Source organism: Actinomyces johnsonii (assembly GCF_006546835.1).
GTDB classification, from domain to species: Bacteria; Actinomycetota; Actinomycetes; order Actinomycetales; family Actinomycetaceae; genus Actinomyces; species Actinomyces johnsonii.
On sequence record NZ_VICB01000010.1, the window covers coordinates 173,015 to 215,395 of the forward strand.

Consider the following 42,381-nt stretch of genomic DNA (forward strand, 5'->3'; position numbering starts at 1 on the left):
GGCGGCAGGTCGATGGGCGCAGCGCCATTGCCGCGCAGGTTGAGGACGGCAAGGTCGTCAGCCTGAGCCAGGGACCGGCTCTTACCCTGCTTCCCATGACGCCGGTTCAACAGGCGCTTGCTCCCGTGTTCGGTGTCTGCCTGGTTCTGCTGCTGGTGGTGACGGTGGCCTGGCCGATCGGGGCGCTGCGACGGCGTCGGGCCCTCAAACGGGGCCAGGAGGTCGGAGCCCCGGTGCCGTGGTTGACCCGCGTGGCTCGGGGCGGCGGGGCCACGGCGCTGGCCGCCCAACTCACCTGGATCCTGGTACTCGCCGTATTCGCGACCATTCAGTCTTCTATCGTGGGCTATGGCGCCCTTGCCTGGGTCGCCCCGGTAATACGAGGAGCCCAGGTGCTGCAGGCCTTGGGAGTGGTGGCCGTCATTCCGGCGGCGGCCGACTTGGTCATCACCCTGAGGCGCCGGGCGGGCTGGCGGCGAGTCACCATGTCGGCTGTCCTCCTGGCGGCGCTAGTGGCACTGGCCTGGTGGGCCTGGGCCGGCAACGCCCTGGTACCCAGGCTCGGACTGTGACCGAAGGACTTTGAGGTCTGTGTCCCTCGATGACAATGCAGCCATGAACCTGTCCGGTCCCACCAGCGCGCTCCCGATCCGGCGCAACGACGTGCTGCTGGCTCTCACCTTCGCAGTGGTTCAGCCGGCGGTGGCGTTCCTTGCGAGCGCCTCGGTGCCGGTCGGCCCTCGGCCGTGGTTCGCCGCGACGGCTGCACCGCTTGCGGCTGAGGGGCTGGCCCTCGTGCTGTGGCGCAGTCGCCCGCTGCTCTGCCAGGCGCTGGTGTGGTCGGCGGAGGTGGCGACATCATTGCTGCTTCCTGCAGGTTACGTCGCCAGCGGCTACGGCCAGCTCGTGGTGTCCTTCAGCATGGGGATGCGGTTTCCTCTGCGCCGAACGGCGGCTGCCCTGACCGCGCTGTCGCTGGCCTATTCGGCGGTCGACAACTGGCGAGACCCGCCCGAGCAGTGGCAGCTGGCCATGACGAGAGTACTGGTGACCCTGGCGGCCTGCCTGCTGCCGATGCTGGGCGGGGCGGCGCTGGCCAGCAGCCGCAGGTACGAGCACTCCCGCCAGGAGCTTCTCAGGCGCGAGCACGGCCGGCAGCTGGAGGTGGCCCTCATCCAGGAGCGCCGCCGCCTGGCCGGTGAGCTTCACGACGTCGCCGCCCACCACCTGGCCGGGATCGTCGTGCAGGCGGCCGCGCTTGAGCGGCTGATCGACCGCGACCCGCTAACGGCCAGGGACGCGGCTCAACAGCTGCGCCGGCAGGCCAAGGAGACCCTCTCCGGGCTCCGCTCCGTGGTGGGCCTGCTGCGCAGTGACGCCGAGGCCGGGGAGTCTTCGCCCGGGCTGCACGACTTGCCCGAGCTGATTAACTCCACCTGGGCGCTCGGCGTCGATATCGAGTTGCTTGACGGTGGAATCCTCAGCGGTGGGGACGATGAAGCGGATGTCGGCGATGCGCTGATCCTTTCGCCGCTCGCCGACTCCGCCGTCTTCCGGGTGGCGCAGCAGGCGATCAGCAACGCCCTGCAACACGCTCCGGGAGCCCCGATCACGGTGGAGGTGAAGCGTCTGGAGACCGCTCTCGAGCTGACCGTTCTCAATGGCCCGGCACACCGGCCCTCGACCGACCCCGGTGGTGGCGGCACCGGCCTGACGGTCATGCGGGAGCGGACCGACGCCGTCGGCGGCTCGCTCCAGGCCGGCCCGGTGGAGGGCGGCGGCTGGCGGGTACGGTTGGTCCTGCCGTTGGCCCGGGAGGAGGACGCGTGATCAGGGTGGTACTGGTGGATGACCAGGCGGTGATCCGTGTTGGCTTCCGCATCCTGCTGGAGGAGCAGGAGGACATCACAGTGGTGGGTGAGGCCTCCGGCGGCAGGGAGGCGGTGCGCGTGGTGCGGGCGACCCGGCCCGACGTCGTGTGCATGGACCTGCGGATGTCCGAGGGGGATGGACTGACGGCCACGCGCCAGATCGTCTCCGAGCGGGAGGGCGGCACCCCGTCGGTCCTGGTCGTCACCACCTTCGACATGGACGCCGACGTCTTCGGCGCGCTGGAGGCCGGGGCCGACGGGTTCATCCTCAAGGACTGCGAACCCGAGGAGCTGGTCGACGCCGTGCGCCGCCTGGCCTCGGGCTACGGCCTGGTGGACCAGAGCGTCACCCGCCGGGTGATCGCCGAGTTCGCCCGCCGCCAGGGCAGGGTCGAGAACCGGGAGGCGCTCGGCGTGCTCACCGAGCGGGAGCGCGAGGTCGTCCAGCTCCTGGCCAGCGGCATGTCGAACGCGGAGATCGCCGCAGAGCTCATTGTGGAGACCAGTACGGTCAAGTCGCACCTGACGCGGATCCTGCCCAAGATCGGCGCCCGCGACCGGGTCCAGGCCGTCGTGTGGGCTTACCGTAACGGGCTGGCCTGAGCCGCCTGCCGGGCAGGGCTTAGCGCAGCACGTAGGCGGACATCCAGCGGCGCAGGGCGGAGAAGACCTGCTCGCGCACGGGCGGCTCGGACAGGGTGAGGTCGTGGACGCCGCCGGGGAATCGCGCGATGGTCACCAGCTTGCCGAGCATGACGGCGCGGCGGGCGGTGGCGTTGGCGTCGATGATCGTGTCGGCGCTCCTGGACTCCGGCATCCACGTCACTCCGAGCCGGGTGGTGGCTGCGCCCATGGACAGCACCGGGCAGCGGATGTCCAGGCCCTGGGCGACGCGGTTGTGGCCCTCCATGACGGCCTGGAGCCAGCCGACGCGCACGGGCGCGGAGGGCTTGATCGACCAGGCGGGGTTGATGTCCCAGCCGGTGACGTAGGGGTCGTCGGCCCAGGCGGGATCGGGCAGCTCGCCGTCGCGCTCGGGATCCCAGCCATCGGTGATGGAGAAGGCGCGCGCCGGGTCGACCCAGCCGTCGAGGATCGACATGCGCGGATCGCGCAGCGCCAGGGTGCGCAGGACCGGGTCGCCGACGGTGCGCACGATCTCGGAGCCCTGGAGTGAGAGCCAGGCGGAGTTCAGAACCAGGGCGCGCAGGGCTCCGGGGTGGCGATCGGCCCACAGGGAGGCGACAAGACCGCCGGTGGAGTGACCGGACAGGACGACCTCGGTCTCCCAGCCCTGGTCGGCGCGGATGGCGGACAGGGCCAGACCCAGGTCCTCGTCGTACTCGGCCAGGGAGGTGCACCAGCCCAGCATCTGGCCCTCGCGCCAGGAGCGGCCGTAGCGGCGCAGGTCCAGAGCGTAGAAAGCGCCGCCCAGACGGGAGATCTCGCGGGCCAGGTGGGTCTGGAAGAAGTAGTCGTTCCAGCCGTGCAGGTAGAGGTAGATGAAAGCGGGGGTGGTGGGGGTGCCCGGCAGCGCACCGGGGTCGAGGGCCGGCAGGTGGCGCACCAGGGTTGCGACGGCGCCGTCGTCCTCGTCGTCGGGCAGCAGCTCCAGGGTGCGGGCCTCGAAGCCCGGGCCCAGGAAGTCCGGTCCCCAGGCGTCCACCGGTGCGTGCTCGGTCGTTGCGTTCACGTCCCCATGATCGCACCGCGAGCCGGAAGGAGGGACCAAGACGGTTTTCTCACCCACCGACCAAAACTTCAGAAACGACCCGGAGCCGTGTCGCGTGTGAAGAAAATGTTGATGTTCAGGCGCCGGCCAGGAAATCGCGCAGGATGGCGTCCATCTGCTCGGCCTCGATGAGGAAGCCGTCGTGCCCGTGCAGGGAGGTGATCGTCTCGCGCCTCGCTCCCGGGATGCCGCCGGCCAGCTCCTCGGCCTGGGCGGGCAGGAAGAGCCGGTCGGAGTCCACGTCCACCACGAGCGTGCGCGCCCGAACCGTCGCCAGTGCCGCCTCGATACCTCCGCGCCCGGTGCCGACGTCGTGCACCATCATCGAGTGGGTGACGATGAGGTAGGTGTTGGCGTCGAATCGCGCCAGCAGTTTGCCGGCGTGGTAGTCCAGGTAGGACTCCACCTGGTAGCGCCCGCCCACGGCCGGGTCCTCCTCGCCCTGGTGGCGCCGCCCGAAGCGCTCATCGAGCTCGGCGGCGCTGCGGTAGGTCGTGTGCGCCAGCGCCCGCGCCAGGCCGAGCCCCCGCACCGGCCCCACCGAGTGGGAGTAGTAGTCGCCGTCGAAGAAGAAGGGGTCAGCCACGATCGCCAGCTCCTGGAGGTGGCACCAGGCCAGCTGATCGGCGGTCGTCGAGGCACCCGTAGCCACCAGCGCCAGATTGCGCACCCGCTGCGGGTGGGTGACCCCCCACTCGATCGCCCGGTGTCCGCCCAGTGACGCCCCGATGACCAGGTGGAAGACCTCGATCCCCAGGGCGTCGGCCAGGCGGGCCTCGGCCTCCACGGCGTCGCGCGTGGTCAGCCATGGGAAGCGCGACCCCCAGGGGCGCCCGTCAGGTGCCGTCGACGACGGGCCCGTCGAGCCCTGGCAGCCGCCCAGGATGTTGGCCGCCACCACGAAGTAGTGCTCGGTGTCGACTGCTCGCCCCGGCCCCACTAGGTCCGACCACCAGCCCGGCGTCGGATGCCCGGGCCCGGCTTCGCCGGTGACGTGGGAGTCGCCGGTCAGCGCGTGCAGCACGAGGACCGCGTTGTCGCGCTGCGGGCTCAGCTCCCCCCAGGTCTCGAAGGCCAGAACCGTGTCCGGCAGGACCTCCCCGGACTCTAGGGGAAGGTCCCCGATCTCCAGGAACCGACGGCGTCCCGGCTCGTCCCCGGGGCGCCAGGCGCCTGTGGGGGAGCCGGCCATGCGGTCCACCAGCTTGGAGGCGGCCGTCCCGACGCCGTACGCGGCGGGCTCGGTCTCGGTGCTGCTGCGGGAGACGGGGTAGGAGGAAGACGTGGTCGTACTCATGACAAGCCGCCTCAGGCCCCGATGGCCCGGGCCGCCTCAAGGCCCCGCTCGAGGTCGGCCAGGATGTCGTCGATGTGCTCGATCCCCACGCTCAGGCGCACGGTCCCGGCGCTGATGCCGGCCGCGGCCAGGCCTGCGTCGTCGAGCTGGGAGTGTGTGGTGGTGGCCGGGTGGACCGCCAGGGAGCGCACGTCGCCGATGTTGGCCAGGTTGGAGAACAGGCCCAGGGCGTCGATGAAGGCGGCCCCCGCCTCGCGCCCGCCGGGCAGGTCGAAGGTGAGGATCGAGCCGGCCCCACGTGGACAGTACTTGCGGTGCAGCTCGTAGTAGGGGCTGGAGGCCAGGCCCGAGTAGCGCACCGCGGCGACGTCGTCGCGCCCCTCCAGCCAGGTGGCCACCGCCAGGGCGTTGTCCACGTGCCGCTCCATGCGCAGCGAGAGCGTCTCGACGCCCTGGGCGATGAGGAAGGCCGAGTGCGGTGCCAGCGAGAAGCCGAGGTCTCGCTGGCCCTCGGCGCGCGCCTTGAGGATGAAGGCCAGGTTGGCGCCCAGCGGACTGCCCACGCCCAGGTCCCGGGCGTAGACCAGGCCGTGGTAGGACTCGTCGGGCGTGTTGAAGGCGGGGAATCGCTCGGGCTGGGCGGCGAAGTCGAAGCTGCCGGAGTCCACGATCACGCCCGCCACGGAGGAGCCGTGCCCGCCCAGGAACTTGGTCGCCGAGGCCACCACGACATCCGCGCCCCACTCGATTGGGCGGGTCAGGAACGGCGAGGCCACCGTGTTGTCTACGACCAGCGGGATGCCTAGCTCGTGCGCGGCCGCCGCGATCGCCTCGATGTCGAGGATGTCGCCGCGAGGGTTGGGAATGGTCTCCCCGAAGAAGGCGATGGTGCGATCGTCGGCCAGCGCCGCCCAGGCTGCCGGGTCGCCGGGATCGGCCACGAACCGGGTCTGGATGCCTAGCCGGGGCAGGGTGTGGGTGAGCAGGTTTGTCGTGCCCCCGTACAGCGAGGGCGAGGCCACGATGTTGTCGCCTGCCCCGCCCAGCGTCAGAAAGGTGAGGGTCGTGGCGGCCTGCCCCGACGACGTCAGCAGTGCCCCGACGCCGCCCTCCAGGGCAGCGATCCGCTGCTCGACGATGTCATTGGTGGGGTTGGTCAGTCGCGTGTAGATGGGGCCCAGGTCGCTCAGGGCGAAGCGGGCGGCGGCCTGCTCGGCGGACTCGAAGACGTAGGAGGTGGTCTGGTAGATCGGGATGGCCCGTGCGTGGGCGGGCTCGGCCAGCGGGTCGTGCCCGGCCTGGACCTGCTTGGTCTCGAAGCGCCACCCCGCCGGGTTCGTGGGGGAGGGGGCGGCGGCCTGCTCGGGGGTGCTGGGGTGCTGGTCGGTCATGAGGACTCCTTGGTGATTCCCGGTGACCGGCGGCGATGTCAGTGCCACGTGCGGTGCCTGCGCTGCGCGGCGGTCGCTGCGCGCTTGCGGGTGGTTCCGCCCGGCGACCCGCTGCGCCCGGCGGCGGGGCCGGGACTCGCAGTCGGGGCGAGGTGTCGTGGCGCTTACTCGTCCGCCGTCACCGTTACTGCAATTCCTGCGATGGTGTGAGTGAGGGCGGGGACGCGCACGTGGGCCGACGGCGGCGTGCGCGTCAGCTGCGCATTCGCCCCGTGGCGGGGGCGTCCGGCCGGAGGGCCTCAGGACGACGGAACATGCTCCGACTTTAGCGGTTTCCCCCGCGGGCGGTCCAAACGGGAGTCCGAGGAGCGAGCGCCGGAGCCGGTCCGCCCCGGGTTCGCGGGCCTGCGCCGACGTGCGCAGAGCGGTTCTCTGCAGGCGCTGAGCCGACCTTTTGAAACCGCCGTTGACCTGCACGAATGGTTGGTTGTGCTGGATGTCATACGGGTCACGGGGGAGTGACGGCCTGGAGAAACCTTGTCAGCACAAGCGGGAACCGTGAACTACAGGAAGGTAAGTTACGATTGTGAATATTGTGAATCATGTTTCTAAATGAGGCTGAAGCGACTAGTGTGGTGGCGTCACATCCGGGTCGACATCGCCCGCCGTCCTCGTCCCCTCATCCGCTCCGCGCCCCCGTGATCCCGCGGAACGGATCCTGGCGCGGGCCGACGCCGCTCCCCGGGTGAGACGACAACCTCACGTTCAGCCCCATCACGACGGAGAACCCCTGTGAGCCCGATCCCCCAGAGACGACACGGACACGGCGTCGTCGCCACCGCAGTCGTGGCACTGGTATGCACCCTGGCGCCATCGGCGATCGCCGACCCTGTGGACCAGAGCGACATCGACCGTTCCAAGGCCTCGGAGCGATCGACCTCCACGTCCATCGCCTCTTTGGAGGCCCAGCTCGCCCAGCAGAGCACCACCCTGGAGCAGGCCCAGATCAAGGCGCAGGTCGCCAACGAGGACTACCTGACCGCCGTCGACGACCTCAACACGGCCACCACCGACGCCCAGACCGCGCAGACCAATGCCGACACCGCCGCCTCCAACACCGCGGCCGCCCGCTCGGACCTGGGCTCGATCGTCGTGCAGACCTACCAGGAGAGCGGCAACCCGCTCGACCCGCTCGCCCCGTACCTGACCAGCGAGTCGCTGGCGGACCTGGCCGACGCCGACGTCGCCCTGGCCCGCGCCGGCGAGAACAACAACGCCAAGGTCCAGAACGTCGAGGCCCTCCAGTCAGTGGCCGCGAGCATGCAGGCCATCGCCAACCAGAAGGTCAAGGACAAGGAATCCGCCAAGACCTCCGCGGACACCGCCAAGACCGAGGCGGAGACGGCCGCCCAGGACGCCCAGAGCGCCGTCACCACCACCCAGACCAACCGCGAGAACCTCATCATCCAGCTGGCCGCCCAGCGCAACACCACCGTCGAGCTGGAGACGCAGTACCAGAACCAGCTCGAGACCGAGCGCAAGGCTCGCGAGGAGGCCGCCGCCCAGGCCGCGGCCAAGACGGCCTCGGAGAAGGCCGCTGCCGACCTCGCCCAGAAGCAGGCGGAGCAGGCCGGGCAGACCGCCCATCCCCAGGAGTCGGCCCCCGCCCCTCAGGAATCGGCCCCCGCCCCCCAGGAGCAGGCGCCCCGGCCGGAGCCCACCTACCAGGCCCCGGCCCAGGATCCCGCCACTACCTCCCAGCCCGAGCCCGAGGCCTCCGACGACGAGAGTGAGGCCGCCCCCGCGCCCGCTCCGGCGCCCGCCCCCGAGCCGGAACCCGAGCCCGAGCCCGCGCCGTCGTACTCCGGCAACGCTGCCTCCATCGCCATCAGCACCGCCATGAGCTACATCGGCACCCCCTACGTGTGGGCAGGCGAGTCGGCCGCGGGCCTGGACTGCTCCGGGCTGACGATGGTTTCCTATGAGGCCGCCGGGGTCTACCTCACCCACTCCTCACGCGTGCAGTACGGGCAGGGCACCCAGGTCCCGCTCGACGCCGCACAGCCCGGCGACCTGGTCTTCTGGTCCTCCGACGGCAGCCAGTCCGGCATCTACCACGTGGCCATCTACTTGGGCGACGACATGATGATCGAGGCGCCGACCTTCGGCATGACCGTGCGCGTCACCTCCATGCGCTACTCCGGCGTCATGCCCTACGCGGTGCGCTTCTGACGCCCGGGCGGGGCGGGCGCATCGCCCGGCCCGCCCGCGTGCGTCGTCGGCGTCAGTGGCCCCCGCGGGCGATGCGGTCGGCCTCGCGCTGGAAGGACTGGCGGATCTCCTCCTCGGCCTCCTCGCGGCCCACCCAGTGGGCGCCCTCGACCGACTTGCCGGGCTCGAGGTCCTTGTAGACCTCGAAGAAATGCTGGATCTCCAGGCGGTGGAACTCCGAGACGTCCTCGATGTCGGTGCGCCAGGAGGCGCGCTGGTCGGCGCTGGGCACGCACAGGACCTTGTCGTCGCCGCCCTTCTCGTCGCGCATGCGGAACATTCCCAGCGCGCGGCAGCGGATGACGCAGCCGGGGAAGGTCGGCTCCTCCAGCAGGACCAGGGCGTCCAGGGGGTCGCCGTCCTCGCCGAGCGTCTCATCGATGAAACCGTAGTCATCGGGATAGCGCGTGGAGGTGAAGAGCATGCGGTCCAAGCGGATCCGGCCGGTCTCGTGGTCGATCTCGTACTTGTTGCGGTTGCCCTTGGGGATCTCAATCGTGACGTCGAACTCCACGGGGAGCCTCCTTCGCTCGTGTCTTCAGCTCGTTGGGCGCTGGAACGGTGCCTGACGGTCGGCGTCGATCCGGCGGGGCGGGTGTTGATGGCACTAGTGTGGCGCACGACAGCGCTTGAGGTCAGCAAACGCGTACTCTGCACGTCGGTGCATCGGCGGGAGCGACCTCCCGGGCGCCCCATCCACCTGATATACAGGCCATCCCAGCCTGTCAACAACCCAGTCCGGAGGACGTATGCGCAAGGTCCAGACCGCGGCCCTGACGGCGGCGAGCCTGCTGGTATTCGGCGGCTACTACAGCCTGGGCGATGCCCTCGACCTGGTACCCGGGCCGGTGACGGTCGCCTACGCCGACGTCGCCCCCCAGCCCTTCCCGACGCCGGCCGGTCCCAGCGCCAAGACCACGGCCCCGACGGGCCTGGAGGCGGAGGCGCCCAAGCCGTCCAAAGCGAATTTGAGCGCCTACGTCAAGGCCGTGGCCTCCGACGCCGCCCTGGCCGGCGGAAGCGTGACCGCCTCCGTCGTCGACGTCGCCACCGGCGAGGAGCTGCTGGACCAGTCGGCCGCCACCGGGGTGACACCCGCCTCCACCAACAAGGTGCTCACCGCCTGGGCGGCCCTGTCCTCCATGGGGCCGGGCCACACGCTCCAGACCAAGGCCGTCCTGGACGGCCAGACCGTCACCCTCGTGGGCGGCGGCGACGTTCTGCTGGCCGAGGACGCCGGGGACCCGACCGCCACGGCCGGTCATGCGGGCCTGGGCGACCTCGCCCGCGCCACCGCGGAGCAGCTCAAGTCCCAGGGGATGACGTCGGTCTCGCTGCGCCTGGACGACACCCTATTCACCGGCGCCCAGTGGAACGACGGCTGGGAGGCCGGCAACGAGCAATACGTGGCCAAGATCCAGCCGATCATGGTGGACATCTCCTCCACGCAAAACCAGGGTTACTCGGCCGACCCGGCCATGGAGGCCGCCCAGGCCTTCGCCAGGCACCTGAGCGACGCCGGCATCACGGTCGACGGCGATGCGTCCCGCGCCGCCGCCTCCAGCGGCGCCAGGGAGCTGGCCTCGGTCTCCTCCGCCCCGCTGTCCGACATCCTGGCCCTGTCCCTCAAGACCTCCGACAACACGATGACCGAGGTCGAGGGGCGGCTCGTGGCCGTCCAGGCCAAGGAGACCGCCGATTTCGCCGGGGCCTCCAAGGCCGTGGCCGCCCAGCTGCGCAAGGACGGCTTCGACACCTCCGGACTGACCCTCCTGGACTCCTCCGGACTGGCCAAGGGCAACAAGGTGCCCGCTAGGCTCCTGACCCAGATCCTGGCCCGGTCCGCCGGCGACAAGGGCGGTTCGGCCGGCCGCACCCTCATCGCAGACCTGCCCGTCGGGGCCCTGGACGGAACCCTGGGCAACCGCCTGCACGATACGGCCGCGGCCGGCACTGTGCGCGCCAAGACCGGCTCGCTGGAGCAGACCTCCTCCCTGGCCGGCGTCGTCACGACCGCCGACGGACGTCTTCTGGCCTTCTCGATCCTGACCAACGACTTCCCCGCCAACGGCAGCACGGCGGCCGCCGCCGCGATCGACAACCACTTCGTGGCGCCCCTGGCGGCCTGCGGCTGCTCGTGACACAACCGCGATGAGGCCCGTGAGATCCGTTCGATTCCCGTGAATCCCGTGAATCCTGTGAGAAAGGCATGGCGGTGACGACCAACGGTACAGCGGCGGGGCTGGTCGACTGGCGGACGGTGGAGCGCATGACCGCGCTGATCCCGGCCGGCCCCAGTGCCTCGCACTCGGCGCGCGCCAGTTCGGTGGCGGTCCTGCGCCGCTCCGCCCGGGAGGCGCCGACCTGGGTCGCCAGGATCACCGGCCTGCACCGCGCGGCCCAGCAGGTCGCCGAGACCACGCGCGTGAGCGTCGTCGATCGGGCCGGGCTGGTGCGCGCCTCCACCCGGGCACTGCGCGGTCTCATGGAGCAGGTGCCCGCGCCGCGGGCCTCGGAGGCGGTTCGCCTCGTCGGGGCCGCCGAGATGGCCGGGGCGATGAGCCTGATCGCCACGCGGATGCTGGGGCAGGTGGTGCCCGACGCCTCGATCGGGGCGGGGGCCGGCCGCTCCGGTGGCGAGGAGCCCGGCGGCGTGCTGGCGGAAGGAGGGTGGAGGCCCTCATCGTCCCCGCACCTGCTGCTCGTGGCCCCCAACGTGCTGGCGATGCGCCGCCAGCTGGACCTGGACATGCTCGACCTGCCTGCCTGGGTCTGCCTGCACGAGACCACCCATGCCGTCCAACTCACGGCCGCTCCCTGGCTCGGCTCCTACCTGGCCGACTCCATGCGCACGGTCATCGGCGCCGTCGTCGAGGCCGTCTACGGGGGCGCGGGATCGGGGGAGCACGGGCCCGGACCGCGGCGGGGGAGCGTGGTACGCATTGCGGCGCGCGCCGGGCGGGGGCGAGTGCTCGAGGGGCTGACGAACCTCAGAGAGCGCTCGGAGGTCGCCTCGCTGGCGGCCGCGCTCACCTTCCTGGAGGGGCATGCCGAGGTGGTTCTGGACGACGTGCGGCCCAACCGGATGCCCTCAGTGCACCGTCTGCGTGCGGTCCTGTCCCGCAGTCGGGCGGTCGACGGCGGTATCGGCCCCGGGCCCGGCCTGGGCGCGCTCCTGCTGCACCGGCTCATGGGCCTGGAGGCCAAGGAGGCCCAGTACGCCGACGGTGCCGCCTTCGTGCGCAGCGTCGTGGCGCGCATCGGGCACGAGGGGCTCAACGTCGTGTGGACCAACCCCGCGCTGCTGCCCACCCCGGCCGAGATCGCCCGCCCCGACGTGTGGGTGCGCCGCGTGAGCTGACCGCACCGCCCCTCCTCCGTCTCCTCGTGGATGAAGGGAGTGGCGTGAAGTGCCTGGCTGGGTCCGGTGTGGCAGGCTTGTGGGGTCGACGCGGACCGGTGGCCTTCCCCAGGCCCCGGCGACTCCGCGAAGCCATGACGACGCATCAGGAGGACGGGGCGGATGGACGCCACGGATATGGGATCGGACCTTCAGCAGGTACTCATCACCGAGGAGCAGATAGGGCAGCGCCTCGATGAGATGGCCGCCCAGATCGACGCCGACTACGCGGGCCGCGACCCCCTGCTCGTGGGTGTGCTCAAGGGAGCCGTCTTCGTCATGGCGGATCTGTCTCGCCGGCTGCACATGAGCGTGCCGATGGACTGGATGGCCGTGTCCTCCTACGGCTCGGGAACCAAGTCCTCCGGGGTGGTGCGCATCCTCAAGGACCTGGACACCGACGTCACCGGCCGTGACATTCTCATCGTCGAGGACATCATCGACTCCGGCCTGACCCTGTCCTGGCTGCTGGGCAACCTGTCCTCCCGGGGCGCGGCCTCGGTGGAGATCGCCACACTCCTGCGCAAGCCCGACGCCGCCAAGGTCGAGGTGGACGTCAAGTACGTCGGCTTCGATATTCCTACGGAGTTCGTCGTCGGCTACGGACTGGACTATGCCGAGCGGTACCGCAACCTGCCGTTCATCGGTACGTTGAGGCCCGAGGTCTACGGAGGTTGACTGACGCAGGTCAACCTTGACAAAACCTGAGGGCAAAACGGGAGAATCAAGGGTAGACCGGTTGAAGCGCCGCCTACGGGCGGTGATTCCGAGGCCTATGACCTGCGCCCTGACCCCTTTTACAGGTGGTCGGAGCCGTGTACGTTACGTTACGATAACGAGTGCAGATCGCCGACGGATGCCCCATCCCGGCGGGTGAAAGTGGAAGGACTCCTGGTGACGGTGAAGAAGGCTGTGCGTCGACGCGTCCCGAGGCTGGTCGGCCTCGCGGGTGCGGTGGTGCTGGCGTCCTCGCTGAGCACGCCCATGATGATGACGGCGGCGGCCGAGCCGGCCGCGGACCCCACTTTTAATACGGTTGCCGAGATGGCGCAGGCTACCGCCGCCGCCGGCAGCACCCTCACCACCCTTGGTGACGAGGCGCCGGGCGATGGTGGCGGACTGGTCTACACCGTTGAGAGCACGAGTCCCGCCGGCGCGCTGGGGGCCGTTTCGGTCATGCTGGCCGACGGCCAGTGGGCCGTGCCGAAGACGCTTCCGGTCGCCCCGACCGTGGCCTCGGACGGCGCCGCCGCCAGTGATGTGGTGGCCCGGGCGCAGTCCTTCGCCGACGCCGGAGGGGCCCTGGTCGTGGATCCGTCCCGTCCCACGCCGTTGTCGGGCGCGAATGTCCACGCCGGTGGTTCCGGCCCGTACCCGATCAGCTCGTCGGCTCTGGTGGGCATGGTGCTCTCCGGCTGGGATTACTCGCACACCACCTACGTGGCTGACCAGAACACCCCGGTGGGGTACCGGGCCGACGTCGGGCAGGACCTCAGCGGGGCCTGGAAGCCGGACGATCTGGCGGGCTGGTTCAACTCTCAGAACCGCCTGTGGCTGAACACGAACGGCGCCATCAACCCGGGGGACATCGTCTTCTTCTCCAACCCGCTGTCCGTGGGGCAGAGCGGTTCCGGCTCTGCTCCCGCCCAGTCCACGGTGTTCGGGAACATCTACGACGTCGGCATCTACATGGGGGACAACAAGGTCATCAGGGCCTCGTCCGGTGGTGTCCAGGTTGAGGAGCTTGACGCTCAGAAGGCGGCGGATCTCTCCCTGGTGGCGCGTCCGCTGTGGTCCGCGCCCGAGGGTGGTGCGGCCGCCCCGGATCAGCAGCAGGCGGGCAGTGGCGCCGGTGGAGGCTCGACGCCGACCCCGGATGGTTCGTCGTCGGCCTCATCCCAGCAGAGCGCGCAGGCTCCTGCGGCGGGGGCGCCCTCCGTCAACGGCGGTACGGTGCCGGACGGTTCTGGACCCGGCTCGCAGTCTTCGAACGGGACCGGCCATGACGACCGCAATGAGGTCGTGGTGGGCGCCAGCAGCAGCCAGGACAGCAAGGGGCGCACGAGCGCCGCTGAGCGGTCCTCGGCCAAGAGCGCCCGGGAGCGGTGGCTGCCGGTGACCGGTGTGGCAATCGGCGTGCTGTCGACGGCGGCGATCCTGCTGTCCTGCGGCCTGATCGTCCTGCGTCTGCGCCGCGGCTGAAGCGGGGCCGGTGCGGGGCGCCTGGTTATGTTGGTCTGCCCGGTGTGCTGACGGCGCTCGTGAGCGAGCGACAAGTGGGCGCGAGGGGGCGGTCGCCGATTTTCTCGGCGCCGCCCATGTTTTTAGCGCCTGATGGCCGGGCTCCCTGCGGTATAGCCGTTTCGGTCGCGTGACGCTTGCTGGAATCCTGTGAGGTCACCTGGCGCGAATCTACCTGAGATCAACGCGTGCATGGTGCTTGCCGTCAACGGATTTGTGGTCGGATGGGCCGTTCTCTCGCGGTGCTAGCGGTTCGGTGTCCATGCAGCGGACATGGCCGAGGCTACCGGCGATGTAGTTGGGCGGAAAACCGCGGGATTCTGCGGTTCTCGCTAGGCTCCCGATGCCTCAGCCGCGTTCATGTCCGTTCTGTGGACACCGGTCTCCGCTCACTCGCCGGCCTTGTTGGCAACTGACGATGGCGTCAACGGCAGAGGTTATCCCTCGGTCTTAATACACCTTCTGGTGCGAGGTGCTTTCTGACCCAAATCAATCATTGTTGGCCTCTGCGTTTCGTGTCTCAATGCACCTTCTGGTGCTGGGTGCTTTCTGACTGGGCTCCGGCTGACTATGAGGTGCCTGCCGGCTAGTCTCAATGCACCTTCTGGTGCTGGGTGCTTTCTGACTTTCACTGTCACGACACGGTGGAGCCTTGATTTTGAGTCTCAATGCACCTTCTGGTGCTGGGTGCTTTCTGACAGCTCAACTGAGTGAACCCTGTTTGGCATCAGATAGTCTCAATGCACCTTCTGGTGCTGGGTGCTTTCTGACCCCTGCCTCTGGGAGCGGCATCGTTGCGCCACTTCCGGGGGCTGGAGCGCCACCGGCTCCGCAAGCACCCCGCGGGACCGGCCGGCACCGTCCCTATTTAACCACTTTTCGGCGTCCTGACGCCAAGCGCCACCGACGTCCCCTCCGGTGCCTCCGGCCACCAGCTTCCGACGAGATCAAGCCAAAAGATCGACGTTTCGACCTGTGACTGCAGGCACAACCTGCTGTGGTGGAGGTGGAACCGGGCCCTGGACTCGGCGTCAAGGGTGTTTCCCCCGCCGAGCCGTCCGGCCGTCCAGCAGGTAGGTCAGGAAGGCGTCGAGCTGCCTGTCGGTGTCGGTCATCAATGGTCCATTGCTCGGAGACGACGGACCCGACCGCCTCCGAGTCACGGTCCACCTTATTTGCTGCACACGGTTGACCTGGACCTTGATGTTTTACTGGTCTTTCCAGCGATGAAGAAAGGACTGTGCTCGTGCCTTGGCTTCGCCGTGCCGATCGTCGAGGAGTTCGAGAAGGTTCATGACGTCGTAAGGGTTGACGATTGCGGCGTCCAGCGATGCGCCGACGAATTCTCTGTCCTTGTCGCGGTTGGCATACAATTTTGCGACGCACAGATCTTCTGGTAACAGGCAATAGCCTGTGTTACTTAGTGTGCTTCCGGCAAGAGAAGTTGCAGGTCCTGAAACAGCTATGAGGCGGTCTCTCCATCCGGAAGAGAGGATCGCGGTGGAATCGTCGACGCCGTCGATTGCGAAGCCGTGAAGTTGCTCGAAGGGAGAAAGCTCGCCAGCGACTCCCTCAATGAGATCCGCCAGTTCTTTGACGGTTTCAGGGTTGTCGTCGATGGGAAGAATGTCGATCTCGCGAGATAGTGTGGCGCGTTTGGGCAGTTCGTCCTCGGAGAAGGAGGCGAGGATGGACTGTGAGCCGAGGATGGTCACCTCGCTTCTGTTGATGATTGTGCAGGCTGTACGAATGGCGTGGTAGAGCTGCTCACGCCGCATAGTGCTTCCTCTCCCAGTAGATGACGGCCTGGCGTTGGGGTGCGCTGAGAAATCCCGCCATGGGAGAGACGTCTCGGAGCAGACAGGCGTCCTCGTCTTCGGCGCACATGCGTTCACGCATCGTTTCGATGTCGCCTGATTCGATCCATGACTTCCAGCGTTCGAGAGTCGACCGGTGCAGCGTCCCTTGAACCGAGTGCTCATTGCGTGCGATTCCGGTGACAACCTGTGGGTGCCAGGATGATGTCTCCGACCAGTTGGTGGAGGCATCGACCAGTCGGTGGAGCATGAGGCTGCGGCGTCGTGAGCGGCTGGAGGCCGCAGCGCTGTCCGGAGTGATGCTGGTGATGCCGGGGTCGAGGTTGGGGAGAGGTGTTGTGTTGTCGGGGATGTGTGGGGCCACGATCCCGAGATCCTCCAAGCCCAGGGCGCCGAGGTAGCGGGCGCGCGTGCGCAACGTAATGTCGCCTCGCGCTTCTCGTGTCTCGGTCTGAGATACGGAGGCGACAGAAACCCCTAGGCGTTGTGCGAGCTCACTCTGCGCAACGCCCAGGCTGCGCCGGGCCTCCTGAATCGTAGTCACGTACTTAAGTTATAAGTTAAAGGCTGGCGTTGGCAACCGTTCTTTCGGTGGCGTCATCGTCCTGCCTCTGCGTCGCCGCTGAAGCAGGGTTGGTGTGGGACATGGATATTGGTCCGCCGACGCGTTGACTGCGTCCCGTGAGCGGGCGACGAGCAGGCGGCTGGGCTCCTTGGCACGGCCCGCCTGGCTTTGCGTCTGCTGGCCGGTCCCTGCGGTAGAGGCGTTTCGGTTGCGTGATGCTTGCTGGAATCCTGCGAGTTCACCTGGCACGAATCCACCTGGGGTGGAGGCCTTGGTTGTCGTCGAGGAGGGCGGCGCCCGTGGTGGCGGGGTGGTTCGGGTCGGCTCGGAGGGCCTGTTCAAGGGGCTGGCGGTCGGACTGACCGTTTTCCGGCGCTGTTGGCAGCCACCGCACGGCAATTCCGGTGAACAGGCCTTCCGGTGCCGGGTGCCTTCTGACGCGGAAACGCCGAGACATTCAAATTGGTCGGCATGGTGTCTTAATGCACCTTCTGGTGCTGGGTGCTTTCTGACTGGTTATCGCGGGTCTAAGCCTCGGCGGTTTCGTCGTCTTAATGCACCTTCTGGTGCTGGGTGCTTTCTGACATCGTGGACGACGACGGGCACCAGTGGGTGCAGCGGTCTTAATGCACCTTCTGGTGCGAGGTGCTTTCTGACAGGTCTACGACCGCCTCCTTGACTGGGCCCGCACTCGTCTTAATGCACCTTCTGGTGCGAGGTGCTTTCTGACGAGTATATCCGCACTCTCGATGACTCCTCCGAATTCAGGTCTTAATGCACCTTCTGGTGCTGGGTGCTTTCTGACCCTGAAAGGAGAAAGTCATGAGTATTGTTACTACGTCTTAATGCACCTTCTGGTGCTGGGTGCTTTCTGACGCGTGAGACGGGCGTGTCTCGCGTGTCGCTGGACGATGTCTTAATGCACCTTCTGGTGCTGGGTGCTTTCTGACAGCGAAGTCCCTGGCTTATAGCCGAGATTCGCAGGAGTCTTAATGCACCTTCTGGTGCTGGGTGCTTTCTGACCCATGTCCGTGGCTTACCGGACGTTCCTGTTGCAGGGTCTTAATGCACCTTCTGGTGCTGGGTGCTTTCTGACTGTGAAGACCACTACCATCTCTGTTGATGAGAAGTCTTAATGCACCTTCTGGTGCTGGGTGCTTTCTGACACGCCAACTGGGTGCACCTGAGCACCCGGGTGGTGGTCTTAATGCACCTTCTGGTGCTGGGTGCTTTCTGACTAGTTAAAAGCGGTGGAAATATGAAATGGATAATTAGTCTTAATGCACCTTCTGGTGCTGGGTGCTTTCTGACTCCTGCCTCTGGGAGTGGCGTCGTTGTGCCACTTCCGGGGGATGGAGCGCCACCGGCTCCGCAAGCACCCCGCGGGACCGGCCGGCACCGCCCCTATTTAACCACTTTTCGGCGTCCTGACGCCAAGCGCCACCGACGCCCCCTCGGGCGCCTTCAGCTACCAACTTCCAACGACGCCAAGCCAAAAGATCGACGTTTCGACCTGTGACTGCAGGCACAACCCGCTGTGGTGGAGGTGGAACCGGGCCCTGGACTCGGTGTCAGGAATGTTTCCCCCGCCGAGCCGCCCGGCTGCCCAGCTTGTCGACGAGCAACCAGATCCCACCGCCGATGAGGACCGACCCGATAAGACCGAAGCCAAGAATCCATCCCCATCCTGCGTCCCAGCCGCCGATGTGCTGGTGCCGGACCGCAATGCCCTTAGCGGCCTCCCAATTGGACCAGATCTCCAGGAACACGCTCAGGGGCAGGCCGATGAAGGTCAGAACCGCCAGGGCGATCTCCATGATCCGCGTGGAGCGGGCGCGCTCCTCCTCGGCTTTCTGGTCGTCGCGACCGATGCGCATCAGCACGTTCTCCCGGAGCCTGTGCGCCTGATCCCTGGCCTCCTCAACCAGCAGGGGAATCCGGTAGGTGTCCAGTAGGTAGGTCAGGAAGCCGTCGAGCTGCCTGTCGGTGTCGGTCATCATGGTCCACTGCTCGGAGACGACGAACCCGACCGCCTCCGAGTCGAGCTCGATCACACGATCCACCTCATCCGCGGCACGCGGCTGTACATCGGCCAGACGAGCCATGAGCGAAGACGCTCGGTATCGCTGAAGCGGCATGAGCAGAATCGCCTCGATAAAACGCCCCTCAACCTGGGCCAGAGGGAAGAACCCTCCCTGCTGAACCTGACAGAAGGAGCACCCATGGGATCCTGCGTAGGCCGTCCAAGTCTGTGAGAGCCGGTGGAGCTGCTGAGCACGCTGCTCGAAGAGCCCATCCTGGAAGGTCTCGTCGGTGCGCCGAGGAAGGTGCCCCCACCGCCACGAACTGATGATGATGCGTTCCCTCGTCATGCCCGATTCGGGATCGGTGACGGACTGCCTGAGCCCCCGGCACTGCTCACCCGCAGTCCTTTCCTGCTCGGTACGCACGTCAGAGTCGTCCAGCTCGAAGCCCTCTCCTTGCTCCGAGGCGACGACGTCGTACGGCACGTAGGTGATGGTGTAGGGGTCGATATCCTCGAGACCGTTCACATCAGTGACGCCGAAGCCATGACCGACGTCGTCCGGGCCATATTCGGACAGGAGGGAGAGGACTCGACTCACCTCATAGACGAGTTCCTTTCTCCCCCTTGGCTCCTGCGTGAGGTTACGGACCCAGGAGAACGCCTGAGGACTCGACGGGTCGCGCAGAACCAGGTGCATGGCGATAAGCACCTTCGTTACCGTCTTTGGGGCGGGACAATTTCCGAAGGAGCCTGAGGGGATACTCACGGTCTCGATTCTGAGAACGTCCCACGCAAAGGCCGCGAGAGGAGCGGCGCCGTGGCTGGTCCGGTTCTTCTCGCTGATGAATACGGGTGAGAGGTCCTCGTAGACATAGTGGCCGCGGTGCTCAGCGGAGAGCATCCGTTTCCTCACCGGCTCACGCAGCCGGCGAGATGCCCCGTCGAAAACGGTCCGGCCCACTCCTCCGGTGATCGGTACCGGGCCTGGGGCGAAGAGGTGTCGCCACTGCTCCCACTGTCCGGGCAACTCCCACGGTACGACGACGATGACACGTAATGCGTTGTCATCCTCGGCATCGATCTCCATGAGTTCCGTCGGCGTGCGCTTATCGATCTGATTCATTGATGTGGTCTCTATTCTGTCCAGATAATGAGGCTCATGAATCGCGTGTACCAGTCCGATTCAGTTGAAACACCTAAAGCTACGGCTGCATCCTCAAGGCAGTCGATGGTGCACTGAAGGACGTCCTGGTAAGAATGCAGTTGAGGTGTCGTAATTGCAAAGTCGTTCAGTGTATCCTGGGTTGCTACAGAAGTTGGGTTATTTCCGTGCGTAACCACTAGTCGGTTACGAATTTCGGCTAACATTCGCAGATAATCGCCTCTAGGTAAGTCTTTGAGTTTGCGAGATCTCGGGGGCGTGTCCTCAGGCTTCAATCGACTAATTAGTTTAAAATTTGAGCCTTCATGAAAGAGTGTCGTCCCTGCTGGTCTGGGGTTGAACTTAACTGCTTCAGCTGCAATCACAACAAGCCTGGGGTCGATATTTCCGTCTCCGATTTGATCGATGATGAAATTTATTGCACGCAGAATCGATATCAAAGTGCCAGCATGGTAGTCCGCACAGTTCTCCGGTAACGGTTCTTTGACTGCGGTTTGATACTCCTCCTTCAAACGATCGCATTCTTCAGCTCGTTTGATAAGTTCCTGGTCGCCTGCTCGTAATACCCGGGCCGCGCTTATTAGGTTGAAGTTGCGCAGACTGGCTGATGCCGCGTCTCGCAGAGCGCCTTTCGCGTCGCTATGGAGGGCGATTCGGTGAAACTGGGTTTGAGTCTGGCCGTCGTCGATATCAAAGTAGGTGGTGATAAACAACGGACTAGCATGTTCTGCGCACCATTGTTGCGCGGCTTTCAGTGCTCCGTATATAGCCGGCTTCTGTCCGGTCCCAACGATTACCACTGCGGCTGGGGACATGACGTTGAGCGCCTTCTTGACTGTATTTTCTGCGCTATCTAGGACTTCTGGTGTGCAGGAGTATTCGTCAGAACTAGACCCTTCGTACTTGAATTCGAAAGTTGATGGCGTGCTCTCACTCCAACCGAGAGCCCTATTTGTTGACTTTGCCGCTTCGTTGCTGTTGATTGCTAGTTGCTTGGATTTTTCTGCTTTGGAGTGTAAGGCGACGAAGGTTGCCCTTGGCTCGGGGGAGTTCTTTAGTCGTCCTGGAATGGCTGCCAGTACGTCTTTCTTGGGCGGGATTTTGAGAACTCGTTCGGGGATATAGTCACCTCGAGATGAGAATCCGCATCCAAATATATATAATATAGAGCAATCATTTGGCCTGGAAAGCCAGTCTGGGAACTCTCCAGGCAGTTCTGCGATCGCATTCACCGCAATGAAATCACTGAAGTCTAGAGTTTCCCCGCCATGTACTGTTTTCTTTCCAATCTCATTGAGATTTCCTTGGAGGGACAACCAATCTGCTGACTTTGGGCACTTTTCTCTAAGGTTATCCTTTAACTGTTTTGCGGCATTGATGGCTTCCCCTAAAGTGGGGGCTTTCTTTTTGTCTCCCTTTGCGAATAAATTATGATGTAAGTTATACTTCAGAGTGTCTTGCTCTTGATAGAGAAGGGTTTCGTAGTGTTTTTCGACCCATGCGCGGAGTGCCAATCCTGCTCCGATGTCGGCGCGCGCCATATCTAGGCGAACGATTTGAGCTAGCTCGTCCTCCGTGAGTATTTGTGGGGTGTCGCGAAATTTGTTGGCTATGTTTATGAGAGACTTGTGTTGTGCTGTAATTGTGAGATCGATTTTGTTGTGTTCCGTTTTCCAATCTTTGGCTTCGATAAGATAGCCGAGCGATCTGAGCCAATAAAAGGGTGCCTCTTCGATTTTTTCCTTATTAACGAATATAGCCTTGTTCTCGGTCATTCCCGGAGATGCCGACAACCTCCAGTTGAAACCTAACCGATCAACTGTTCCCATGATTGATAGTACAGTCATTGTTGCTGCTGATATTCCATTAACTATGACGTCTTCAGTCGAAGGTATATTTCGTAAAGTCTCGTCCAGACTGCTGGTTCGGGTTTCTTCTTGTAAACCGCCGTCGCCTATAACTTGGACGTCGAATCTGAGTCCATATTTTTCTTCTATGTTTTTCTTGACTTCCGGGAGATTCATCGCCTTTTCCAGGAGGTGGGCGATGGTGTTGGTCTCGGTTCCTGATACTCCTTGATTGGTGCCGTAGAGCAGGATATGGACGTCTTGGAGTGGGCGCTCAAGGGAGGCGAGTGTTAGTGCCAGCGGTGTAGGGGCGGTGCGCGTTTGATCTTTCGTCAACACTGAAACTAAGTCGAGAGTGTTGCGGCATCTGATTTTCTGAAGTATCTCTGTTTCGGCGTTCTTCTGGGCTGTCAGCCTTTCGGGGCGGGGTATATGAGTGATGTTGATCCCTAAGTCACCATTGCCAACTGGGTGAATGATAGTCGTCATTGCCTTGTTCTTTCCGTTTGCAGACGCCTGGTAAGGTGATGGGTGCCCCGTAAGAGTGTCACATTTGATGCGATCGTGCAGAACTTCTGCAAAGTTGACGATTCACCTATTGTCGTCGCTGCTGTTCAAAAGAGTGGAACGTTAAACCTGCATAACGATCTTTGTCAAGAGCGTCTTTTTCTCTGGTCAAACACTCGCCACACCAACCGGCTGTCTGGTAAGACTGTTCCGGGACGCAAAGCCGCGCCACCGTCCGAACGGAGTTGACGATGCACCTTGTCATGCTTGAAACCAACGGGAACCAGCGCTTCATCTTCTCCTCACCGCGGCTGCGGGACAACGTCGGTGCCTCCTCCCTGCTGACCAAGCTCCGGGAGTGGACGGAGCGGGGGCTCGTCTCCACCGGGGCGGCTGCAACTTGGTGCACGGCGCGTGGACTGCCCGACGACCGGGAACCGCACGAGTCCCAGTGGGTCTCCAAGTCCTCCGGCAAGGTCATCTTCCTCGTGGACACAGCCCAACAGGCCAAGGACGTCATCGGCGTCGTGACGCGCAAAGTTCTCGCCGAGGCGCCGGGCATGGACGTCTCCGGCGTCTTCATCTCCCTGCCCACTCCTTCCGATCCGCAGGCCGGTCCCGTCGACGTCACCGAGAGCGCGCTCAAGGAGGTCCACGCGGAAGCTGCCCGCTACGCCCTCCAACGCTCGCCTGCCGAGGCGCGCTTCTCCCAGCTTCCCTTCCTCGCCAGAGCCAAGGACTCATCCCTGCCCGCCTCCCCGCCGCTGGCCACCCGGGACGAGGCCAAGGACGATCGCCAGGACGCGCTGTCGCTGACCTCGCGCGTCCGGCGCTACCGGGCGTACCAGGCACGGCTCGATCTTCTGAAGACGGGGGTCAATCGCAGTCCGGACCTCTCAGACAAGCAGACGCTCCTCATCCGCGACCCGACGATGCTGGCCAAGAAGCTCCACCAGGTTTTCGTTGAGGGCATCGAGCCGGTGGGCGATGAGGGCAGACCGTCACCCAAGGAGAGTATCGCGCGAGGGGCGAAGGAGTTTGGCCCGCTTGAGCGTGCCATCCAGGCCAACCCGGATGCCAGCAGCACCGCCGGCCCGGACACCGACTCCGGCGACTACACTTTCCTGTCCAAGGTCGCCGTCATCCATATCGACGGCAACGGCGTCGGCGGCATCATGAAGGATCTCAACGACTCGAAGGACCGTGTCGCGCCGGCCGAGTTCCAGGAAGAGATCGGCTGCGACCGCGACGACCCCGACGCCCTGCGTCGCTTCCTCCTGGCGGTCAACGAGCGCCTGCAAAACGCGGTTGAGCACGCCTTCGCCGCCGCGTGGACGCGAATCGACGAGCTGTCCCACCGTGACGATGGCCAGGCCGGGCGGGAACACGCCGCTATCCCCGTCGTCCCGGTGATCCTCGGTGGCGACGACGTCACCGTCATCACCAGCGGCGACTACGCCCTCCCCTTCGCCGCCGCCTACCTCCGCTACTACGAGGAGGCCACCCGCAGCGACCCGATCCTGCGCTACCTCACCCCGCCCGAGGGCCAGGACACCGGTCCCATGACCGCCGCTGCCGGCGTCGCCATCGTCAAACGCAACTTCCCCTTCCACATCGCCTACGAGCTGGCCGAAAAACTGGTCGATCGCGCCAAGAAAGTCGGCAAGACGACGCAGCCGCCGTGCTCAACACTCGACTACCACGTCCTGTTCGACACCACGGTCCTCGACGCCTCCGAGATCCTGCGGGGATACAAGGACTTCACCACCCGCCCCTTCCGGCTGCTCGACGACGATTCGACGTCGCCCAGATGCAGCTGCGACACGTGCCACCCGGGTGAAGAGCCGTCCGACTCATCGAAGACTGACCGTCCCCACGAGTCCTGGGAGGTGACCCGGAGGCGCGTCGCCCGGTTCAAAGGGGTGCCCCTCGACAGCACCGACGAGAGCCGGAGCAAGACTGACCTCGAACCATTCCCACGCACCCGGGCGGCGCGCATCCGCGGCCTGCTGTCCTCCGGACGCGCTCAGACGGCCGACGACGAGTGGGCGGTGGCCCGCAAGGAGATCGGCGACTGGATCGACACCGAGCTCGGCGGCGTGGGCGCCGTGTTCGACCTCCTGGAGCTCTCCGACCTCCTCCCGCCCTCCTTCTTCGAGCTTTCCCTCCCTGACCTGGGGAAGAACATCAACGCAGCATCGGAGGCCACCGAATGAGCCCCTCATCCCCGACCTCCTTCCCCCTGTCGATCACCTTCCACTCCGACTGGGGCGTCACCACCGGAACCGGCGTCGCCGGCGGCGTGGACTCCGTCGTCGAGAAGGACGAGCGCGGCCTGCCGATCGTGCGCGCGACCGTGCTCGCCGGCGTCGTGCGGGAGCAGTCGCTCCTCGCGGCCCAAGCACTCGACGACGGCGACCCCGGCGGCTCCTGGCGCGCCTTCGCCTCCGCACTGTTCGGCTCCGACCTGGCGCCGCGGCTCGTCGTCTTCTCCGACGCCAGGCTCATCGACCCGCCGGCCGACCCCGCCGACCTCATCCACGAGGTCGTCTCCCTGTCCATCGACGAGAAGACCGGCACGGCGCGCGAGGACTTCCTGAGATTCTTCGAACGCGTCGGTGCCTGCCGGCTGCGCGGCGAGGTCACCCTGTCTGACGTCGACAAGGACGGACGCCCCCTGACCTGGAGCGACGAGCAGCGCGACGCCGCCGAGCTCCTCCTGGCCCTCTCCGGTCTGCTGGTGTGCGCAATCGGCTCCAACCGGGCCGTCGGCGACGGCGTCTGCGACGTCCTCATCCACGCCGACCACGAGCCCGGCGACGCCCGGGCCGTCAAGGACTGGTGCCGCACACAGCTGGGCAGGTGGAAAGGACGCGGCGCCCCGCAGCCTCCCGCGGCGGACGCGGCCGCTGCGGCGGCCCCGGTCCTTAAGGCAAGCCCTGCATCCACCGACGCCGGCGCCTTCCACGAGGCGACCCTGACGATCGACCTGCGAACCCCGGTGGTCTCCTACGAGGTCCCCATGTCCAACGAGATCCGCTCCCTGGACTTCCTGCGCGGCACCGTGCTGCTGCCCTGGGTGCACCGGCTCATCACGCGCACCGTCGCCCAGGCCTCCGGCGCATCGGAGGCCCTCGTCCAGGAGGTCCGCGACGCCGTCGTCAACGGGGAGCTTCTCGTCTCCGACGGCGTCGTCTCCTACCAGGGGGAGCGCGGGCTGCCGATGCCGCTGGTGTTCTCCAGCCCCAAGGTCGGCCAAGGAGCTGAGAGCCAGGAGCCCCAGACGGCTGAGGGCGAGGGCGACGAGGAGATGCGCGTCTGCAACCGGATGCGCGCCGAGGAGCCCGAGCACGAGGTCCACAAGCCGCTGCGCAACGGATACGTCTTCCCGACCGCCGGCGCGAAGGGCGCCCCGGCGCTCATCGGGCGGCAGTCCACGGCGCACGACGCCGCCACCGGGGCAGCCAGGGACGGCCAGCTCTACCTGGTGCGGGCGCTCCCGGCGGGCCTGAGCCTCCAGGCGACGGTGACGGTCTCGACCCGCCTGTACCAGCGGATCGGTGAGCAGCTGGAGGCCCTCGCCGGCATGGGGCACCGGGCCCGCCTCGGGGCGCGTCGCCTCAGCGGCACCTTCGGGGAGGCCGAGTGCACCCTCTCGGCCTTCGCACCGAGCCCGGCGCCCCAGGTGGTCGACGCCGAGGACACGACGATCTGGTTCACTTCCGACGTACTGGCCCGCTCATCCCGGCTCGGCCCGGGCGGGAGCCTGACCGACCTGCTCGCCGCCTTCGAGCGGGCCGGAGCCCCCATCGAGCTCGCCGAGGCGGACGGGACGCGCTTCAACGCCGGGGCCAGGCACCGGCGCGTGGACTCCTGGTCCGCGGCGAGCCACCAGCCCCGGGCCACCCGCATGGCCATCCAGGCCGGCTCGGTCCTCAAGGTGAGAACCACCGCCCCGGAGAAGCTGGCCGCCCTGGCGGCCGTCGGCATCGGGGAGCTGCGGGCGCAGGGCTTCGGACGGTTCGTCGTCGGGCATCCGCTGCTGGAGAAGGAGACGTTCACACTGAGGAGCCTTCACGGGGAGGACCTCGTACCGACCGCTGATGGTGCTGCGGCATCGAAGGAGGCTCAGCGATGAGCGTGACCCGCTATGAGCTCACCGTCCACCTGGTGACGGACACGCCCCTCCACTCGGGAGGCATCGACGAGGTGGTCGACCGCCGACGCGGCCCAGAGGATAGGACCACCGTCGCCCGGCGATTCGCGCGCGACGGCCACGGCCGTCCGGTCCTCACCGGACGCTCCGTCAAGGGCGCCCTGCGAGCCGCCTGCCAGCGATTCCTCGAGGAGCACGGCGACGCCGTCGGACTGGCCGAACGCGAGCTGCAGCAGCTGTGGGGCGATGACGGAACCCGCGGGGCCGGTTCGGCGGCGCCGCTGCGGGCCTCGGCGATCACCGTGCACACGGTCGAGCTGCCCACCGAGGGCTATGAGGGGAATGAGGAGCACAAGATCATGCTCCCGACCCGGATGGGCAACGCCATTGACCGGTACTGGGGCTCGGCCGGCGACACCGCGCTGTTCAAGCACGAGTACCTGCCCCGCGGCAAGGAGCTCGCCCTGACCATCACCGCGGAGGCCGGGCTGCCCGACGGCGTCGAGGTGCCTCAGGGTGATGTCGCCCCGCCCGGGCCGGAGCAGGTCGAGAAGCTCTTCGCGCTCATCATCGGGCTCATCAAGGACGGCAGGGTCGCCTTCGGCGGCCGGCAGAACGCCGGGTGGGGGAGAGTCGCGCTCAGCGACTCGGAGAAGGCCTGGAGGCTCACCAAGGCGGAGCCGGGCAGCCGGGCGGGACTGGAGGAGTGGCTCTCCGGCGCCGGCGGCCGCTCGGTCGACGTCGCCCCCGTGGACTGCGGGGGCAGCGGCCGGATGCGGATCGAGATCACCTGGGACAGCCCCACCGGGATCCTCGTGGCCGAGCCCCAGGATGACGGCTCCCAGGAGGAGGCCGACGCCGGGGCCGCAGACGGAGCGCCGGGAGAGGCGGAGGGCGCGGACTCTGAGGAGACGAAGCCGGCCCGCCCCCTGCGCGCCGGCCCGGAGGAGACCGACCCGATCGTGCTGCCCGGAAGCTCCGTCCGCGGCGCGCTGCGGACCCGGGCGACGCGGATCGCCCGCACCATCCTGCTGGCGAAGAAGGACCCGAGCACGGGGGCCGACTGGTCGGGCGCCGGCGTCCACGAGCAGCTCGCGCAGGATCCGAGCCTGGTGCGGGACCTGTTCGGCTCGACGACGCACCGTGGCGCGCTGACGGTCCTCGACACGCTCGCCGCCGAGGACGGCCCGAGCCGCAAGGTCACGCACAACGCCGGCGACCGGTGGACCGGCGGCGTCGCGGACGGGTTGCTCTACAGCGAGGAGGTCTACGACTCCACCTGGAACAGCATCGTCCTGGAGCTCGACCTCGACCGGCTTCTGACCAACGCGCGGGCGGGCCTGGAGGAACCGGGCGGGCAGGAGGACAGTCAGGGCGAGGACCGCAGCCGCGCCGCCTTCTGCCTCCTGGGGCTAGTGCTCGCCGAGATGGCCGCCGGGACGCTCCCACTGGGGAGCCGCGGCACCCGGGGCATGGGGCAGGTCGAGGTCAAGGCCATGGCCGTGACCGGCGGAAAGGGCCTGGGGATCGAGAACTGGTCCCTCAAGGCCTCCGAGGACGGGACGGGCGAGTCGCTTCCTCGGCGGATTCTGAAGGGGCTCAGGGACGTGAACTCCGGGATCGAGAGGAATCCGAGAGCCGGAGCCGGCTGGGAGGGATGGTCCTCCTACCTGGTGGGCAGCAGCGAGAGGCCGCTTGAGGACAAGGAGGAGCGGGATGCCTGAGAAGACGTGGGAGCCGGAACCGTTGCGAGAGGCGGTCTGGAAGGACATGCCCGGCGCGGGAACCGAGCAGCCCGGGGGCGCTGAGCTGCAGCGGGTTCTTGAACGTGCCGAGGACCTGGGAGGCGAGATGAACGGCGTGGCCTACACGACCAGCGGCGCCTACTCGGTGAGGAGGGCGGGGGCTTCCGGGCTCATTACTCTGATCGAGAAGGATGGACAGGTCGGTTCCCGGGAGGAGGAGATCGACCTGGACACGGTCTTCGAGCTGCGCCTGTGGCGGGTGATGGGCAAGAAGACCGACGACGGCGGCAACGTCGCCGGAGAGGACGGCGTCCTGGCCCACGAGCTGCGGTGGCTCAACGGCAGTGGGGCCGCTGAGATCGTGGTCGGCGCGTCCCGCGAAGGTCTCCCGGGCGGCAGCGACTGCTGGGTTCGGGACAACAGCTACCTCCAGCACGGAGAGAAAGGCGACGTCATGACCGGCATCGAGGTCTTCACCGTGGAGGAGACGTACGGAAACACCGTATTCGCCGACGAGCTCATGACCGGAAGGTGGGGCTGACATGACCGCGTTCCAACCGTTTCACTCCGCCGTCAACCGGATTCCGGTTCTTAGACCAAAAGTCCTTGATCTTGTGGATCAAAAGGCACTGCCCGCCGACCTGTTCGGGGACCAGCAGCCCCCGGCACACGATCACCTGTCGTCGGAGCGCTGGTCGGGGTCGATCGATCTCGAGCTGACGGTGAGGACTCCTCTCGTCTACGGCGAGCAGAGGGGGAACCCCGGTGGCGGCACCCAGGTCGAGATCCCCACGGATCAGCAGGGGCGTGTGGTCTTCCCGGGGACGATGGTCAAGGGAATGCTGTCGCGTGCCTATGAGGTACTGACCGCGTCCCGATTCAGGGTGTTCGAGGAGCACACCAAGCCGCTCACCTACAGGGCGGATGTCGCTGATGCGTTGCGCCTCGTCCCGGTACGGGTCGTAGAAATGAGCGAAGATGGTGGCCTTGTCGTAGAACTGCTGCGTGGAGAGAAGAAGAAATACGTTAGAGATGAAAATGGCGTCAAACAGGAGTTTCCTGCTGTGTCCGCCGCTTTTCTTCGAGTTGATTCGAGTCATCCTCGTCGTTGCGTTGGGAGCAGTGAGTTCAGGAAGATCCAAGCGATGACTCGACATCAAAACAAGGTTCGCTGCAAACTGAGCTTGTGTATACATCCAAAAGGATATGCGTACTGGCGCGTAATTGGTCTATATGATGCTCGAGATGAACTTGTGGAAATTTATAATGTGCCAAGTGATGTGGAGGTGCTGAAAACAATCGATAAGGTGGTCGGGTATGTCTATCGGAGTGCGAGAGACGAGGAACCTCCGGAAAGCGTTTTCTCGGAGAAGCATAACGAGCGGGTGTTCTTCAGTGTGCCGAATGGCACTAAAAGGATGGTAGCCTCTGCGAGTGCGGTAAATTCTTACTGGAGAATCGTTGAAAGCTACTCGGAGCAGAGAAAAATTAATGAACTGCAACGCAACGTACGTCCGAATCGCTTCACAGGTGTGGACTCCAAAGCTCTCCTTCGCAAAGGCTCCCTGGCGTATGCCGTCCTTTCCGACGATGAGACCGTCGTGGAGGAGCTGGTGCCGACGATGGTTGGACGTCGCTCGTATTGCATGAGTCCCCGGAGTCTTGCTGAGGAACAGTATGTCGCCCCTCTTGGGTCTGCCACAGAGGCGTCCGCCGCAGACAGGCTCTTCGGGTACGTCGTCTCCAATCCGCGTGAAGGTGCAGAAAACGGTGGTGTCGCCTCCAGGGGGAGGCTCATCTTCGGGCAGGTGGATACCTCCTCTGTTGTCTTGAGCAGAGAGGAAACTCCCATCGCTCCTCTTCTCTCCCCCAAACCGGCTTCTGCTCGCAGATTCCTGACTGGAATAAAAGGTGAAACGCCTATGAAGCAGGGTGAGTGCGACGAAGATAACCAGAAGAAGGATAGAGTGCTGCGGCGCTCTGAGTACTTTAGGCCTGGGCAGTATCTGGGCGTGGCGGCTCATCCGGTTCATCGCTCGATCTTGGGGGCGGAGGCGTTTCCTGTGTCAGCGACGCGGGCTCCTCGTCAGGAGGGTCTAAGGCAAGACAATAGCCGGATTTATTCAGTAGTGAAGACATGGATTCGCCCCGGAAGTGTCCTGCGTTGCCGGATGCGGTTTGAGAACCTGGCCGGAAATGAAATCGCCGCCCTAGTCTGGTTGCTCGAACCTGAGAATCTTGTCCCAGTGTCGGAGCAGAACGCGGAAAGAAGTAAGGTCGGATATCTTCGTGTGGGGCTTGGTAAACCATTGGGACTCGGTGCCGTTGAGGTGCGCATGGTGAAGGACGGGCTTCGAGCCGTGAACGTGGGCGGTGAGAACGATCTCTCTGAAGCATATCAGAACCTGTCAGGCTGCTTGGGTGTCAGTGAGACGGTGCATCGTCCTGCGGACTTCGCGCTGAAGATTAACCCGGCCGCCTTGCCGTGGGTTCAGGCTTTCCAACGTGCGTCCTTCGGGTACTCGGACGGCAGGCCTATCCGTCACATGTTGCTCAAAGAGAACCAGGAGAATAACAAGGTCGATGAGTGTGGTAATCCTGAAGCTGGCAGAGGGCTGTCTCCTGTTGACATGAGTGGGAAAGAAATTCCAGCTCCGCTAGAGATTCCTAAGTCTAGGCGTTATAACGGTGGTCAGCATCATCATGACTGATGCCAAGCGGCCACCATGATAATACTTGCCGTGGCCAGCGGCGCTGATCGACACAAGATGCGGTCGTCGTCGCTGGGCAGTGAGATGCGTTGATTCCGAGCCGCGCATACTCGGCGTGCCGCCGGCTTACCACACCCCTCGGTACAGCCCGGCGTCGTCGAGCGCGGGCGCGGTCCCGTGGGCCGCAGAGCGCCCGTGCACTCGGCCAGCAGGATCGCCTAGGCGTAGGAGAGAGCGGCGTTGGCCAGGTCCTTGGGCGGGCGGCGGTTGCGCCCGTCGAAGGCGACCTCCGGTGGGACCAGCCCGGACAGGCAGCCGAAGTATGCCGTTGAGGCGGCGCCCTCCAGCCCCATGAGCTCGTCGACGTCTGCGGCAGGCCGTCGGCGCCGTCGACGATGAGACGGTTTCGGCTGACGTGGACGCGGGCGCCGTCGCGGCCGACGTAGACCACCTGGTCCGGGTCGGGACGGCCCGTGATGTCGTGGCGGGGGTCGACGGGCGGGAAGCTGCGGGAGAAATCCATCCCCAGGTAGCAAAAGCCCTCATCGAAGCTGGTCATGGCGGTTTTCTCCTGGTTGAGTCGGAGTCCTCTGGGCGTCAGGAGGGAGTCGAGGAGCTCGAGGGCCTCCAGCAGGTCGGGTTCATGGGGGCTGCAGATGACGATGTCATCGGCGAAGCGGGCGTAGCCGTAGCCCGCGTCGCCCATGGCCCGGTCGACGTCGGTCAGGGCCAGGTTGGCCAGGAGCGGGGACAGGCAGGACCCCTGGGCGATGCCGCGGTTGCGGGTACGCCGCTCGCCCCTGGCGCGCCGAGGCCGGGCGATGAGCCGGATGAGGTCGATGGTGCGCGGGCAGCTGGCGATGGGGGAGAGGGTGGCCAGGGCGTCCTCGATGCTGAGGTTGGGGAAGTAGTCCTCGATGTCGGTGCGCAGGACGTAGTGGTAGCCGGCGTCCCGCAGCCTGGCGAGGTGGTCGACGGCGTCGTCGGTGCCGATACCCGTCCGGTAGGCGAAGGAGCAGGGGGACATGGCGAGATCGGCCCTGTGGGCGATCGCGTTGACGACCGCGCGCTCGACGACCCGGTCCCGGATCGAGGGGATGTGCAGGGTGCGGACCTCCCCGGACGTGCCCTTGGGGATGCCGAAGCTCAGGAGCGGGTCGGGCTCGTAGGTTCCTGAGCGCAGGGACTCGGAGAGCTCGGTGAGGAAGTCATCGAGATGCTCGGCGAACTCCTTGGTCTTGCGCTGCAGGATGCCGTCGGAGGCGTCCTTGGTGAGGACCATGCGCCAGCCTTCCTCCAGGCCCTCGCGGGAGCTGATGCGCTCGAACGGGGTGCCGGTGGCCGCCTCGGACGATGCAAAGCCCGCCGCGTGCTGGAGCGGGTGAATATCCTCCCCGAGGTGCTGGCCCGGTTTCGCGCGATCGGAACGACGGCGACGACGGTGCGGGCGGGGTGGAGGTGGTGGTGTCGTTGACGATGGTGGTGGTAATGGCGGGGCTGGACGCATCATTGCGGCCTTTCAAGGGCGGGAACGTGAAGAGGCTCTAGAGGGCAGAATATCGAGATTCTGGCGGACAAGGGTAAAAATGGGCATGCGATGTCCCGGCACATGTCGATATATATGTCGTAATGCACCTTCTGGTGCTGGGTGCTTTCTGACACTACAATGACTGTTCTTTACTCTTCTTTTTCTGAGTCTTAATGCACCTTCTGGTGCTGGGTGCCTTCTGACGCGATCAATTAAGCAGCGCGGGCGTCTCGACGTCCAGGTCTTAATGCACCTTCTGGTGCTGGGTGCTTTCTGACAGGGCACACAGGGTGGCTTGCAACGATTGAAGGAGATGTCTTAATGCACCTTCTGGTGCTGGGTGCTTTCTGACGGGGGACGGCACCCAGGCAATGCCCCCACCTCAAACGTCTTAATGCACCTTCTGGTGCTGGGTGCTTTCTGACCCCCCTGCCTCTGGGGGCGGCGTCGTTGCGCCACTTCCAGGAGCTGGAGCGCCACCGGCTCCGCAAGCACCCCGCGGGGCCGGCTGGCACCGCCCCTATTTAACCACTTTTCGGCGTCCTGACGCCAAGCGCCACCGACGCCCCCTCGGGCGCCTTCAGCTACCAACTTCCGACGATGTCAAGCCAAAAGATCGATGTTCCCGCCTGTGACTGTCGACACATCCTGCTTCCGCTGTCGGTCTGTTAGGGCTTTGGGGCCCCTCGGTTGGAGGGCGCAAGGCGACCGTTGGGAGGCGGCCTTGATGCTCCTCACTGGTGTGTGAGGTGCCTTCTGTTGTCAGGATTAAGGGTCATCAGGGTCACGGTGTTGCGTCTTGATGCACCTTGTGGTGCTGGGTGCTTTCTGACACACACCATAGAAAACCTCAGAAAGATGAATAACGTCTTAATGCACCTTCTGGTGCTGGGTGCTTTCTGACAATGAGGTCGTCAAGGACGATCCGGCCCCTGGAAGCGTCTTAATGCACCTTCTGGTGCTGGGTGCTTTCTGACGGAGCCCACGCAGTACTTCAACGAGGCGGGCGAAGAAAGTCTTAATGCACCTTCTGGTGCTGGGTGCTTTCTGACGTGACCTGTCCTGGGCCACAGGCCTCATGCCCGACAAGTCTTAATGCACCTTCTGGTGCTGGGTGCTTTCTGACCCCTGCCTCTGGGGGCGGCGTCGTTGCGCCACTTCCGGGGGCGGGAGCGCCACCGGCTCCGCAAGCACCCCGCGGGGCCGGCCAGCACCGCCCCTATTTAACCACTTTTCGGCGTCCTGACGCCAAGCGCCACCGACGGCCCTTCGGGAACCTTCAGCCACCAACTTCTAACGACGTCAAGCCAAAAGATCGACGTTCCCAGCTGTGACTGTCGACACACTGTGCTTCCGTGGCTCGACCGGCGCGCCGCTGGGCCTCGTCCCCTCCACCTCCTCCTGGCCGTCGATGCTGAAGAACGTCGACCTCTCGAACTCCCCATACAGGCCGCCTCCCCTCCGGTAGGGTCGCCAGAAGTAAGGGGTAGACGGCCATGTCCGCCACTCATCACGCCGCAAAGGAGCCCCGTCGAGTGCCCGCCACCGTATTCGTCCGCTTCGATGCGCCCGGCCCGGTCGAGGCCACACCCCGCCGCCTTCACGCCGCCTGGGGCAGAGTCCTCGACCTCCCCGAAGGCGTCAGCCCCGAGCGCGCCGCCCACTTGCCGGCCCTCGCCCACCGTCCACCCCACGACCAGCCCGGCCCCAAGCCCTACTGCCTGGGCGACATGACCCAGCCCCCGGACGGGCTCGGCGTCGAGCTGCGATTCCTCGACGACCGCCTCCTGGACACGCTTGACGCCTGGCTCGCCTGGGGCGGCGTCCTGCCCATCGGCGACGGCGGCGAGACCACCACCGTGCTCGCCGCCGTCGAGGCTCAGGTCCTCGAACAGGCCGACTGGGAGGACCTCGCCGCCCAGACCGCCGCCACCGCCTGGGATATCCGCCTGCTCACTCCCACCGTCTTCACCTCCCGCGGCCACCACGTCCCCGAGGTCACCGCCGCCTCTCTGGCCACCAGCCTCCACGCGCGCTGGCGCCACTGGTGCCGCCCCCTGGCCCCCGAGCTCCCCGAGCGCGAGCGCCTCACCTCCGTCCTCATCACCCAGGACCGCACCCGCCGCACCGACGTCGGCCTGGGCATGCCCCGTGCCGACCGCCGCGGACGCCTCTCCAACCGCCGCATCCCTGCCAGCGTCGGCGCCCTGCGCATCAGCGCCCCCGCCGCCGGCTCCATCACCGCCGTCTTCTCCCAGCTCATGGCCCTGGCCCGCTACACCAGTGTCGGCTCCCACAGCGCCTACGGGATGGGCGTCATCGACGTCGTCGCGGACGCACCATAGGGGCCGCGGACTGACCCCTAGGCCTCAACCCCCGTGCCCTCAGGCGCGTCCTCGGGAGAAGACAGCCGCCAATCGGCCCGCATCCCCGGATCTTCCCGGCCACGCCCGGCGCGAACGTGAGCAAGCGCAATGGGACCTTTGCCGTGCTATCCGCTAACGTCTGAGGAATCAGTATGTTGAAGGGACCTACCACACGATGAAAGATTCTGGGCGTGAGCCCGGCCGCAAGGACTCGGAGAAGCCGGGCAAGGCCGGCAAGAACGATCGCAGCAAGCGCGACCGCAGGCTCCGCGACTCACTGGGCAACCCGTTCCTGTGGCTGGTGCCCTTCCTCCTGGTCGTCGTCCTCGGCTGGGCCGTTTTCTCCTCGATGTTCGGCTACCGCACCATCGACACCTCCGACGGCCTGAAGCTCCTGCGAGATAAGGCGGACACGATCGAGTCGATCACCGTCATTGACGGCAACCAGCGCGTCGAGCTGGACCTGAGCTCCACCTACGTCCAGCCCAAGAAGAAGGGCGACTCCGAGGCGCGCCCGCTAGGCAAGAAGGTCGAGTTCTCCTACACCGACGCCCAGGCCGAACAGGTCGACCGCCTCGTCCAGGCCGCCGCCCCCAAGGACGGCTTCAACTCCGTGGTGCCCACCACCACCTGGTGGTCCTCACTCATCCAGCTGCTCGTCCCGGCCCTCCTGCTGGGCGGCATCATGTGGTGGCTCATTGGCCGCATGGGCGGTGGGCGCGGCGGCGCCATGGGCTTCGGCCGCTCCAAGGCGAAGGTCGGCTCCAAGGAGATGCCCGACGTCACCTTCGACGACGTCGCCGGGGAGGACGAGGCCGTCGAGGAACTCGAGGAGATCCGCGAGTTCCTCTCCGAGCCGGAGAAGTTCCGTGCCGTCGGCGCCAAGATCCCCAAGGGCGTCCTCCTCTACGGTCCGCCCGGAACCGGAAAGACCCTCCTGGCCAAAGCCGTCGCCGGCGAGGCGGGCGTGCCCTTCTTCTCCATGGCCGCCTCCGAGTTCGTCGAGATGTTCGTCGGCGTGGGCGCCTCGCGCGTACGCGACCTGTTCGACCAGGCCAAGGAGAACGCCCCCGCCATCATCTTCGTCGACGAGATCGACGCCGTCGGCCGTCACCGCGGCTCGGGCACCGGCGGCGGGCACGACGAGCGCGAGCAGACCCTCAACCAGCTCCTGGTCGAGATGGACGGCTTCGACGCCAACACCAACGTCATCCTCATCGCCGCCACCAACCGCCCCGACGTCCTGGACCCGGCGCTCCTGCGCCCCGGCCGCTTCGACCGGCAGGTCAGCGTCGAAGCCCCGGACATGGCCGGGCGCGCCGCCATCCTCAAGGTCCACGCCAAGGGCAAGCCCTTGACCGACGACGTCGACCTCGACCTGGTGGCCAAGCGCACCCCCGGTTTCACCGGGGCCGACCTAGCCAACGTCCTCAACGAGGCCGCCCTGCTCACCGCCCGCTCCAATGCCCAGCTCATCGACAACCGGGCCCTGGACGAGGCCATCGACCGCGTCATCGCCGGTCCGCAGAAGCGCACCCGCGTCATGCGCGACCACGAGAAGCGCGTCACTGCCTACCACGAGGCCGGCCACGCCCTGTGCGCGGCCGCAGGCGCCTACTCCGACCCGGTCACCAAGGTGACGATCCTGCCGCGCGGGCGCGCCCTGGGCTACACCCAGGTCATGCCCCAGGACGACAAGTACTCCACCACCCGCAACGAGCTGCTCGACCAGCTCGTCTACGCCATGGGCGGGCGGGCCGCCGAGGAGATCATCTTCCGCGACCCCACCACCGGCGCCTCCAACGACATCGAGAAGGCCACCTCCACGGCCCGCAAGATGGTCACCGACTACGGCATGACCAGCGCCGTGGGCGCCGTCAAGCTCGGCACCACAGAGAACGAGACGGTTCTGGGGCTCAACGCCACCAACCGCGATTTCTCCGAGCAGGTCGCCGCCACCGTCGACGCCGAGGTCCGCTCCCTGCTGGATACCGCCCACCGCGAGGCCTGGGAGATCCTCACCCGCAACCGCGCCGTGCTCGACGAGCTGGCCGAGGAGCTCCTCTCCCGCGAGACGCTCCTGGAGAAGGATCTGGAGAGGATCTTCACTGGCGTCGTCAAGCAGCCCGAGCGGCCCCTATGGCGCAGCGACGAGTCGTTGCCCGCCGTCGAGGTCGCGCCAGCCACCGTCGCCTCCACCGATGGCGAGGCTGGCGGCGAGTCGGGCGACTCCCACGGCGACGACTTCTGGGGCTACAACCAGTGAGCCGGCCCGGGCCCCGGCGGGCCCGGCAGGCGCAGAGAGACAGAGGCCGACCATGAGCTATGACGCCGAGGGCGTGCGCCGGGCGGTGCGCGAGCTGCTCGTCGCCATTGGGGAGGACCCTGACCGCGACGGCCTGCGCGACACCCCCGAGCGCATGGCGCGCGCCTACGCGGAGATGTTCTCCGGCCTCGGGCAGGACCCGGCCGAGCACGTCGAGCGGGTTTTCGACGTCGGGCACGAGGAGATGGTCCTCGTGCGCGACATCCCCATGTACTCGGTGTGCGAGCACCACCTCCTGCCCTTCCACGGGGCGGCGCACGTGGGCTACATCCCCAGCGCCGACGGGCGCGTCACCGGCCTGTCCAAGGTGGCACGCCTCGTGGACGGCTATGCCCGGCGCCCCCAGGTCCAGGAACGGCTCACCCGGCAGATCGCCGACGCCCTCGTCGAGCGGCTGGAATGCCGGGGCGTGCTCGTCGTCGTCGAGGCCGAGCACCTGTGCATGTCCATGCGGGGCGTGCGCAAGCCCGGCTCCAACACGGTCACCTCCGCCGTGCGCGGCATCATGCGCAACGCCGCCACCCGCTCCGAGGCCATGAGCCTGGTCCTGGGGCGGAGGTCCTGAGCGCGGGCTGACAGTTAAGAGATCTCGACACCGGAATCCAGTGGCTGCCTCCCCGAGTAGAAGTGCGCGCTGACGGTGCCGAGTAGCGCGGGGATGCACTGTACGACGGTTGAGCCGCGCTGGTCAGCGTATGAGGTGCTCCGCGGTGGTGAGGTGTGAGGCGACGGTCATGCGGCGCCTCCAACGGTCGCTCAGTACTCCCCTGCACTCGTGGAGTAGGGTTTTGTCATCGGGGACGTCCGAGAAATCAGATGCTTGTTCATGGTGACCTTATTTCCCGCGTCGACGGCGATAGTGAATCTCAGGGACTTCGAGACGGGGAACGGCTCGCATCATGAACTTGTCGAAGTCCGGGACGGTGAAGGCGGCATATCCGTGCTGAGGCGTGTATAGCAGCCCCATGTCAATGAGTTGAGATCTGATGGGAGCCACTTGTGATGACTCTCGTTTCATGAGGGAAGCGACATCGGCTGCTTTCTGGGGTTCGGAGCCGAGTTCTGCCATGGCTCTCATGTATGCGGTTTGAAGGGGCGTCGCACGGTCGAGCCGTACGCGGAAAAACGACCCGTCCAGCTTTGCTTCGTACGCTTCTTTAGCGATACTGATATCTTCTGCTGTGATGCGGTTTCCGTTCGCTACGATCCATGCTTGGTACCCCAGTTCTTGAATGAAGTATGGGTAGCCGTGAGTGAGGTTGACTGCGAGGTCCACGGCATCTTCGTCGTAGGATACGTTTTCGGTTTCTGCGGGTCCCACAAGTGCTTGCCGGGCTTCCTCAGGGGTGAGGGAGTCGATGCGTGGGAACTGGAACAGCCTTTCGGCGTAAGACTTGGCGTCTCCAGCGAGCTCGGCGATCTGCGGTAGACCTGCGCCCACAAAAGTGATGGGGAGCTTCTTCTGGACAGACTTGTGAACCGCTTGTATGAGTGATTCAAGTTGAACAGTGGTGAGAAACTGAACTTCGTCGATGAGTAGGACGATCCCGGTTTCTTTTTCCTTCGCAACGTCTCCTACGGCTAGAAATACGTCCGTGAGGTCTAGTCCTAGGTCGCCGTGATCGCCGTAGCCTTCGGATGGGTCTACGTCCCACGTGACAGAAAAAGTACCGGATTGGTCCATCGATAGCACAAAGGAGCTGAGTACTTCTGCGGCGTGTCGAGCGCGTTCGCTCCAGCGGCGACGAGGTGATATATGCAGGAGTGCGGCGCGGAACTTGGAGAAGATGGACTGACGGAATGCTGTTTCGTCGTGCTTGCTCGCTTCAAGCTCGATTGACTCCCATCCTGCCAGCTCGGCGAGTTCTGCGAACCTGTTAAGCAGAACGGTCTTGCCGACGCCACGTAACCCGGTCATGATCATCGATTGCTCTGTTCGGCCTCGTTTGAGTCTTTGAAGTAGAATGGAAAACGCTTCGGTTTGCCCATCGCGGCCAATGAGGACCTCTGGCGCCGCTCCTGCGTTGGGCGTGTACGGGTTGTTGATGTTGTCCACGCGGTCATCTTAGGATCTTTACTTAACTTTATCTAGTTCTAATAAAGTTGGGGTAGGCGTAGACTGCCGGGGCGTGCTCGTCGTCGTCGAGGCCGAGCACCTGTGCATGTCCGTGCGGGGCGTGCGCAAGCCCGGCTCCAACACGGTCACCTCCGCCGTGCGCGGCATCATGCGCAACGCTGCCACCCGCTCCGAGGCCATGAGCCTGGTCCTGGGGCGGAGGTCCTGAGCGCGGGCTGACAGTTAAGAGATCTCGACACCGGGGACGGCCGATGAAATAGTGGAGCGATGAGTCCCACGTACAAGAGGCTGCTGGTAGCGGTCGATGCTGGGCTGCTGCTCTACTGGACGGCCGTCTTCCTCAACCTCATTCCCGAGCACCTGCGGTTCAAGGACTACTCCAACCAGGTGATCCAGGCCTGGAACTGGTCCTTCTTCCCACTCGACGTCACCGCCGCCCTGACAGTCTTCCTCGGCGCCTACCTGACGCGCGTGGGCAGCCGGATCGGTGACCTGGTGCTGACGGTCGGGCTCATGCTGACCTTCTGCGCCGGGTTCATGGCGATCTCCTTCTGGTCCTTCTACCGTGACTTCGACCCACTGTGGTGGGGACCCAACGTTCTGCTCATGGTCATCCCGGCGCTCGCCCTCGGCTCCATGGTCTGCCGACGGCTCGAGACTGCGGAGAACCACTCGTGACGGTCAAGGATGCGCTGTGCCCGTCGACGTGGGGAAGCGTGTGCCGCCGAAACGCGCCCGCAGCCGCGACGGTGCTCGGCGTGCTGAGAAACTGCCTGCAATCGACGAGTCGCGGCGTGTGCGCGTGGCTGGCGCTCGGCGGCGCTACCATCTCCGAGGTCTCGGCGACTCTCGCCCTGCGTCAGGCCTTGAACCAGCCGGGCTTCTACGCCGTTGTTGGGATCGGGTACGCGTTGGCCTTCATCCTCCTGTCACTGGCGCTCAAGGCGGGTATGCCGCTCGGCGTCGCCTATGGGCTCTGGGGCGCCGTGGGAGTGGCGCTGACCGCCGTGCTGTCCATGCTTGTCTTTGGTGAGCCGATCACGGTGCTCGTCGCCTTCGGCATTGCGCTCATCATGGCCGGGGTGCTCCTCGTCGAGCTCGGGGCGCAGCGCGCAGGCACACAGGATAAGGACGGTGAGGCGTCATGAGCGGCGTCTACCTTGTAGCGGCTATCGCCTCCGAGACCACTGGCACACTGTCGCTCAAGCTCGCCTCCGACGGTAGAGGGCTGCGGTGGTACGGCGTCGTCATGGCCGGCTACCTAGGGGCCTTCGCCATGTTGACTCTGGCCCTCAATGCGGGTCTGCCGCTCAGTGTCGCCTACGGGATCTGGTCGGCCGGGGGAGTGGCCGTGACGGCAATCGCCTCAAGGCTCCTCTTCGGTGAGCCACTGACCCGCACCATGGTGGCAGGCATCGCGCTCATCATGGCCGGGGTGCTCCTCGTCGAGCTCGGCAGTACGCACTGACAACGCATCGGAGGCGATCGCGGGCCAGAATGTCCAAATCGGAGACAAAGGACCGCCGGCACTCCTTGCCCGCTCATACGAACCGCGGAATCATGCGGTTTTCCTTCGTCAGTGTGCGTCCGTTCCGAGCCTTTGTCTCCGATTTGGACACGATCGGGCCGTTCCTGTCCCGCGTGGACTGGCCAAGCGGCCCCTTGAGGCAAGTGGCGTGGGCAGAAGGCTCTCTCCTCTCGGCCGAGGACATTCGACATCGACGGGTGCAGTTCACGAGCCCGAGGACACGATGGCCTTCCCCAGACGCGCGACGTGTCCCCGCCGGGCGCCATCAGCCCCCGGCCGCGCGGAATATCTCGGCCGGTGCCTCAGGCGGTGTGTACTGGGGATATCGGGTGGAGGAGGATGGTGAAGATGGTGGTCCAGCGGTCGTCGCCCTGACTCACGCTCAGGCCACCGCCCATGGCCTTCATACGGCGCCGCGTCCCCTCCATGCCCGGCCCGAGGAGCCGCGGCAGCGACGAGGCCGGAGGAGTTCCGTACCCTTGCGGGTTTGAGGTTGGGCCGAATTCCTTGAATTCTCCCGACATGCGTGTTTTTTCAGTTGAGGTGAGTCACTCAAAAAAGGTATAGAAATGGAACCCCCTTTTGATCCGGAGGATTTTGGATCAAAAGGGAGTTCCGTGGTTTTTGTTATTCAAGGCCGAAGTTGGTGATTTATTGCCTGTGGCAACAATGATTGCATCAGCATGAGTGATCGGTGTGGCCTTGCTTTTGAGTTCTGTTTGTGTGCCGTCAGTGGCAGCTTCCCAAACGTATTTTTCCTAGAGTAAAGCAGTTGGAAGGGGCGAAGGGTGCCGGGTCGGAGAAACCCGAAACTGAGGCGGCAGTCGAGATGTGCTCCGCTGCTGAGGCGCTGGAGATCGGACACAAAAGCAGAGCTCCTCCGAGGATGGCGGCGGAGAGGATGGGGGAAACGACCTTGCGCATGTTTGACTCCTTGCGGTGGTGGGGTGATGGCTTAAGTCTGGCCTGCCAGCCGGGGCTGCAACAGCCTTCTTATGGATGAAATCACATGCGACTTTCTATGGATGCTGGCAGCTCCGGCGTGCTCAAAGGTGGAGGCGGTCGGCGCGTCAGTCCGTAGTCGTCGGGGGTGTGGGGTGGAGGGGGATGGTGAAGATGGTGGTCCAGCGGTCGAGGGTGTGGGTGATGTGGAGGGAGCCACCGAGGGATTCGATGCGTTGTTGGGCTTGGGTGAGGCCGAGTTGGGATGAGGTGGTGGTGTTGGTGGGTTGGTTGGGGGCGATGGGGTTGGTGCACATGCATTCGAGGGTGTCGTTGTCGGTCTCGATGGTGAGGGTGGCGGTGCTGGAGGGGGGTGTGTACTTGGCGGAGTTGTTGATGAGTTCGGCGATGATGCGTACGAGCTGTTGGCGGACGCCTGGGCCGATGTTGGGGTTGTCGAGCAGGTCGGTGCCGTGGGTGGTCAGGTGGGCGTCTCGGTGTGCGAGGGTTTCTTGGACGGTGTGGATGGTGTCGGTTAGGGGTGGTGGGGGTGAGGCGGCCAGTAGGAGGAGGGAGTCGTCTCCTTCGGCGGCGCTCATGGCTTTGAGGCTGCGTCGTAGTTGTTCGACGGCGGTGCGTACGGGGGTGATGATGGCTGCGAGTTGTTGGTTGAGGTGGGTGTTGTGGGGGTCGGCTAGGCGGGCTTGTTCGGCGATCATGACGGCGTGGCTGAGGTCGCGTACGACGGTGTCGTGGAGTTCGGAGACGACCAGGCGTCGTTGCTGGTCGAGTTTGTGTCGGCGTTCCTGCTCGGCGGTGTCGGCCTGGAGGCGGTGATGACGAACGACCTCACCGATCACCACACAAGGAACACC

General features: G+C 65.6%; 30 protein-coding genes, 1 pseudogene and 4 CRISPR repeat arrays (1 of these 35 running past the window's edge). Of the genes and pseudogenes, 20 read left to right on the top strand and 11 right to left on the bottom strand.

Annotation, left to right across the window (positions count from 1 at the left end):
* The 3 genes in view from FK256_RS07805 to FK256_RS07815 are tightly spaced (at most 43 nt apart) and all read left to right on the top strand, a layout consistent with a single transcriptional unit that may run on beyond the window.
* Positions 1–572, top strand: partial view of a serine hydrolase domain-containing protein gene (locus tag FK256_RS07805; RefSeq protein ID WP_244936270.1) — the 3' portion only. It extends 1,408 nt beyond the left edge of the window; only the last 572 of its 1,980 coding nucleotides appear in the window; the start codon falls outside the window, past its left edge; it ends in the stop codon at positions 570–572.
* Between the two features lie 43 nt (positions 573–615).
* Entirely contained in the window at positions 616–1,830 is a 1,215-nt protein-coding gene (locus FK256_RS07810; RefSeq protein ID WP_170197931.1) for a sensor histidine kinase, read from the top strand.
* On the top strand, positions 1,827–2,474 hold the full coding sequence (locus FK256_RS07815; RefSeq protein ID WP_141424351.1) for a response regulator: 648 nt from the start codon (positions 1,827–1,829) through the stop codon (positions 2,472–2,474). Before FK256_RS07810 ends, FK256_RS07815 begins: the two co-directional genes overlap by 4 nt.
* Before the next feature lie 19 nt (positions 2,475–2,493).
* Here FK256_RS07815 and FK256_RS07820 read toward each other — a convergent pair whose 3' ends face one another.
* The 3 genes from FK256_RS07820 to FK256_RS07830 all read right to left on the bottom strand — a co-directional run bounded on the left by FK256_RS07820 (position 2,494) and on the right by FK256_RS07830 (position 6,291).
* Complete coding sequence (locus tag FK256_RS07820; protein ID WP_141424352.1) at positions 2,494–3,564, bottom strand: alpha/beta hydrolase; 1,071 nt, start codon at positions 3,562–3,564, stop codon at positions 2,494–2,496.
* A 115-nt stretch (positions 3,565–3,679) separates the two neighbouring features.
* Positions 3,680–4,900, bottom strand: a complete 1,221-nt coding sequence (metX, locus tag FK256_RS07825) for a homoserine O-acetyltransferase MetX (RefSeq protein ID WP_141424353.1) — start codon at positions 4,898–4,900, stop codon at positions 3,680–3,682.
* Positions 4,901–4,911: 11 nt separating this feature from the next.
* Positions 4,912–6,291: an O-acetylhomoserine aminocarboxypropyltransferase/cysteine synthase family protein gene (locus tag FK256_RS07830; protein WP_141424354.1), complete on the bottom strand. Its 1,380-nt coding sequence runs from the start codon at positions 6,289–6,291 to the stop codon at positions 4,912–4,914.
* 792 nt (positions 6,292–7,083) lie between these two features.
* Between FK256_RS07830 and FK256_RS07835 the strand changes: the two genes are divergently transcribed.
* On the top strand, positions 7,084–8,523 hold the full coding sequence (locus tag FK256_RS07835; protein ID WP_141424355.1) for a C40 family peptidase: 1,440 nt from the start codon (positions 7,084–7,086) through the stop codon (positions 8,521–8,523).
* Positions 8,524–8,575: 52 nt separating this feature from the next.
* On the opposite strand, the gene FK256_RS07840 is transcribed toward FK256_RS07835, so the two are convergent.
* Entirely contained in the window at positions 8,576–9,076 is a 501-nt protein-coding gene (locus FK256_RS07840) for an inorganic diphosphatase (RefSeq protein WP_021605493.1), read from the bottom strand.
* Positions 9,077–9,311: 235 nt separating this feature from the next.
* Between FK256_RS07840 and dacB the strand changes: the two genes are divergently transcribed.
* The 4 genes from dacB to FK256_RS07860 all read left to right on the top strand — a co-directional run bounded on the left by dacB (position 9,312) and on the right by FK256_RS07860 (position 14,164).
* Positions 9,312–10,703: a D-alanyl-D-alanine carboxypeptidase/D-alanyl-D-alanine endopeptidase gene (gene dacB / locus FK256_RS07845; RefSeq protein ID WP_141424356.1), complete on the top strand. Its 1,392-nt coding sequence runs from the start codon at positions 9,312–9,314 to the stop codon at positions 10,701–10,703.
* A gap of 68 nt (positions 10,704–10,771) precedes the next feature.
* Entirely contained in the window at positions 10,772–11,923 is a 1,152-nt protein-coding gene (locus tag FK256_RS07850) for a zinc-dependent metalloprotease (RefSeq protein WP_141424357.1), read from the top strand.
* A 162-nt stretch (positions 11,924–12,085) separates the two neighbouring features.
* Positions 12,086–12,640 carry a hypoxanthine phosphoribosyltransferase gene (gene hpt / locus FK256_RS07855; RefSeq protein ID WP_141424358.1) on the top strand — a complete coding sequence of 185 codons (555 nt, stop codon included), beginning with the start codon at positions 12,086–12,088 and terminating at the stop codon, positions 12,638–12,640.
* A 216-nt stretch (positions 12,641–12,856) separates the two neighbouring features.
* Positions 12,857–14,164: a hypothetical protein gene (locus FK256_RS07860; protein ID WP_141424359.1), complete on the top strand. Its 1,308-nt coding sequence runs from the start codon at positions 12,857–12,859 to the stop codon at positions 14,162–14,164.
* 485 nt (positions 14,165–14,649) lie between these two features.
* A CRISPR array of direct repeats spans positions 14,650–14,974; the repeat unit is 38 nt; unit sequence AGTCTCAATGCACCTTCTGGTGCTGGGTGCTTTCTGAC.
* Positions 14,975–15,411: 437 nt separating this feature from the next.
* On the opposite strand, the gene FK256_RS07865 is transcribed toward FK256_RS07860, so the two are convergent.
* From FK256_RS07865 to FK256_RS07880, 4 genes are all read right to left on the bottom strand, one after another.
* Positions 15,412–15,981: a DUF6036 family nucleotidyltransferase gene (locus FK256_RS07865; RefSeq protein WP_141424360.1), complete on the bottom strand. Its 570-nt coding sequence runs from the start codon at positions 15,979–15,981 to the stop codon at positions 15,412–15,414.
* Positions 15,971–16,564 carry a helix-turn-helix domain-containing protein gene (locus FK256_RS07870; RefSeq protein WP_009234286.1) on the bottom strand — a complete coding sequence of 198 codons (594 nt, stop codon included), beginning with the start codon at positions 16,562–16,564 and terminating at the stop codon, positions 15,971–15,973. The genes FK256_RS07865 and FK256_RS07870 overlap by 11 nt, the downstream gene beginning before the upstream one ends.
* Positions 16,565–17,061: 497 nt before the next feature.
* A CRISPR array of direct repeats spans positions 17,062–17,896; the repeat unit is 37 nt; unit sequence GTCTTAATGCACCTTCTGGTGCTGGGTGCTTTCTGAC.
* Between the two features lie 260 nt (positions 17,897–18,156).
* The gene (locus tag FK256_RS07875) at positions 18,157–19,734 is read right to left on the bottom strand and encodes a hypothetical protein (protein WP_141424361.1); all 1,578 of its coding nucleotides are present in this window, start codon (positions 19,732–19,734) and stop codon (positions 18,157–18,159) included.
* A gap of 11 nt (positions 19,735–19,745) precedes the next feature.
* Positions 19,746–22,109: a hypothetical protein gene (locus FK256_RS07880; RefSeq protein WP_141424362.1), complete on the bottom strand. Its 2,364-nt coding sequence runs from the start codon at positions 22,107–22,109 to the stop codon at positions 19,746–19,748.
* Positions 22,110–22,378: 269 nt separating this feature from the next.
* On the opposite strand from FK256_RS07880, the gene FK256_RS07885 reads away from it, so the two are divergent.
* The 5 genes from FK256_RS07885 to FK256_RS07905 are packed head-to-tail and all read left to right on the top strand — an operon-like array spanning position 22,379 to position 30,739.
* Complete coding sequence (locus FK256_RS07885; RefSeq protein WP_141424363.1) at positions 22,379–24,343, top strand: Cas10/Cmr2 second palm domain-containing protein; 1,965 nt, start codon at positions 22,379–22,381, stop codon at positions 24,341–24,343.
* Positions 24,340–26,265: an RAMP superfamily CRISPR-associated protein gene (locus tag FK256_RS07890; RefSeq protein ID WP_141424364.1), complete on the top strand. Its 1,926-nt coding sequence runs from the start codon at positions 24,340–24,342 to the stop codon at positions 26,263–26,265. The genes FK256_RS07885 and FK256_RS07890 overlap by 4 nt, the downstream gene beginning before the upstream one ends.
* Positions 26,262–28,007 (top strand): RAMP superfamily CRISPR-associated protein, encoded by a 1,746-nt coding sequence (locus FK256_RS07895; RefSeq protein ID WP_141424365.1) that lies wholly within the window; start codon positions 26,262–26,264, stop codon positions 28,005–28,007. Before FK256_RS07890 ends, FK256_RS07895 begins: the two co-directional genes overlap by 4 nt.
* Positions 28,000–28,569 carry a hypothetical protein gene (locus FK256_RS07900; RefSeq protein WP_141424366.1) on the top strand — a complete coding sequence of 190 codons (570 nt, stop codon included), beginning with the start codon at positions 28,000–28,002 and terminating at the stop codon, positions 28,567–28,569. The genes FK256_RS07895 and FK256_RS07900 overlap by 8 nt, the downstream gene beginning before the upstream one ends.
* A gap of 1 nt (position 28,570) precedes the next feature.
* Positions 28,571–30,739 (top strand): hypothetical protein, encoded by a 2,169-nt coding sequence (locus FK256_RS07905; RefSeq protein WP_141424367.1) that lies wholly within the window; start codon positions 28,571–28,573, stop codon positions 30,737–30,739.
* On the opposite strand, the gene FK256_RS07910 is transcribed toward FK256_RS07905, so the two are convergent.
* Entirely contained in the window at positions 30,702–32,249 is a 1,548-nt protein-coding gene (locus tag FK256_RS07910) for a reverse transcriptase domain-containing protein (protein ID WP_141424368.1), read from the bottom strand. The genes FK256_RS07905 and FK256_RS07910 overlap by 38 nt on opposite strands.
* Before the next feature lie 113 nt (positions 32,250–32,362).
* A CRISPR array of direct repeats spans positions 32,363–32,693; the repeat unit is 37 nt; unit sequence GTCTTAATGCACCTTCTGGTGCTGGGTGCTTTCTGAC.
* A gap of 370 nt (positions 32,694–33,063) precedes the next feature.
* A CRISPR array of direct repeats spans positions 33,064–33,393; the repeat unit is 37 nt; unit sequence GTCTTAATGCACCTTCTGGTGCTGGGTGCTTTCTGAC.
* A gap of 409 nt (positions 33,394–33,802) precedes the next feature.
* Between FK256_RS07910 and cas6 the strand changes: the two genes are divergently transcribed.
* The 3 genes from cas6 (at position 33,803) to folE (ending at position 37,524) form a co-directional block, all read left to right on the top strand.
* Positions 33,803–34,612 (top strand): CRISPR system precrRNA processing endoribonuclease RAMP protein Cas6, encoded by an 810-nt coding sequence (gene cas6, locus FK256_RS14765; protein WP_141424369.1) that lies wholly within the window; start codon positions 33,803–33,805, stop codon positions 34,610–34,612.
* Positions 34,613–34,808: 196 nt separating this feature from the next.
* A complete protein-coding gene (gene ftsH / locus FK256_RS07920) occupies positions 34,809–36,899 on the top strand; it encodes an ATP-dependent zinc metalloprotease FtsH (RefSeq protein WP_141424370.1) in 2,091 nt (696 codons plus the stop codon).
* Between the two features lie 52 nt (positions 36,900–36,951).
* The gene (gene folE / locus FK256_RS07925) at positions 36,952–37,524 is read left to right on the top strand and encodes a GTP cyclohydrolase I FolE (RefSeq protein ID WP_009234273.1); all 573 of its coding nucleotides are present in this window, start codon (positions 36,952–36,954) and stop codon (positions 37,522–37,524) included.
* 270 nt (positions 37,525–37,794) lie between these two features.
* Here the strand turns inward: folE and FK256_RS07930 are convergent, their stop codons facing one another.
* A complete protein-coding gene (locus FK256_RS07930; RefSeq protein WP_039893060.1) occupies positions 37,795–39,015 on the bottom strand; it encodes an ATP-binding protein in 1,221 nt (406 codons plus the stop codon).
* Positions 39,016–39,073: 58 nt separating this feature from the next.
* On the opposite strand from FK256_RS07930, the pseudogene FK256_RS07935 reads away from it, so the two are divergent.
* From FK256_RS07935 to FK256_RS07950, 4 genes and pseudogenes are all read left to right on the top strand, one after another.
* Positions 39,074–39,244: pseudogene (locus tag FK256_RS07935) on the top strand (GTP cyclohydrolase I); the annotation flags it as partial.
* Between the two features lie 59 nt (positions 39,245–39,303).
* Complete coding sequence (locus tag FK256_RS07940; protein ID WP_021606782.1) at positions 39,304–39,714, top strand: YvaD family protein; 411 nt, start codon at positions 39,304–39,306, stop codon at positions 39,712–39,714.
* Positions 39,711–40,184 (top strand): DMT family transporter, encoded by a 474-nt coding sequence (locus tag FK256_RS07945; protein WP_425321581.1) that lies wholly within the window; start codon positions 39,711–39,713, stop codon positions 40,182–40,184. The genes FK256_RS07940 and FK256_RS07945 overlap by 4 nt, the downstream gene beginning before the upstream one ends.
* Complete coding sequence (locus tag FK256_RS07950) at positions 40,181–40,504, top strand: DMT family transporter (RefSeq protein ID WP_141424371.1); 324 nt, start codon at positions 40,181–40,183, stop codon at positions 40,502–40,504. Before FK256_RS07945 ends, FK256_RS07950 begins: the two co-directional genes overlap by 4 nt.
* A 1,130-nt stretch (positions 40,505–41,634) precedes the next feature.
* On the opposite strand, the gene FK256_RS07955 is transcribed toward FK256_RS07950, so the two are convergent.
* A complete protein-coding gene (locus FK256_RS07955) occupies positions 41,635–42,369 on the bottom strand; it encodes a sensor histidine kinase (protein WP_342353631.1) in 735 nt (244 codons plus the stop codon).
* Positions 42,370–42,381: the final 12 nt, after the last annotated feature.

Bases quoted from the DNA above. Each gene is read 5' to 3' on its own strand.
- ftsH (WP_141424370.1), top strand. From the start codon at position 34,809: ATGAAAGATTCTGGGCGTGAGCCCGGCCGCAAGGACTCGGAGAAGCCG.
- dacB (WP_141424356.1), top strand. From the start codon at position 9,312: ATGCGCAAGGTCCAGACCGCGGCCCTGACGGCGGCGAGCCTGCTGGTA.
- FK256_RS07890 (WP_141424364.1), top strand. From the start codon at position 24,340: ATGAGCCCCTCATCCCCGACCTCCTTCCCCCTGTCGATCACCTTCCAC.
- FK256_RS07830 (WP_141424354.1), bottom strand. From the start codon at position 6,291: ATGACCGACCAGCACCCCAGCACCCCCGAGCAGGCCGCCGCCCCCTCC.
- metX (WP_141424353.1), bottom strand. From the start codon at position 4,900: ATGAGTACGACCACGTCTTCCTCCTACCCCGTCTCCCGCAGCAGCACC.
- FK256_RS07900 (WP_141424366.1), top strand. From the start codon at position 28,000: ATGCCTGAGAAGACGTGGGAGCCGGAACCGTTGCGAGAGGCGGTCTGG.
- FK256_RS07865 (WP_141424360.1), bottom strand. From the start codon at position 15,981: ATGCGGCGTGAGCAGCTCTACCACGCCATTCGTACAGCCTGCACAATC.
- FK256_RS07850 (WP_141424357.1), top strand. From the start codon at position 10,772: ATGGCGGTGACGACCAACGGTACAGCGGCGGGGCTGGTCGACTGGCGG.
- FK256_RS07905 (WP_141424367.1), top strand. From the start codon at position 28,571: ATGACCGCGTTCCAACCGTTTCACTCCGCCGTCAACCGGATTCCGGTT.
- FK256_RS07810 (WP_170197931.1), top strand. From the start codon at position 616: ATGAACCTGTCCGGTCCCACCAGCGCGCTCCCGATCCGGCGCAACGAC.
- FK256_RS07875 (WP_141424361.1), bottom strand. From the start codon at position 19,734: ATGAATCAGATCGATAAGCGCACGCCGACGGAACTCATGGAGATCGAT.
- FK256_RS07895 (WP_141424365.1), top strand. From the start codon at position 26,262: ATGAGCGTGACCCGCTATGAGCTCACCGTCCACCTGGTGACGGACACG.
- FK256_RS07880 (WP_141424362.1), bottom strand. From the start codon at position 22,109: ATGACGACTATCATTCACCCAGTTGGCAATGGTGACTTAGGGATCAAC.
- FK256_RS07885 (WP_141424363.1), top strand. From the start codon at position 22,379: ATGCACCTTGTCATGCTTGAAACCAACGGGAACCAGCGCTTCATCTTC.
- folE (WP_009234273.1), top strand. From the start codon at position 36,952: ATGAGCTATGACGCCGAGGGCGTGCGCCGGGCGGTGCGCGAGCTGCTC.
- FK256_RS07940 (WP_021606782.1), top strand. From the start codon at position 39,304: ATGAGTCCCACGTACAAGAGGCTGCTGGTAGCGGTCGATGCTGGGCTG.
- hpt (WP_141424358.1), top strand. From the start codon at position 12,086: ATGGACGCCACGGATATGGGATCGGACCTTCAGCAGGTACTCATCACC.
- FK256_RS07910 (WP_141424368.1), bottom strand. From the start codon at position 32,249: ATGATGCGTCCAGCCCCGCCATTACCACCACCATCGTCAACGACACCA.
- FK256_RS07950 (WP_141424371.1), top strand. From the start codon at position 40,181: ATGAGCGGCGTCTACCTTGTAGCGGCTATCGCCTCCGAGACCACTGGC.